The 56,658-nt window shown below is 68.3% G+C and carries 49 protein-coding genes and 5 tRNA genes (1 of these 54 only partly in view); 35 read left to right on the top strand and 19 right to left on the bottom strand.

All coding sequences use genetic code 11. The features are described 5' to 3' along the window. Window positions 1-992, top strand: partial view of a suppressor of fused domain protein gene (locus VA603_RS04915; protein WP_323438109.1) — the 3' portion only. It extends 70 nt beyond the left edge of the window; 992 of the gene's 1,062 nt are visible here — the last part of the coding sequence; its start codon lies beyond the left edge, outside the window; it ends in the stop codon at window positions 990-992. 27 nt (window positions 993-1,019) lie between these two features. On the opposite strand, the gene VA603_RS04910 is transcribed toward VA603_RS04915, so the two are convergent. Together VA603_RS04910 and VA603_RS04905 are read right to left on the bottom strand one after the other, a co-directional pair. Beyond that, the gene (locus tag VA603_RS04910; protein ID WP_323438108.1) at window positions 1,020-2,510 is read right to left on the bottom strand and encodes a sensor histidine kinase; all 1,491 of its coding nucleotides are present in this window, start codon (window positions 2,508-2,510) and stop codon (window positions 1,020-1,022) included. Continuing rightward, on the bottom strand, window positions 2,507-3,226 hold the full coding sequence (locus VA603_RS04905; protein ID WP_323438107.1) for a response regulator transcription factor: 720 nt from the start codon (window positions 3,224-3,226) through the stop codon (window positions 2,507-2,509). Before VA603_RS04905 ends, VA603_RS04910 begins: the two co-directional genes overlap by 4 nt. A gap of 144 nt (window positions 3,227-3,370) precedes the next feature. Between VA603_RS04905 and msrB the strand changes: the two genes are divergently transcribed. From msrB to msrA, 3 genes are read left to right on the top strand one after another with little or no spacing between them, the layout of a single operon-like run. After that, window positions 3,371-3,874 carry a peptide-methionine (R)-S-oxide reductase MsrB gene (gene msrB, locus VA603_RS04900; protein WP_132862528.1) on the top strand — a complete coding sequence of 168 codons (504 nt, stop codon included), beginning with the start codon at window positions 3,371-3,373 and terminating at the stop codon, window positions 3,872-3,874. Window positions 3,875-3,907: 33 nt separating this feature from the next. Beyond that, on the top strand, window positions 3,908-5,674 hold the full coding sequence (locus tag VA603_RS04895) for a cytochrome c biogenesis protein DipZ (protein WP_323438106.1): 1,767 nt from the start codon (window positions 3,908-3,910) through the stop codon (window positions 5,672-5,674). Window positions 5,675-5,688: 14 nt separating this feature from the next. Then, window positions 5,689-6,423, top strand: coding sequence for a peptide-methionine (S)-S-oxide reductase MsrA (msrA, locus tag VA603_RS04890; RefSeq protein ID WP_323438105.1), 735 nt, complete (start codon window positions 5,689-5,691; stop codon window positions 6,421-6,423). Between the two features lie 78 nt (window positions 6,424-6,501). On the opposite strand, the gene VA603_RS04885 is transcribed toward msrA, so the two are convergent. From VA603_RS04885 to VA603_RS04875, 3 genes are all read right to left on the bottom strand, one after another. After that, complete coding sequence (locus VA603_RS04885; protein ID WP_323438104.1) at window positions 6,502-7,119, bottom strand: glutathione S-transferase N-terminal domain-containing protein; 618 nt, start codon at window positions 7,117-7,119, stop codon at window positions 6,502-6,504. Window positions 7,120-7,221: 102 nt separating this feature from the next. Further along, a complete protein-coding gene (locus VA603_RS04880; RefSeq protein ID WP_132862532.1) occupies window positions 7,222-7,680 on the bottom strand; it encodes a cell wall hydrolase in 459 nt (152 codons plus the stop codon). Between the two features lie 397 nt (window positions 7,681-8,077). Continuing rightward, window positions 8,078-10,108, bottom strand: a complete 2,031-nt coding sequence (locus VA603_RS04875; protein ID WP_323438103.1) for an NADPH-dependent 2,4-dienoyl-CoA reductase — start codon at window positions 10,106-10,108, stop codon at window positions 8,078-8,080. Window positions 10,109-10,360: 252 nt separating this feature from the next. Here VA603_RS04875 and VA603_RS04870 point away from each other — a divergent pair, with 252 nt between their 5' ends. Next, window positions 10,361-12,340 (top strand): LTA synthase family protein, encoded by a 1,980-nt coding sequence (locus VA603_RS04870; RefSeq protein WP_323438102.1) that lies wholly within the window; start codon window positions 10,361-10,363, stop codon window positions 12,338-12,340. A 40-nt stretch (window positions 12,341-12,380) separates the two neighbouring features. Here the strand turns inward: VA603_RS04870 and yczE are convergent, their stop codons facing one another. Continuing rightward, on the bottom strand, window positions 12,381-13,001 hold the full coding sequence (yczE, locus tag VA603_RS04865) for a membrane protein YczE (protein ID WP_323438101.1): 621 nt from the start codon (window positions 12,999-13,001) through the stop codon (window positions 12,381-12,383). 101 nt (window positions 13,002-13,102) lie between these two features. Next, entirely contained in the window at window positions 13,103-14,128 is a 1,026-nt protein-coding gene (locus tag VA603_RS04860; protein WP_323438100.1) for a zinc-binding alcohol dehydrogenase family protein, read from the bottom strand. 383 nt (window positions 14,129-14,511) lie between these two features. Between VA603_RS04860 and VA603_RS04855 the strand changes: the two genes are divergently transcribed. The 4 genes from VA603_RS04855 (at window position 14,512) to VA603_RS04840 (ending at window position 17,512) form a co-directional block, all read left to right on the top strand. Next, window positions 14,512-15,615: an OmpA family protein gene (locus VA603_RS04855; protein ID WP_132862536.1), complete on the top strand. Its 1,104-nt coding sequence runs from the start codon at window positions 14,512-14,514 to the stop codon at window positions 15,613-15,615. A gap of 181 nt (window positions 15,616-15,796) precedes the next feature. Then, a complete protein-coding gene (locus tag VA603_RS04850; RefSeq protein WP_132862537.1) occupies window positions 15,797-16,300 on the top strand; it encodes a hypothetical protein in 504 nt (167 codons plus the stop codon). 27 nt (window positions 16,301-16,327) lie between these two features. Next, window positions 16,328-17,140 (top strand): pseudouridine synthase, encoded by an 813-nt coding sequence (locus tag VA603_RS04845; RefSeq protein WP_323438099.1) that lies wholly within the window; start codon window positions 16,328-16,330, stop codon window positions 17,138-17,140. A gap of 84 nt (window positions 17,141-17,224) precedes the next feature. Further along, on the top strand, window positions 17,225-17,512 hold the full coding sequence (locus VA603_RS04840) for a hypothetical protein (protein WP_132862539.1): 288 nt from the start codon (window positions 17,225-17,227) through the stop codon (window positions 17,510-17,512). 148 nt (window positions 17,513-17,660) lie between these two features. Here VA603_RS04840 and kbl read toward each other — a convergent pair whose 3' ends face one another. Then, complete coding sequence (kbl, locus tag VA603_RS04835; RefSeq protein WP_132862540.1) at window positions 17,661-18,875, bottom strand: glycine C-acetyltransferase; 1,215 nt, start codon at window positions 18,873-18,875, stop codon at window positions 17,661-17,663. Between the two features lie 65 nt (window positions 18,876-18,940). On the opposite strand from kbl, the gene VA603_RS04830 reads away from it, so the two are divergent. From VA603_RS04830 to VA603_RS04805, 6 genes are all read left to right on the top strand, one after another. Next, the gene (locus VA603_RS04830) at window positions 18,941-20,467 is read left to right on the top strand and encodes an OprO/OprP family phosphate-selective porin (RefSeq protein WP_323438098.1); all 1,527 of its coding nucleotides are present in this window, start codon (window positions 18,941-18,943) and stop codon (window positions 20,465-20,467) included. A gap of 12 nt (window positions 20,468-20,479) precedes the next feature. Continuing rightward, complete coding sequence (locus VA603_RS04825) at window positions 20,480-21,502, top strand: sulfate ABC transporter substrate-binding protein (RefSeq protein ID WP_323438097.1); 1,023 nt, start codon at window positions 20,480-20,482, stop codon at window positions 21,500-21,502. Between the two features lie 24 nt (window positions 21,503-21,526). Beyond that, window positions 21,527-22,363, top strand: coding sequence for a sulfate ABC transporter permease subunit CysT (cysT, locus tag VA603_RS04820; protein ID WP_323438121.1), 837 nt, complete (start codon window positions 21,527-21,529; stop codon window positions 22,361-22,363). 17 nt (window positions 22,364-22,380) lie between these two features. Then, window positions 22,381-23,301: a sulfate ABC transporter permease subunit CysW gene (gene cysW / locus VA603_RS04815; protein ID WP_425603662.1), complete on the top strand. Its 921-nt coding sequence runs from the start codon at window positions 22,381-22,383 to the stop codon at window positions 23,299-23,301. A 9-nt stretch (window positions 23,302-23,310) separates the two neighbouring features. Beyond that, on the top strand, window positions 23,311-24,354 hold the full coding sequence (locus tag VA603_RS04810; protein WP_323438096.1) for a sulfate/molybdate ABC transporter ATP-binding protein: 1,044 nt from the start codon (window positions 23,311-23,313) through the stop codon (window positions 24,352-24,354). A 118-nt stretch (window positions 24,355-24,472) separates the two neighbouring features. After that, on the top strand, window positions 24,473-25,225 hold the full coding sequence (locus VA603_RS04805) for a TorF family putative porin (protein WP_132862544.1): 753 nt from the start codon (window positions 24,473-24,475) through the stop codon (window positions 25,223-25,225). A 202-nt stretch (window positions 25,226-25,427) separates the two neighbouring features. Here VA603_RS04805 and tdh read toward each other — a convergent pair whose 3' ends face one another. After that, the gene (tdh, locus tag VA603_RS04800; RefSeq protein ID WP_165931098.1) at window positions 25,428-26,462 is read right to left on the bottom strand and encodes an L-threonine 3-dehydrogenase; all 1,035 of its coding nucleotides are present in this window, start codon (window positions 26,460-26,462) and stop codon (window positions 25,428-25,430) included. Between the two features lie 136 nt (window positions 26,463-26,598). On the opposite strand from tdh, the gene VA603_RS04795 reads away from it, so the two are divergent. Then, window positions 26,599-28,764, top strand: coding sequence for a S46 family peptidase (locus tag VA603_RS04795; protein ID WP_323438095.1), 2,166 nt, complete (start codon window positions 26,599-26,601; stop codon window positions 28,762-28,764). 94 nt (window positions 28,765-28,858) lie between these two features. Here the strand turns inward: VA603_RS04795 and VA603_RS04790 are convergent, their stop codons facing one another. Continuing rightward, the gene (locus tag VA603_RS04790; protein ID WP_323438094.1) at window positions 28,859-29,716 is read right to left on the bottom strand and encodes a type II toxin-antitoxin system RelE/ParE family toxin; all 858 of its coding nucleotides are present in this window, start codon (window positions 29,714-29,716) and stop codon (window positions 28,859-28,861) included. Window positions 29,717-29,974: 258 nt separating this feature from the next. Here VA603_RS04790 and VA603_RS04785 point away from each other — a divergent pair, with 258 nt between their 5' ends. The 7 genes from VA603_RS04785 to VA603_RS04755 all read left to right on the top strand — a co-directional run bounded on the left by VA603_RS04785 (window position 29,975) and on the right by VA603_RS04755 (window position 37,024). After that, window positions 29,975-30,619, top strand: coding sequence for a histidine phosphatase family protein (locus VA603_RS04785; RefSeq protein WP_132862547.1), 645 nt, complete (start codon window positions 29,975-29,977; stop codon window positions 30,617-30,619). A 232-nt stretch (window positions 30,620-30,851) separates the two neighbouring features. Beyond that, window positions 30,852-32,126 (top strand): bifunctional tetrahydrofolate synthase/dihydrofolate synthase, encoded by a 1,275-nt coding sequence (gene folC / locus VA603_RS04780; protein WP_323438093.1) that lies wholly within the window; start codon window positions 30,852-30,854, stop codon window positions 32,124-32,126. Window positions 32,127-32,192: 66 nt separating this feature from the next. Next, window positions 32,193-33,194 (top strand): SPOR domain-containing protein, encoded by a 1,002-nt coding sequence (locus VA603_RS04775; RefSeq protein WP_323438092.1) that lies wholly within the window; start codon window positions 32,193-32,195, stop codon window positions 33,192-33,194. A gap of 57 nt (window positions 33,195-33,251) precedes the next feature. Continuing rightward, window positions 33,252-33,965, top strand: a complete 714-nt coding sequence (locus tag VA603_RS04770) for a CvpA family protein (protein ID WP_323438091.1) — start codon at window positions 33,252-33,254, stop codon at window positions 33,963-33,965. Window positions 33,966-33,998: 33 nt separating this feature from the next. Next, window positions 33,999-35,465, top strand: coding sequence for an amidophosphoribosyltransferase (purF, locus tag VA603_RS04765; protein WP_323438090.1), 1,467 nt, complete (start codon window positions 33,999-34,001; stop codon window positions 35,463-35,465). A gap of 120 nt (window positions 35,466-35,585) precedes the next feature. Further along, window positions 35,586-36,410 carry a ferritin-like domain-containing protein gene (locus tag VA603_RS04760; RefSeq protein WP_243694069.1) on the top strand — a complete coding sequence of 275 codons (825 nt, stop codon included), beginning with the start codon at window positions 35,586-35,588 and terminating at the stop codon, window positions 36,408-36,410. A gap of 179 nt (window positions 36,411-36,589) precedes the next feature. Beyond that, the gene (locus tag VA603_RS04755) at window positions 36,590-37,024 is read left to right on the top strand and encodes a COG3650 family protein (RefSeq protein WP_323438089.1); all 435 of its coding nucleotides are present in this window, start codon (window positions 36,590-36,592) and stop codon (window positions 37,022-37,024) included. Window positions 37,025-37,154: 130 nt separating this feature from the next. On the opposite strand, the gene lpxH is transcribed toward VA603_RS04755, so the two are convergent. From lpxH to VA603_RS04740, 3 genes are read right to left on the bottom strand one after another with little or no spacing between them, the layout of a single operon-like run. Next, on the bottom strand, window positions 37,155-37,904 hold the full coding sequence (gene lpxH / locus VA603_RS04750; protein WP_323438088.1) for a UDP-2,3-diacylglucosamine diphosphatase: 750 nt from the start codon (window positions 37,902-37,904) through the stop codon (window positions 37,155-37,157). A gap of 46 nt (window positions 37,905-37,950) precedes the next feature. Continuing rightward, on the bottom strand, window positions 37,951-38,493 hold the full coding sequence (locus VA603_RS04745) for a phosphatase PAP2 family protein (RefSeq protein WP_192286559.1): 543 nt from the start codon (window positions 38,491-38,493) through the stop codon (window positions 37,951-37,953). Next, window positions 38,474-39,610, bottom strand: coding sequence for a glycosyltransferase family 4 protein (locus VA603_RS04740; protein ID WP_323438087.1), 1,137 nt, complete (start codon window positions 39,608-39,610; stop codon window positions 38,474-38,476). The genes VA603_RS04745 and VA603_RS04740 overlap by 20 nt, the downstream gene beginning before the upstream one ends. A gap of 194 nt (window positions 39,611-39,804) precedes the next feature. Here VA603_RS04740 and VA603_RS04735 point away from each other — a divergent pair, with 194 nt between their 5' ends. From VA603_RS04735 to VA603_RS04720, 4 genes are read left to right on the top strand one after another with little or no spacing between them, the layout of a single operon-like run. Next, window positions 39,805-40,215 carry a GntR family transcriptional regulator gene (locus tag VA603_RS04735; protein WP_132862557.1) on the top strand — a complete coding sequence of 137 codons (411 nt, stop codon included), beginning with the start codon at window positions 39,805-39,807 and terminating at the stop codon, window positions 40,213-40,215. 28 nt (window positions 40,216-40,243) lie between these two features. Then, on the top strand, window positions 40,244-41,158 hold the full coding sequence (locus VA603_RS04730; RefSeq protein WP_323438086.1) for an ABC transporter ATP-binding protein: 915 nt from the start codon (window positions 40,244-40,246) through the stop codon (window positions 41,156-41,158). A gap of 13 nt (window positions 41,159-41,171) precedes the next feature. Further along, window positions 41,172-42,992, top strand: a complete 1,821-nt coding sequence (locus VA603_RS04725; protein ID WP_323438085.1) for a hypothetical protein — start codon at window positions 41,172-41,174, stop codon at window positions 42,990-42,992. 58 nt (window positions 42,993-43,050) lie between these two features. Further along, window positions 43,051-45,114 carry a S9 family peptidase gene (locus VA603_RS04720; RefSeq protein ID WP_323438084.1) on the top strand — a complete coding sequence of 688 codons (2,064 nt, stop codon included), beginning with the start codon at window positions 43,051-43,053 and terminating at the stop codon, window positions 45,112-45,114. A 33-nt stretch (window positions 45,115-45,147) separates the two neighbouring features. Here VA603_RS04720 and ppx read toward each other — a convergent pair whose 3' ends face one another. The 5 genes from ppx to VA603_RS04695 all read right to left on the bottom strand — a co-directional run bounded on the left by ppx (window position 45,148) and on the right by VA603_RS04695 (window position 52,809). Next, window positions 45,148-46,674 (bottom strand): exopolyphosphatase, encoded by a 1,527-nt coding sequence (gene ppx, locus VA603_RS04715; protein WP_192286554.1) that lies wholly within the window; start codon window positions 46,672-46,674, stop codon window positions 45,148-45,150. Between the two features lie 170 nt (window positions 46,675-46,844). Continuing rightward, entirely contained in the window at window positions 46,845-48,923 is a 2,079-nt protein-coding gene (gene ppk1 / locus VA603_RS04710; RefSeq protein WP_323438083.1) for a polyphosphate kinase 1, read from the bottom strand. Further along, the gene (gene phoR, locus VA603_RS04705; RefSeq protein ID WP_132862563.1) at window positions 48,920-50,260 is read right to left on the bottom strand and encodes a phosphate regulon sensor histidine kinase PhoR; all 1,341 of its coding nucleotides are present in this window, start codon (window positions 50,258-50,260) and stop codon (window positions 48,920-48,922) included. Before phoR ends, ppk1 begins: the two co-directional genes overlap by 4 nt. A 90-nt stretch (window positions 50,261-50,350) precedes the next feature. Further along, complete coding sequence (phoB, locus tag VA603_RS04700; RefSeq protein ID WP_132862564.1) at window positions 50,351-51,040, bottom strand: phosphate regulon transcriptional regulator PhoB; 690 nt, start codon at window positions 51,038-51,040, stop codon at window positions 50,351-50,353. Window positions 51,041-51,153: 113 nt separating this feature from the next. Then, entirely contained in the window at window positions 51,154-52,809 is a 1,656-nt protein-coding gene (locus tag VA603_RS04695; RefSeq protein ID WP_323438082.1) for a M48 family metalloprotease, read from the bottom strand. 152 nt (window positions 52,810-52,961) lie between these two features. Between VA603_RS04695 and grxC the strand changes: the two genes are divergently transcribed. The 3 genes from grxC to VA603_RS04680 all read left to right on the top strand — a co-directional run bounded on the left by grxC (window position 52,962) and on the right by VA603_RS04680 (window position 54,778). Further along, window positions 52,962-53,252, top strand: a complete 291-nt coding sequence (gene grxC / locus VA603_RS04690) for a glutaredoxin 3 (RefSeq protein WP_132862566.1) — start codon at window positions 52,962-52,964, stop codon at window positions 53,250-53,252. Then, the gene (locus VA603_RS04685; RefSeq protein WP_192286550.1) at window positions 53,249-53,641 is read left to right on the top strand and encodes a carboxymuconolactone decarboxylase family protein; all 393 of its coding nucleotides are present in this window, start codon (window positions 53,249-53,251) and stop codon (window positions 53,639-53,641) included. The genes grxC and VA603_RS04685 overlap by 4 nt, the downstream gene beginning before the upstream one ends. Window positions 53,642-53,773: 132 nt before the next feature. After that, window positions 53,774-54,778: an isocitrate dehydrogenase gene (locus tag VA603_RS04680; RefSeq protein ID WP_132862568.1), complete on the top strand. Its 1,005-nt coding sequence runs from the start codon at window positions 53,774-53,776 to the stop codon at window positions 54,776-54,778. A gap of 263 nt (window positions 54,779-55,041) precedes the next feature. On the opposite strand, the gene VA603_RS04675 is transcribed toward VA603_RS04680, so the two are convergent. Next, entirely contained in the window at window positions 55,042-55,803 is a 762-nt protein-coding gene (locus VA603_RS04675; protein WP_323438081.1) for a Bax inhibitor-1/YccA family protein, read from the bottom strand. A 139-nt stretch (window positions 55,804-55,942) separates the two neighbouring features. On the opposite strand from VA603_RS04675, the gene VA603_RS04670 reads away from it, so the two are divergent. From VA603_RS04670 to VA603_RS04650, 5 genes are all read left to right on the top strand, one after another. Continuing rightward, window positions 55,943-56,019, top strand: a tRNA-Pro gene (locus tag VA603_RS04670). Window positions 56,020-56,064: 45 nt separating this feature from the next. Further along, a tRNA-Arg gene (locus VA603_RS04665) sits at window positions 56,065-56,141 on the top strand. Between the two features lie 37 nt (window positions 56,142-56,178). Then, window positions 56,179-56,255, top strand: a tRNA-His gene (locus VA603_RS04660). Window positions 56,256-56,334: 79 nt separating this feature from the next. Further along, window positions 56,335-56,410: transfer RNA gene (locus VA603_RS04655), tRNA-Lys, on the top strand. 110 nt (window positions 56,411-56,520) lie between these two features. Beyond that, window positions 56,521-56,596 (top strand) — tRNA-Lys (locus VA603_RS04650). The last annotated feature ends 62 nt before the right edge of the window (window positions 56,597-56,658 follow it).

Here is a 56,658-nt window from a genome sequence, read left to right as displayed (position 1 = left end):
TGTACCCGGGGCAGGAGCCGAAGCACTACGGCACCGTGGTGTCGCATACGCTCGGTGGCAATGATCCGCTGGATGGGATCAGCATCTACTGGAACGATGCGCCGCAGCCGCACTGGCATTACGTCACCTACGGGTTCTCCGAGCTGTACGACAAGCAGAGCGAGGACCTGGAGGAAAGCGGCTTCGGCTTCGAGCTGACCTTCCGGCTGGCCGCCGAACCTGGCGAACACCGTGAAGGCACCCCGCCGAGCTGGCCGATGAACCTGCTGCAGAACCTCGCGCGCTATGTGTTCAGCAGTGGCAACGTGTTCGAAGCCGGGCACCACCTCGATGCCAATGGCCCGATCGCGCTGGACAGCCCGACCCAGCTGCGCCACCTGGCATTCGTGACCGACCCGCAACTGCCGCCGATCCCCAGCGCCAACGGCCGGCTCGCGTTCCTGCAACTGGTCGGCCTGACCGACGAGGAGATGGCGGCGGTCAAGCGGTGGTCCACGCAGGGCGTGCTGGACGTGTTCCTGCCGGCGATGCCGCTGTGGATCACCGAGCTGGCACGGCCCTCGCTGCTGGAGGATCCGGCGGTGGCGGCGCAACTGGAGGCAGGCAGCCAGCGGGAAGGCTCCAGCACCGGCATGTTGTTCGTGGAGATGCTGGACTGGTCGGTCGAAGGGCCACTGACCACGCTGGTGCTGGGCGCCGGCCAGGTCGCCAGCGTGCTGGAACTGCTGCCGTTGCGCCTGCATCACGACAAACCGCTGCTGATCCTGGCCAATGACCGCCAGTGGCGCTTCGAGCCGGGTGTCGCCGACGATGTCCAGAGTGACGCCGACAGCGTGCGCTGCGTGCTGTCCGATGCCAGCCTGGCGGCGATGCTGGCCAGCGTGCGGCCCGAGCGCGGCCTCTACCCGCTGCCGGGCGGACGCTTGCAGGTGGAGGTACGGCCGACGCTGCTGCGCGACGGGCAGGGTGAGGTGATCCGCGAGATCGGTTGAGGCGTGGCCGCCGGCGATGGACGGCGGTCAGTTGCCGGACGGGCGCGGGTGCCTTCCGGCGGCCGGCAGCGAGAACTCGAAGCGCGCGCCTTCGTCGCTGTCGGCGAGCGTGATCCGGCGGTGGTGCAACTGAAGGATGCGGTGCACGATCAACAGGCCCAGCCCGCCGCTGTCCGGGCGCTGGCTGCCCAGTGCCGGCGGCGTGCTGAACAACTGCGCGCGCCGCTCCGGGGCAATGCCCGGGCCGGTATCGGAAACGCTGACCTGTACCTCGCCGGCAACGGCCTGCAGGGTCACCTGCACGTGCCCGCCTTCCGGCGTGTGGCGGATGGCGTTGTCGAGCAGGTTGGTCAGCACGCGCTCGATCAGTCCCAGGTCGGCCTCCACGGCGGGCAGCCCGGCCGGGATCCCGGCGCGCAGCGATTGCCGGCGCGCCTGCGCGGCCAGTTCGAATTTCTGGAACACGTCCTGGACCAGGTCCGGCAGCGAGAAGGCCTGCAGGTCCAACACCACGCCGCCATGCTCCAGCCGCGCCAGTTCGAACAGTGCCTGCGCCAGCCGGCCGACCTTGTTGCTCTGTGACAGGGCGATGGCGAGGTAGCGCTGGCGTTCCTCGGGGCTGAGCGTGGCGTCCTTGAGCGCCAGCGTTTCCAGATAGCCATGCAGCGAGGACAGCGGCGTGCGCAGGTCGTGCGAGATGTTGGCGACCAGCTCGCGTCGTTGCAGGTCCTGCTGGCGCAGTTGCTGCCATTGCTCGCCGATGCGCTGGGCCATGTGGGTGAAGCTGTGCTGCAGGATGGTGAGTTCATCGCGCTCGCCCGGCCGTGGGGCGCGCGGTGCGGGCAGCCTGGCCGGTGCGCCGGCTTCCATGTCGAAGGCCTGGATGTCATCGGTGAGCTGGCGCAGTGGCCGCGTCACCCAGCGGAAGGCGACCACGCCGGCGAGCAGGCCGACCCCCGCGACGATGGCCAGCGACCACAACGTGGTGCGCAGGCTGGTGCTGGCGGCGACGTTCGCGGCCAATGCCTCGTGTTGTTCGCCGACCAGCACCACGTAGATGTAGCCGACCTGGCGGCCCTGCACGACCAGCGGCGCGGCGTTGAACACCTTGCGCCCGCCGAGGCTGCGCGGGTCGTCGCCGAGGATCGGCAAGGCCGCGCCAGCCAGCAGCGCCTGCACCGGGGCCAGGTCGACGCGGTCGCGCTTGAGGTGCCCATCCGGCGCGTCGTGGCCGAGGATGCGGCCCTGGTCGTCGAGCAGGTAGACCTCGACGCTGGGGTTGACCGCCATCAGCTTGCCGAACAGCGCGCGGACCTCGCCTTCGCGCATGCCGCCGGCATCCATCAATTCGCCGCGGCGCGCGATGTGCTCGGCCAGGCCGCGCGACAGGCGCTGCACGGTTTCCTGCTCGTGCATGCGCGTGCTGCGCATCTGTATCCACGCCAACGCGCCGCAGCACACCAGCAGCAATGCGCAGAACACCACCGACAGGCGCTGGGAGAGGGTGAGCCGGTTCATGCCGTGCTCCCGTCGTCGCTGGCCAGCTTGTAGCCGCGCCCCCACACGGTGAGGATGCGCCGCGGTTCGGCCGGGTCGCGTTCGATCTTGTTGCGCAGGCGGTTGATGTGGGTGTTGACGGTGTGTTCGTAGCCATCGTGGCGATGGCCCCAGACCTGGTTGAGCAGGTCCATGCGCGAGTACACCTGGTCCGGATGACGGGCAAAGAAGTACAGCAGGTCGAACTCGCGCGGGGTGAGGTCCAGCGGGGTGCCGTCCACCTGGGCGGTGCGTGCCACCGGGTCGATGCGGACGCCGGCGGTCTCGATCTCGCCGGCATCGATGCGGGCGTTCTGCGCCATGGCTTCGACACGGCGCAGCAGCGCCTTGACCCGTGCCACCAGTTCCAGCATCGAGAACGGCTTGGCCAGGTAATCGTCGGCACCCAGTTCCAGGCCAAGGATGCGGTGCACCTCGCTGGCACGCGCGCTGGTGATGATGATCGGCGTGTAGCGCGTCATCGCACGTGCACGCCGGCAGATCTCCAGCCCGTCCATGCCGGGCAGCATCAGGTCCAGCACCAGCGCGCTCCATTGCTGGTCCTCGAGCAGGCGCAGGCCTTCGTCACCCGTGGCGGCGTGGGTGACGTCATAGCCTTCGTCGCGCAGGTGCATGCGCAGCAGGTTGGCGATGTGGGCATCGTCCTCGACGATCAGGACACGTTTTGCACTGCTCATCGGCAGGTCGGGGCCAGCGGGAAGATGGCGCCATTGTCGATGGATAACGGCGGCGATGTGTCACGGAAAATTTAACTCTGCGTGAGGATTCGTTGACCGTCGCGGGCACAGCATGGGCACATCATCCCTGCCAGGAGATTGGCCATGTCCCTCACCCGTCGCAGATTGCTGGGCATCGGTGGCAGCCTGGCCGCGGCCAGCCTGTTCGGCCTCAGTGGCTGCGGCCGGGCCGCGCCGGCGACCGCCGCCACCGGGCACCGCTTCGAGGTCATGCACAGCGACGCGCAATGGCGGCAGCTGCTGACGCCGGGGCAGTACGCGGTGTTGCGCGGACAGGGCACCGAGCGGCCGTTCAGCAGCCCGCTCAACGACGAGCATCGGCGCGGCACGTTTGCCTGCGCCGGTTGCGCGCTGCCGCTGTTTTCCTCGGCCACCAAGTTCGACAGCGGCACCGGCTGGCCCAGTTTCTGGGCACCGCTGCACGGCGCGGTGGAACAGGCGCGCGACACCAGCTTCGGCATGGTGCGTGCGGCCGTGCACTGCCACCGGTGCGGCGGCCATCTCGGCCATGTCTTCAACGACGGCCCGCGCCCGACCGGCCTGCGCTACTGCATGAACGGCGTGGCCCTGCAGTTCATGGCGGCCTGAGCGCCGTCCACGTTCCCCGACAAGGATCCCTCCATGCTCCTGTTCGTGCTTGCTTACCTGGGTGGCGTGCTCACCCTGCTCAGCCCCTGCATCCTGCCGGTGCTGCCGTTCGTGTTCGCCCGGGCCGACCGGCCGTTCCTGCGCAGCGGCCTGCCGTTGCTGCTGGGGATGGCGTTGATGTTCGCGGTGGTGGCGAGCCTGGCGGCGGTCGGCAGCCATTGGGTGGTGCAGGCCAACCAGGTCGGGCGCTGGATCGCGCTGGTGGTGATGGCCCTGTTCGCGCTGGCGTTGTTGTGGCCAGCCCTGGCCGACCGCCTGTTGTCGCCGCTGCAGCGGCTGGGCGCGCGGCTGGGCACGGTGGCTGACAGTGCCGCCGATGCCGGCCGGGGCGGGGTGATGACCTCGCTGCTGCTGGGCGTGGCCACCGGCCTGTTGTGGGCACCTTGTGCCGGGCCGATCCTCGGCCTGATCCTGACCGGTGCGGCGTTGCAGGGCGCCAATGCCGGCACCTCCGGGCTGTTGCTGGCCTATGCGCTGGGCGCGGCCACTGCGCTGGGATTGGCGGTGTGGGTCGGCGGGCGCGTGTTCGCGGTGTTGAAGCGGCGGCTGGGGACCAGCGAGTGGATCCGGCGGGGCCTGGGCGCGGCGGCATTGCTGGCGGTGGTTGCGATCGCGATGGGCTGGGACACCGGGCTGCTGACCCGTGCCTCCACCCCCAGTACCACCCGGCTGGAGCAGGGCCTGCTGGACCGCTGGCACACGCCTGCCCGCGGGGCGGGGCCGGCGATGATGATGATGGCCGCTGACCCCGGCGCGGGTGCGGCTTTGCCGGTCGAGGGCGCATTGCCTTCGCTGGCCGGTGCAACGGCCTGGCTCAACGGCCCGCCGCTGGAGGCCGCAACGCTGCGCGGCAAGGTGGTGCTGGTCGATTTCTGGACCTATTCCTGCATCAACTGCCTGCGCACCTTGCCGTACGTGCGGCAGTGGGCCGAGCGCTACCGCGACCACGGGCTGGTGGTGATCGGCGTGCATGCACCGGAGTTCGCCTTCGAACGTGACCGCGACAACGTGGAGCGTGCGGTGAAGGAACTGGGCATCACCTATCCGGTGGCCATCGACAACGACTACGCGATCTGGCGCGGCTTCGACAACCACTACTGGCCGGCGCACTACTTCATCGATGCGCAGGGGCGCATCCGTGCCCACCACTTCGGTGAGGGCGACTACGCCAACTCCGAGCAGATCATCCGCCAGCTGCTACGCGAGGCGGGCAACCCGCTGCCCGGTGATGCGCCGACCATGATGGGTGGCGCGCAGGAAGGCGTGGCCTTGCAGGCGGACATGGACAACCTGCTCTCGCCGGAAACCTACATCGGCCATGCGCGCGCCGAGCACTTTGCCTCGCCGGGCGGGCAGAAGCCCGGCCAGGTGGCTGACTACCAGGCGCCGACGTCGCTGCAGCTCAACCAGTGGGCGCTCGGCGGCCGCTGGAACGTGGAGGGCGAAGACGCGCAGCTGCAGCAGCGCGGCGGTCGCATCGTGTTCCGCTTCCACGCCCGTGACCTGCATCTGGTGCTGGCGCCCCGCGACCCGGCCCATCCGGTGCGCTTCCGCGTGCGCATCGATGGCAAGGCCCCGGGTGCCGACGCCGGTGGCGACGTATCGGCCAGCGGTGAGGGCGTGGTCGACGAGAACCGCCTGTACCAGTTGATCCGCCAACACGGCGATGTCCAGGAACGCAGCTTCGAGATCGAATTCCTGGATCCGGACGTGCGTGCCTACGCCTTCACCTTTGGTTGAACCGGGAGCAGACGATGAAGATCGCAACGGAAAAATGGGTGGCCGGCGGCATCGCGATGGCCGTTGCCGGCCTGCTGATGGCGATGGCGCTGGGCATGGGCCGGCCGGTGCAGGCGGCGCCGGCCAAGGTCCCGGTGCCGGCCGCCGCCGGCGCGGCGGACCTGCACCAGCCTGGCATGCGGCACGCCCGGGTGGTGTTTGCCGGTGGCTGCTTCTGGGGCGTGCAGGGCGTGTTCCAGCACGTGAAGGGCGTGCAGAGCGCGGTGTCCGGTTACATCGGTGGCAGCGCTGCCGAAGCCCACTATGCGCGGGTCAGCAGCGGAACCACCGGCCATGCCGAAGCGGTGCAGGTCACCTACGACCCGGCCCAGGTCAGTTACGCGCAGCTGATGCAGGTGTTCTTCTCGGTGGTGCACGACCCGACCCAGTTGAACCGGCAGGGGCCGGACCATGGCAGCCAGTACCGTTCGGCGATCTATACCGACGATGCGGGCATGCGTGCGGCGAGCTTGGCCTACATCGCGCAGCTGCAGCGCAGTGGCGTGTTCCCGGCGCCGTTGGCCACCCGCGTGGACGGAGGCAAGGCGTTCTACGTGGCCGAGGGCTATCACCAGAACTACCTCGCGCTGCATCCGGATGCGCTGTACGTGCGCATCAACGACCTGCCGAAGGTGGAGGCGCTCAGGCAGCAGTACCCGGCCCTTTACCGGCAGACGCCGCAGCTGATGATGACGGTGTCGGTGCGCTGAGCCGGCGAGGGCGCCGAAAACGCAACGGGCCGCCGGCAACTGTACCGGCGGCCCGTGATGTGCGCGGTGGCGCGGGACTCAGCTCAGGCCTTCGGCCTGCATCGCGGCCTGCACCGCGGCGTCGGCGCGCAGGCGCTGCTCATAGCGGTCCAGCGCGTCCAGGCCGCTCAGGTCGACCTTGGTGCCACGGGCCCAGCGCAGGGTCACGAAGGCATAGGCATCGGCGATCGACGGGCGCGGCGTGCCGCCCAGCCAGTCGACCTGTGCCACGCGGTCGTTGATGCGCTGGAAGTAGCCGCGCAGCTTCTCGCGCGCGTTCTGCTGGGTCAGCGCGATGGCCGCCTCGTCGCCCAGGTACTTGGTCGAACCGAAGATCGGGTGGAAGGCCGGATGCACGTCGGCGTTGACGAAGGACAGCCAACGGTCCACTTCGGCACGGGTGCGCAGGTCGCTGCCACCATCGAGCGCGGCCTGAGGGGCCTTGCCGCTGATGTAGTGGAGGATGGCGGCATTCTGGGTCAGCACCCAGCCGTCGTCCTCGAGCACCGGCACCGCACCGGCCGGATTCTTGGCCAGGTACTCCGGCGACTTCATGGTGGCGTAGTCGACGACTTCCGCCTCGAACGGCAGGCCGGACCAGATCAGGGTGATGTGGTCGGCCAGCGAGCAGGCGCCGGGCTTGGTGTAGAGCTTCATGCGGGTCCTGGAAGGATGGAACGGACCGGCATTATCACCACAACCCCGTAGCGATCGGTGATGGCGCGGTGGCACGCACTGTCCGGACGCTGGGACGCGGGCTCAGGACGAACGCGGCTTGAGCGACTGCACCTTATAGAAGGTGTGCCCGCCGATGGTGGCCACCTGGTAGGCGTTGCGCCAGCTCGGGCTGGCGATGGCGTGGGCGGCGAAGTGGCTGGCGCCCGGCACGATCTCCTTGCGCTCCCCGGCCGGCAGCGCCCAGTTGCGCTCGGCGGCGAAGGCCACGTCGACGGCTTCGGCCCAGGCGTCGTCATTGCGCAGTTGGGTACCCGGTGCCACCAGGGTAGGGGCGAACTGCTTGCGTGCCGTCACCACCTGGCACATCGAGTCTCCCCACAGGCCACTGTCGAGGCGGCGCAGGGCGACTTCGGCGACGGCCTGTTGGCCGCGCAGGGTCTGGTCGCGGGCTTCCAGGTAAACGGTGGTGCTCAGGCACAACGAGTCGGCTGCCGGCTGCGGCAACATCTGCGACAGCCAGAGAATCCAGGCCAGTTTCATAAATCTCCTTGCTCCGTGTGGGCCACGGCCGCCGGGTTCCGGATATCGGATGGAACCAGGGACAACCGCGACTTGGCGTTATGGGGAGGCGGCCGTGGCATCGGGGCCGCCCCGTGGGCGGCCCTCGATCAGATCGGGGAGGGCCGCGCCTTGCTCACCGGAACTGGTGGGTGAGCGAGAAGTGCGCGCAAGGTAGGGGGGCGATCCCAAACTTTTCCTGAATGCGGATTCTTGACATTCAGGTTTGTTGCAGGGGCCGGAACCGTCCGGCGGGACCGTTTTCGACCCCGCCGCCCGGGCCGTGACTGTGCTTTGCATCACGGAAAGGGCGGCAGTGCGTGCCGCGCAGGCCGGTGACGCGGCGCCGCCGGGCGGGTTGCCCGGCGTGCACGGCCCCTCAGAGTGCCGCGGCCAACCGGCTGCCCTGGTCGATGGCCCGCTTGGCGTCCAGTTCGACGGCGACGTCGGCACCGCCAATGATGTGGACGCTGCGGCCCTGCGCCTGCAGCTCGGCGGCCAGATTGCGCTGTGGCTCCTGGCCGGCGCAGATCACCACGGTGCCCACGTCCAGCAACTGCTCCTGGCCATCCACGCGGATGCGCAGGCCGTGGTCGTCCACGCCCAGGTACTCGACCCCGCCCAGCATCTGCACACCCTTGGCCTTGAGCGTGGCGCGGTGGATCCAGCCGGTGGTCTTGCCCAGGCGCGCGCCGGGCTTGCCCGGGCTGCGCTGCAGCAGCCAGACCTTGCGGGCCGGCGCTTCGGGCTGCGGGCGGGTGAGCGCGCCCCGGTTGCTGAAGCTCGGGTCCACGCCCCATTCGGCCATCCAGCGTGCCGGGTCCAGCGCCGGCGAAAGGCCTTCGTGGACCAGGAACTCGCCGACGTCGAAGCCGATGCCGCCGGCGCCGATGATCGCCACCTTGTCGGCGGCGTGGACCCGGCCCAGCAACACGTCCAGGTAGCTCACCACCATCGGGTGGTCGGCACCGGGGAAGTCCACCCGGCGCGGCAGGATGCCGGTGGCGACCACGACCTCGTCGAAGCCGGCCAGCGTGGCGGCGTCGGCGCGGGTGTCCAGGCGCACGTCCACGCCGGTGTCGGCCAGGCGATGGCGGAAGTAGCGCAGGGTCTCGTGGAACTCTTCCTTGCCCGGGATGCGCTTGGCGACATTGAACTGCCCGCCGATCTCGCCGGCGGCATCGAACAGGGTGACCTGGTGGCCACGCTCGGCCGCGACCGTGGCGCAGGCCAGGCCGGCCGGGCCTGCGCCGACCACCGCAACCCGCTTGGGCGCAGGGGTCGGGCGGTAGACGAGTTCAGTCTCGTGCGCGGCGCGCGGGTTGACCAGGCAGGTAGCGCGCTTGTTGACGAAGATGTGGTCCAGGCAGGCCTGGTTGCAGGCGATGCAGGTATTGATGGCCTCCGGTTTCCCGGCGCGGGCCTTGGCCGGCCAGTGCGGGTCGGCCAGCAACGGGCGTGCCAGCGAGACCATGTCGGCGTGGCCATCGGCCAGCACCCGTTCGGCCACGTCCGGCATGTTGATGCGGTTGACCGCCACCACCGGCACGTTGACGTGCGGCCGCAGCTTGGCGGTCACGCCGGTGAACGCCGCGCGCGGCACCGAAGTGGCGATGGTCGGAACCCGTGCCTCGTGCCAGCCGATGCCGGAGTTGATGATCGTGGCCCCGGCCGCTTCGATGGCCTTGGCCTGCAGCAGGATCTCTTCCCAGTTGCTGCCGTCCTCAACCAGGTCCAGCAGCGATAACCGGTAGATGATGATGAAGTCCGGGCCGCAGGCCTCGCGGATGCGGCGCACGATCTCCACGGCAAAGCGCATGCGCTTGCTGGCGTCGCCGCCCCAGGCATCGCTGCGCTTGTTGGTGCGCGGGGCGATGAACTCGTTGATCAGGTAGCCCTCCGAGCCCATCACCTCCACGCCGTCGTAGCCGGCCTCGCGGGCCAACCGGGCGGCGCGGGCGTAGCTGGCGATCTGGCGGTCCACGCCCCAACTGCTCAGCGCGCGCGGGGTGAACGGGTTGATCGGTGCCTTCAGCTTCGAGGGGGCCACCTGCAACGGGTGGTAGGCGTAGCGGCCGGCATGCAGCAGCTGCAGGCAGATCTTGGCGCCGTGCGCATGGACCGCCGCGGTGACCGGGCGGTGCCGGCCCACTTCCCAGGGCCAGGACAGCTTGCTGCCGAACGGCGCCAGCCAGCCGGCGATGTTTGGTGAAAAGCCGCCGGTGACCAGCAGCGCCGCACCGCCGGCCGCGCGCTCGCCGAAATAGGCGGCCAGCTTGGGGAAGTCGCGGCTGTGGTCCTCCAGGCCGGTATGCATCGAGCCCATCAGGATGCGGTTGCGGAGCTGGGTGAAGCCCAGGTCCAGCGGTGCGAACAGGTGCGGATAGGCGGTGTCGGTGGCTGGCGTCATCTTGGATACGCTTGCGTACGGAATACCCCCATTCTGAGGGGCAAGGCCGTCTTTTCTCAATCCTCGCCCTGGCGCCCCGCCGAAACCGCCGGCGGGGAAGGCGCCCTGCCTAGCAAATGATTGTTGTCATCGGATTACAATCCGTGCCGGCCGGCCGGGTTCCAGCGCTGGCAGGACAGGGGCGTCACTATTTTGAATACACAGATTTCTTCGCCCGCAGGGGCGAGGTTGTTCCCGCGCTTGTGGCTGCTGGTGGCAGGGATTGCCATGTTCGGTGCGGTGGCGCGGGTCTCGATGTGGCTGGCCTATGCCGGCGCGGGCCGGGGCAGCGAGCTGCTGTGGCCGGTGCTGTGGCAGGGCATGCGCTATGACCTGGTGGCCGGCGCGGTGTCCGCGCTGCTGGTGGCCCTGCTGGCCGCACCGCTGTGGCTGTCGGGCCGGCGCGAGCAGGCGGTGCGCTGCGCGCAATGGCTGCTGGTCGCGATCCTGCTGCTGTTCGCGCTGCTGTCCATCTGCGAGCACTTCTACTACGCCTTCTACAAGACGCGGTTCGACCCGATCGTCTTCGGCATGTTCGAGGACGATACCGGGGCGATCCTGCAGACCGTCTGGGACGACTACCCGGTCGTCCCCGGCGTGCTGGCCCTGCTGGTTGCCGGTCTCGCGCTGGGCTGGCTGGTACCGCGGCTGGGGCAATGGCTGGGCCTGCGCTGGCCAGCCGGGTCCGGTGGCTGGGGCAAGGCCACCGTGCTGGTCGTGCAGTGCGTGCTGTTGCTGCTGCTGGCGCGCGGTTCGGTGGGAACCTTCCCGCTGGTGCGTCGCGACGTCACCGTCTCGGCCGACCCGTTCGTCAATGCGCTGGTGCTCAACGCGCCGCTGACGCTCTACCGCGCCGCACGCGTGCGCGCCAAGGAAACCGACGTCGGCACCGACCCGCTGGTCGGCGTGCACCGGCTCGGCTTCGCCAGCCTGCAGGAAGCGGCCCACGCCGCGGGCCTGCCTTCCGGTGAACCGGGCCATGTACGGGCCGCGCTGTTCCCGACCGCGCCCGGTACGCCGCGCACGCTGTCCAGCTCGCCGCACGTGGTGGTCGGGTTGCTGGAGTCGTTCGGCCAGGACCTGTTGTACAGCGACGGCCCCGGCAACGACATGCTGGGACGCCTGCGTGGCGAGCTCGCCCATGGCTACCGTTTCGACAACTTCATCGCCGGCCAGAACGGGACCCACCCGGAACTGGAGAACCTGCTGCTCGGGTCGCCGATCACGCCGCTGACCGTCGGCCGCAACGCACGCATCACCTTCGACAGTTCCGCCGCGTTGCCGTTCAAGCGCGCCGGCTACCGCACCGCCTTCGTCTACGGCGGTGGCAGCGACTGGCGCGAGATCGGCACCACGTTCACCCGCCAGGGCTTCGACCGCGTCTACGACGCGCGTGACATCCGCCAGCAGTTCCCCAAGGCCGATGGCACCGAGTGGGGCCTGTATGACGCCTGGCTGTTCCGTTTCGCCCAGGCGCTGCTGGCCAAGGCCGATGCCGATGGCGAGCGGCTGTTCCTGGTGGTGCTGACCACCAGCAACCACCCGCCGTTCCAACTGGACACCGCGCACCGCGCGCTGCCGCAGGATCCGGCGGCACTGGGCCCGCGCGCGCTGCCCGACACCGCCGAGCTGCGGCGCATGCTGACCACCTACCAGTACCAGGCCGACGAGTTCGGCGCGTTCCTGCAGACGTTGCGGGAAAGCCCGCTCGGCGAGCGCACCATCATCGCCGCGGCCGGCGACCACAACCTGCGGACCCATTACCGCTACGACCTGCCGGCCGAGCAGGTCGACGTGGACCGCGTGTTCGCCTGGCTGCGGGTGCCGCAGGCCTTCGCTCCCGCGGGCAGCGTGCCCGATACCCGCGCCTTCGCCGGGCATGCCGACCTGATCCCGACGGTGGTGTCGCTGGCGTTGCCGGGGCAGTCGTACTTCGCCACCGGTCGCAACCTGTGGGGCGCCGCCGGGGATGGCGGCGATGCACTGGCCCAGTTCGATCGCCTGTACACCCCGCAGGGCGTGCTGTGGCCGCTCGCCACCCCCCAGTTGCATGCGTGGAAGGACGCCCGTCACCTGGCCGTCGAAGGCGTCGCACCGGACGCGGCGACCGCGGCCCGCGTACGCCGCGTCGCCGCCGGGGTGGCATTGCGCGATTGGTACATCCGCGACCAGGTGCTGCAGAAGCGGCGCTGAGGTCCGGTGTGTTGCCTTGGGCAATGCCGCGCGAACGGGCTCAGGCCCGGCGGCCGTCCGCGGCAGGGGACAGCGTGCGCTGGCGATCGAACAGCGGCAGGGTCAGCCCGCACAGGGGGCCGATGAACACGGCGAAGGCCAGCGTGCCCCAGCCGACGTTGCCGCCCAGCCACCACCCCAGCAGCAGCGCGCTGGCTTCGATCAGGGTGCGCACTTTCCAGATCGGCCAGCCGGTACGTGCATGCAACCCGGTCATCAGGCCGTCGCGCGGGCCCGGACCGAATCGGGCGCCGATGTAGAGGCCGGTGGCCAGCGCCATCAGCAGCAGGCCGGCGGCGAACAGCAGGACCTGCCAGACCAGGCCACTGGCCGGCGGCAGCAGGTTCAGGCCGAGCTGCGCGCTGGGGCCGATCAGCAGCACGTTGAGTACCGTGCCCAGCCCGGGGCGTTGGCGCAGCGGCAGCCACATCAGCAGCACCGCCACGCCGATCAGGTTGGTGACCCAGCCGAACGACAGCCCGCTGCGCAGGGAAACGCCCTGGCTGAGCACGTCCCACGGGGCGATGCCGATGCTGGCAAGGATCATCAGTGCAGAGGCGATGCCGAACAGGAACAGCCCGAGCAGCAGTTGCAGCAGGCGGGGAAAGAACAGGCGGGGCATGGACGTCGACCAGTGGCGGGCCGCCGCGCGTGCGACGGCCCTGCAGGAGGGGAGGCGGCATCGTCCGGCGACGCCGCCTGGCAGGCTGCAACGCGGCGGGGTCAGTCCCAGCCTTCCAGCGCCAGTTTGCCGATGGTGCGGCCGGACTCGAGCTGCTGGTGCGCCTGGCGCAGGTTCCGGGCGTTGATGCTGCCGAGCCGCCCGGTCAGCGTGGTGCGCAGCTCGCCGGCATCGATCAGGCTGGCAGCGCGGGTCAGGATGCGGTGCTGCTCGATCATGTCGGCGGTGCGGAAGCGGGCACGGGCGAACATCATTTCCCAGTGGATGCCGATGCACTTGGCCTTGTAGGGGTCGCCGATGCGCAACGCGCCGGACGGCTCGACGATCAGGCCGACATGACCCTGCGGCGCCAGCAGCTCGCCGAGCTGCTGCCAGTACAGGTCGGTGTCGGCCAGGTTCAGTGCCGCGTCCACCTGGGTGATGCCCAGTGCCTGCAGTTGCGGGGCCAGCGGCTGGCGATGGTCGATGACGTGTTCGGCCCCCATCAGCCGGCACCACTGCACGCTGGCCTCGCGCGAGGCGGTCGCCACCACGGTGAAGCCGGCATGCCGGCCCAGCTGGATCGCGATCGAGCCGACGCCGCCGGCACCGGCGATCACCAGCAGGGTCCTGCCGGCATTGCGGCGGCCATCCAGCTGGAACGGCATGCGCTGGAACAGCAGCTCCCAGGCGGTCAGGGTGGTCAGCGGCAGCGCGGCGGCTTCGGCGAAGTCCAGCGTGGTGGGTTTGCGCCCGACCAGGCGTTCGTCCACCAGCTGCAGTTGCGCGTCGCAGCCGGGGCGGGTCACGTCACCGGCGTAGTACACCTCGTCGCCGACCTCGAACGCGGTGACCTCCGGGCCGACCGCCACCACCGTGCCGGCGGCGTCGAAGCCCAGGATGCGGGCCGGGCTTTCCTCACCGGCCTTGGGCGCGCGCAGCTTGGTATCCACCGGATTGACCGATACCGCCTGTACCTGGACCAGGATGTCATGTCCCTGCGGGCTGGCAGGCGGGTCCACGGACAGGTCCTGCAGCGAATCGGGATCTTCGATGGGCAGGTAACGGGTCAGGCCGATCGCTTTCATGCGGGAAAGTTCCGTTGCAGGGGGGATCGCCGGATCATACTCAGCAAACGGTTCAGCTGGCGGTAACTGCGACGGCATCCCAGTATTTTCACGGGCTTAACGGACGAAATTGACCGCATTGCAGCAAAAAGCCGGGAAACCCTGCTGTGTCAGGCTCTTGCACGGGTTGATGAAGCTGTATACGGTGCGCTCAGCCGGACACGTAGAGGTCTGGTGGTCGCGCAATTTGTTATATGACCGTTAACATCGCCTTCACGGCCCAGCGCATAATGTGCACCGCGATGGCGTGCGGAAACGGCCGTCTCTGAACGCGACGAACGATATCGCTGTGCTGGACCATGCCTCTACCGGTTTCATACCCCCGAAACAAGGAGCTGTATTTCATGAACAAGAAGATCCTTACCGCCGCACTGCTCGGTGGTCTGGCTTTCGCCCAGGCCGCTTCGGCCCAGGAATTCGACGACCGCTGGTACCTGACCGGTTCGGCCGGCTTCAACTTCCAGGACGGCGATCGCGGCACCAACGACGCCCCGTTCGCCACGCTGGGCCTGGGTAAGTTCATCAGCCCGAACTGGTCGCTGGACGGTGAGCTGAACTACCAGAACCCGAACTTCGACGAAAACCAGAACAAGAACTGGTCGCAGTACGGCATTTCGCTGGACCTGCGTCGCCACTTCATCCAGGAAGGCCGTGGCTGGAACCCGTACCTGCTGGCAGGCCTGGGCTACCAGAAGTCTGAAGAAGAGTACCTGACCCAGGCCGGCAACCTGCTGGACCGCAAGGACGGCAACCTGGCCGCCAAGGTCGGCGTCGGTCTGCAGACCACCTTCGAAAAGCGTGTTGCCGTTCGTGCCGAACTGGCCTACCGCGCTGACTTCGACGACAAGAGCATCGCTCCGTCGCTGGCTGGCGACGACCAGGATTGGTTCGGCGACGTGCTGGCTTCGGTCGGCGTCGTGATCCCGCTGGGCCCGGCCCCGGTTGCCGCTGTTGCTCCGGCCCCGGCTCCGGTCGCCCCGAGCTGCGCTGACCTGGATGACGACGGTGACGGCGTCAACAACTGCGACGACAAGTGCCCGAACTCGCAGCCGGGTCAGACCATCGGTCCGGACGGTTGCCCGGTGCCGGTCTCCATCGACCTGAAGGGCGTGAACTTCGACTTCGACAAGGCCACCCTGCGTCCGGACGCTGTTGCGATCCTGAGCGAGGCCACCGAGATCCTGAAGCGTTACCCGGATCTGCGCGTTGAAGTTGCCGGTCACACCGACTCGAAGGGTACCGACGCTTACAACCAGAAGCTGTCCGAGCGCCGCGCCAAGGCCGTGTACGACTACCTGACCACCAACGGTGTGTCGGCTTCGCGTCTGCAGGGCCCGATCGGCTACGGCGAGAGCCGTCCGATTGCTCCGAACACCAATGCTGATGGTTCGGACAACCCGGAAGGTCGCGCCAAGAACCGCCGCACCGAGCTGAACGTCCAGAACTGATCGGACGCTTCACTTGATGCAATGCAAGGCCCGGCGAAAGCCGGGCCTTGTTTTTTTTGCGCCGGCACCGTGCATGGCATGACGTGGATCGCAGTCAGCCGCAGACAGCTGCACGTAGCGGTTGAAAGCGATGCGGGGGCTGCCTACACTCGCCGCGTTCTCTTCGCTAATGGAATTGCTGATGCTGCGTATCGCCCTGGCTGGTCTCGTCGTGCTGGCCGCTGTGCCGGCCGCCCACGCAGCAGTGGATTGCTCGGCGCCGTCGATGCAGCCTGCTCCGCTGCCGGCCACGGTGATCGCCCCGGTTGCCTCGGAGCTTTACGTGCGCCCGGGCCAGCTGGGCATGCCGTCCGGCGTGCTGAGTTCGGCCGGTGGCGAGGAGCAGTCGCTGGACCGCGTGCTGATGCGCCTGCGCGTGGAAAGCTGCAACAACGTCGCCAGCGCGATCCCGGCCCGCCCGGCGATCAATGCCAATGACCCGGCCGCCTACAAGCCGCAGACCGAGTTCGACAACACGCCGTGGCGCTTTGACATGAGCCAGAACGGCAAGCGCATGACCGCCGAGGAGTTCGATGCCTGGATGAAGGCGCGCGGCGTGCGCGTGGTCAAGGCGCGCCCGGCCCCGGATGCGGCCACCACCGCCGAGGCGGCACCGGCAGCGCAGCCGGCCACCGAAACCAAGTAAGGACGAAGGCGCCGTGCGCCGCTGCTGATGCGTCCGCGCAAGCCCACGTCTTCCCCGAACGCCCGCCCGGCCAAGCCAGGCGGGCGTTTGCATTCGGCCAAGGGCGCCGCGGCGACGGAGGTGCGGCACGGACTGGCGCGGGTGCTGTCCAAGGCCGGGGTGTGCTCGCGCAGCGAAGCGGCCCGGCGCGTGCTGGAGGGGCGGGTCAGTGTGGATGGGCGCCTGGTGCGCGACCCGGAGTTCCCCGTGGTTGCCGGACGCCACGTGGTGCTGCTCGATGGCCAGCCGCTGGTGGCGGAAAGGCGCCTCTACATCGCCCTGAACAAGCCGCGCGGCCTGGTGACCACGGTGCAGGACGAGCAGGGCAGGCAGACGGTCTACCAGTGCTTCGACGGGGCGGGCTTGCCGTGGTTGGCGCCGGTCGGGCGCTTGGACAAGGCCAGCGAAGGGCTGCTGTTCTTCAGCAATGACCCGGAGTGGGCCGCGCGCCTGACCGATCCGGCGACGGGGCCGTTGAAGACCTATCGCGTGCAGATCGACGGCGTGCCGGATGCGGCGCAGCTGGCACGCATGCACGAAGGGATCGACGATGCCGGTGAACACCTTGCCGCGCATTCGGTGCAGGTGCTGCAGCAGGGCGGACGCAACGCCTGGCTGGAAGTGGTGCTCGACGAAGGCCGCAACCGGCATATCCGCCGGCTGCTCAAGGTGCTGGGCTTCGACGTGCTGCGGTTGATGCGGGTGGCGATCGGCCCGGTGCAGCTGGGGACGCTGGGCAAGGGGCAGTGGCGGGAACTGGATGCCGCGGAGCTGAATGCGCTACGCGCGTCTGGCGACTGATTTATTCCATAAAATTCAGTGAAATAGCTGGATTTGTTGCAGTGATGGATTAGACTGGCCCTCGGTTTTCCAGAGGTGATGGTCATGCAAGCTCTTATCCGCGTATCCGGAGTGTCGGTGTTGATGGGTTCGTTGGCGGCGATGGTGGGTTGCGCGTCGTCGGGCAAGCCGGTGGCACAGGTCGAGGAAAAGCCGATCACGGTGACCGTGCAGGAACCGACCGCCGAGAAAGATGCCTTGGGCAATTACCGGTTCCTGATGCAGCAGGGTGAGAACAGGATGAGCGCCGACCAGTTCGACGCCTGGATGAAGGCCAACGGCATCCGTGTGGCCAAGGGCGCGCCAGCGGCGGACGCGGCGGCCAAGAACTGATGCAGGTGAGGGCCTGGTGTGATGGGCCAGGCCTGGCAGGCGATGCCCGGGCAAATCGGCAAGGCTCCAGCGGAACCCGGCGCCGCGCCAGCAGAAAAAAAACAGGCGCCCTGGGGCGCCTGTTTTCGTTTGTCGCGGTGGGGCTGGATCAACCCTTGATCACGCCCAGTTCCTTGCCGATGCGGGTGAAGGCATCGATCGCGCGATCCAGGTGGGCACGGCTGTGCGCGGCGCTGATCTGGGTGCGGATGCGCGCCTGGCCCTTCGGCACCACCGGGAAGAAGAAGCCGATCGCGTAGATGCCTTCTTCCAGCAGGCGCTGCGCGAACTTCTGCGCCAGCGGCGCGTCGTACAGCATCACCGGGCTGATCGGATGCACGCCCGGCTTCACGTCGAAACCGGCGGCGGTCATCCTTTCGCGGAAATACGCGGTGTTCTCGCGCAGGGTGGCACGCAGGTCGTCGGCGGCGGCCAGCATCTGGAAGGCCTTGATGCCGGCGGCCACCACGTGCGGTGGCAGCGAGTTGGAGAACAGGTACGGACGCGAGCGCTGGCGCAGCAGTTCGACCACTTCGGCGCTGGCGCAGGTGAAGCCACCCAATGCACCGCCCATGGCCTTGCCGAGGGTGCCGGTGATGATGTCGATCTTGTCGAGCACGCCCTTCACCTCGGCCGAGCCACGGCCGGTGTCGCCGAGGAAGCCGGTGGCGTGGCATTCGTCGATGTGCACCAGCGCGTTGTACTTCCTGGCCAGCGCGGTGATTTCGTCCAGCGGCGCGATGAAGCCGTCCATCGAGAACACGCCGTCGGTGGTGATCAGCTTGGTCTTGCAACCCGCAGCGTCGGCGGCCTGCAGCTGGGCTTCCAGGTCGGCCATGTCGCAGTTGGCGTAGCGGAAGCGCTTGGCCTTGCACAGGCGCACGCCGTCGATGATCGAGGCGTGGTTGAGCGCGTCGGAGATGATCGCGTCGTTCTCGCCCAGCAGCGGTTCGAACAGGCCGCCGTTGGCGTCGAAGCAGGCGGCGTAGAGGATGGTGTCGTCCTTGCCGAAGAACTCGGCGATCTGCTTCTCCAGCTGCTTGTGCAGGTCCTGGGTGCCGCAGATGAAGCGCACCGAGGCCATGCCGAAGCCGTGCGTGTCCAGCGCATCCTTGGCCGCCTGGATCAGGTCCGGGTGGTCGGCCAGGCCCAGGTAGTTGTTGGCGCAGAAGTTCAACACGCTGCGGCCGTCGTCCAGGGTGATTTCGGCCGACTGCGGGCTGGTGATGATGCGTTCGGACTTGAACAGCCCCTGCGCGCGGATGGTGTCCAGTTCCTCGGCGTAGTGCCGGGTGAGCGGGGAAGTGTTCGCGGTTGCGGTCATGGCAGGGTCTTGCGGCGGAAAGGAACGCCGATTTTACTGGCACGGGGGTGAGCGCGGCGGGCGTCATGCGCGATGGCTATAAGCGCCGCGCCGGAAGTCATTTCTCCCCGGACGTGTGCGCCCGCAGCATCAGCAGCCTGCCCAATGCCCGCCAGGAGCCGTCGATGACCGCGCCACGCCCCCTGTTCACGCTGCCGACCAGGAAGCTGTTGTCCCTCAGCCTGGCCCTGGCGGTGTGTGGGGCCTGGTCATCGGCACAGGCGCAGCAGTTGACGGTCGAGCAGCTGCAGCAGCGTCTGGAGCGTCTGGAGCGTCTGGCCGGGGTGTCCGACGACACGCCGGCCGAAGGTGCCGGTCTGGCCGATCTGGACCAGCGTCTGCGCATCATCGAGCGCCGTCTGGAGCTGCAGGAAGAGGAGCGCGTGGCCGCAGCCACGGCGGCGCCCAAGATCACCGTTGATCAGAAGGGGGCGTCGTTCAAGTCCGGCGACGGCAACTACGAGCTGAAGCTGCGCGGCCTGTTGCAGGGTGATGCCCGCGTGTTCGTCGGTGACAGCCGCCAGAACGACACCTTCCTGCTGCGCACCGCACGACCGACCTTGGAAGGTTCGCTGGGCAAGCTGGTGGCTTATCGCTTCACCCCGGAGTTCGCCGGAGACAGCGCCACCATCGTGGATGCCTATGCGGATCTGCGGTTCGATCCGGCCTACACGTTGCGGGTGGGCAAGTTCACCTCACCGGTCGGGCTGGAACGCCTGCAGTCGTCGGCCGCGTTGGTGGACGTCGAGCGGGCGCTGGTCAGCGAGCTGGCGCCCAACCGTGACCTGGGCGTGCAGCTGCAGGGTGAGCTGGGCAAGGGCCGCTTCAGTTACGCGGTGGGCGTGTTCAACGGCACGGTCGATGGCCGTGATGCGGTGACCAGCAACCCGGACGATGATTTCGAGTATGCCGGCCGCGTGTTCTTCGAGCCGCTCAAGGGCACGGACAGCACGTGGTCAGGACTGGGCTTCGGCCTGGGGGCCAGCGCCGGGCAGAAGCATGGCAGTGGCAACAACTTCCTGCCGCGCTACCGCTCGCCCGGCCAGGCGACGTTCTTCAACTACCGCAGCGCGGTGATCGCCGACGGCGACACGCTGCGCTGGTCGCCGCAGGGGTGGTTCTACCGCAATGGCTTCGGCCTGCAGGCCGAGTACATCGTCTCGCGGCAGGAAGTGGCGCGGGATGCACGGCGCATGGCGTTGGAACACCGCGCCTGGCAGGCCACGGCCAGCTACGTGCTGAGCGGCGAGGACGCCAGCTACCGCGGAGTGACACCGTCGCGCCCGTTTGGCGTCAACGGCGGACTGGGTGCGTTCGAGCTCACCGCGCGCTATGGCGAACTGGAGATCGACGAGGCGGCATTCCCGTTCTACGCCGATCCGGCTACCTCGGCCTCGCACATCCGCGCGTGGACGGTGGGGGCGAACTGGTACCTGACGCCGAACCTCAAGCTGGCCACCAACTACCTGCAGAGCCGCTTCGATGCCACTGCCGGCGCCGCACGGCTGCCGGATGAGAAAGCCGTTTTCTCGCGCCTGCAAGTTTCCTTCTGACGGAGAGCCTTCGTGAAGCATTCCTTCCTCCCCCGCATCGGCGTGGCCACGCTGGCCCTGCTGTTGACCCTCGGAGCCGGCACCGCCGTCGCGCGTGACGTGCAGTTGCTCAACGTTTCCTACGACCCCACCCGCGAGCTGTACCGTGATTTCAACGCCGCCTTCGCCAAGCACTGGAAGGAAACCAAGGGCGACACCGTCAGCATCGAAACCTCACATGGCGGCTCGGGCAAGCAGGCGCGTGCGGTGATCGATGGCATCGAGGCCGACGTGGTGACGCTGGCCCTGGCCTATGACGTCGATGCGATCGCCGAAAAGGCCAAGTTGCTGCCGGCGAACTGGGAAAGCCGGCTGCCGGACAACAGCGCGCCGTACACCTCCACGATCGTGTTCCTGGTGCGCAAGGGCAATCCGAAGGGCATCCGCGATTGGCCGGACCTGCTGCGCAGCGGCGTGTCGGTGGTGACGCCGAACCCGAAGACCTCCGGCGGCGCGCGCTGGAACTACCTGGCCGCGTGGGCCTATGCCGACCATATCTTCAAGGGCGACCGCGACAAGGTGCTGAACTACATGCGCGCGTTGTTCCGCAACGTGCCGGTGCTCGATACCGGCGCGCGCGGCGCGACCACCACGTTCGTGCAGCGCGGCATCGGCGACGTGCTGCTGGCCTGGGAGAACGAGGCCTTCCTGGCGCAGGAAGAACTGGGCCCGGACAAGTTCGAGATCGTGGTGCCGCGCCAGTCGATCCTGGCCGAACCGTCGGTGGCGCTGGTGGACCGCAACGTCGACCGCCATGGCACCCGCGAGGTGGCGCAGGCCTACCTGCAGTACCTGTACTCGCCGGAAGGGCAGCGCATCGCCGCCCGCCATTACTACCGGCCGCGCAACCCGCAGTACGCCGCGCCGGCCGACATCGCGCGCTTCCCGCAGGTGCAGCTGGTCACCATCCGCCAGGCGTTCGGCTCCTGGGAACGGGCACAGGCCGAGCACTTCGCCGACGGTGGCCTGTTCGACCAGATCCAGGCGAGCAAGTAAGCGGTGGCCGCAAGCGCTGAAGCACTGCCGCCGCGCGTGCGGCGCCCACGCCGGGTCCTGCCCGGCTTTGGCCTTGGGATGGGCGTGACGCTGTTCTGGCTGGGCCTGATCGTGCTGATCCCGTTGGCCGGCGTGTTCCTCAAGGCCTCCGGACTGGGGCTGGCCGGGATCTGGCAGATCTGGACCGAGCCACGCGTGCTGGCCGCGCTGCGCCTGAGCTTCGGCACGGCCTTTGCCGCCGCTGCGTTCAACACGGTGATGGGGACATGGGTGGCGTGGGTGTTCGTGCGCTATTCGTTCCCGGGCCGGCGCGTGTTCGACGCGATGATCGACCTGCCTTTCGCATTGCCGACCGCGGTGGCCGGCATCGCTCTGACCGCCTTGTACGGCGGCCAGGGCTGGGTGGGCCAATGGCTGGAACCGCTGGGCCTGAAGGTCGCCTACACGCCGCTGGGCATCGTCGTGGCTCTGGTGTTCGTCGGCCTGCCGTTCGTGGTGCGGATCGTGCAGCCGGTGCTGGCCGAGGCCGAGCGCGAGCTGGAAGAGGCGTCGGCGACCTTGGGTGCCTCGCGCCTGCAGACCATCACGCGGGTGGTGGTGCCGACATTGTGGCCGGCGATGCTGACCGGGTTCGCGCTGGCCTTCGCACGCGGCGTGGGCGAGTACGGCTCGGTGATCTTCATCGCCGGCAACCTGCCCAACCGTACCGAGATCGCGCCGCTGCTGATCACCATCCGCCTGGAAGAGTTTGATTACGCCGGCGCCACCGCGATTGCCGGGGCGATGCTGTTGCTGTCCTTCGTGGTGCTGTTGCTGGTCAACAGCCTGCAGGCCTGGCTGCAACGGCGGGGCACGCGATGAACGAACAGGTCCTGGAGTTGCCGGTGCAGGTGGAGCAGGGTGAAAAGGTGCGTGCGCGGCAGCAGGTGACCAGCGAGCCGCGCGGGGTGCAGGTGCTGTTGATCCTCGGTGCGCTGGGGTTCCTGCTGTCGTTCCTGTTGTTGCCGCTGCTGCTGGTGTTCGTCGAAGCGCTGCGCGGCGGCGTGCAGGCCTTCTGGGTAGCGATCAGTGAGCCTGATGCCTTGTCCGCGGTGAAGCTGACCTTGCTGGTCACCGCGATCGTGGTGCCGTTGAACCTCGTGTTCGGCGTGGCGGCGGCGTGGGTGGTCAGCAAGCACAGCTTCCCGGGCAAGCGGTGGCTGGTGACGTTGATCGACCTGCCGTTCTCGGTGTCGCCGGTGGTGGCGGGGCTGGTGTTCATCCTGCTGTTCGGGCGCGATGGCTGGTTCTGGCCGTTGATCGAGGACGGCCTGCGACTGCACCTGCCGGTGCTGGGCGACACGCTGTTGCAGCTGCCACGCATCGTGTTCGCCATCCCCGGCATCGTGCTGGCCACGGTGTTCGTGACCTTCCCGTTCATCGCCCGCGAACTGATGCCGCTGATGGAGCAGCAGGGCAGCGACGAGGAACTGGCCGCGTTGACGCTCGGCGCCAACGCCTGGCAGATGTTCTGGAAGGTGACCCTGCCCAACATCCGCTGGGGCCTGCTGTACGGCGTGCTGTTGTGCAGCGCGCGGGCGATGGGTGAGTTCGGCGCGGTGTCGGTGGTGTCCGGCCACATCCGCGGGCGCACCAACACGCTGCCGCTGCACGTGGAGATCCTCTACAACGAGTACGCCTACAGCGCGGCATTTGCCTGCGCTTCGCTGCTGGCGGGCACCGCGTTGCTGACGTTGGTGCTGAAGTCTTACCTGGAATGGCGCCACGGCCAATCGCTGTCCGCCGCGCACCGCCACTGAGGAGTCACGATGAACATCCGCATCCAACACCTGGGCAAGCGTTTCGGTGCGTTTCCGGCACTGGATGGCGTGAGCCTGGACATCCGCAGCGGCGAGCTGCTGGCGCTGCTGGGCCCGTCCGGCTCGGGCAAGACCACGCTGCTGCGCGCGATCGCCGGGTTGGAGCAACCCGAGCAGGGGCAGCTGCTGTTCGATGGCGAGGACGCCACCAACCTGAGCGTGCAGGCACGCCGGGCCGGCTTCGTGTTCCAGCACTACGCGCTGTTCAAGCACCTGGACGTGCGCGGCAACATCGCCTTCGGGCTGGAGGTGCGGCGCGGTGCCGAGCGCTGGCCGAAGGCGCGCATCAACGCGCGGGTGGAGGAACTGCTGTCGCTGGTGCAGCTGGAAGGCTTGGGCGGGCGCTATCCGGCGCAGCTGTCCGGCGGCCAGCGCCAGCGCGTGGCCCTGGCCCGCGCATTGGCCATCGAGCCACGGGTGCTGCTGCTCGATGAGCCGTTCGGCGCGCTGGACGCGCAGGTACGGCGTGACCTGCGCCGTTGGCTGCGCGAGATCCATGATCGCACCGGCCTGACCACCGTGTTCGTCACCCACGACCAGGAAGAAGCACTGGAGCTGGCCGACCGCGTGGCGATCCTCAACCGGGGCCGCATCGAGCAGGTCGGTACGCCCGGCGAGGTCTACGACCGGCCGGCGTCGCCGTTCGTGTATGGCTTCGTCGGCGAGGCCAACCGCTTGCCGGCGCGGTTGCAGGGGCCGGTGCTGGAGGTGGCGGGCGCGCGGTGGCCGCGGACGGCGGCGCTGCCGGATGCCGAGGCGCTGGAGGTCTTCGTGCGGCCGGAGGATCTGGTGGTGGACGCCGAGGGCGACTGGCCCGCCACGGTCGGCTCGGTGCAGCGCAGCGGGCCGCGGCAACGGCTGCGGGCGCAACTGCAGGGAAGCGCGGCGGACGTGGAGGTCGAACTGCCGCCCGGCAGTCCGGCCTATGCCTCCGGGCAGGCCATCCGGTTGGCGGCGCGCCGCTACGGTGTGTTCGCCGCCGAAGGCGGCTGAACAGGGCAGGGGCGTGTGCGTGGGGGCGGTGGATGTTGCATCGCAATATTATTGTGGTTAAAAATTCGTGAACCGGCGCTGCCGCCGGCCGACGCCCCCCCACTGCCTGGAGATCCGCATGATGCACAGCAAGCGCCTTGTCGCCGTAGCCTGCGCCGCCCTGTTGTCCGTTCCGTTCGCCGTCTGCGCCCAGGAGAGCGAGGAGTCGAGCTCCCCGTTCAGCCTTACCTACGGCGTGACCACCGACTACGTGTTCCGTGGCGTGTCGCAGAGCGACAACAGCGCTGCCTTCCAGGCCGGTGCCACCTACACCGCTCCGTTCGGCCTGTATGCCGGCGTGTGGGGCTCCAACGTCGATTTCGGCGAAGGCGGCCCGAACTTCGAAGTCGACTACACCGTCGGCTGGAACAAGGACCTGTCCGACAGCTGGAACCTGGACCTGGGCGTGAACCGCTACACCTACGTCGGTTCGTCTTCCGGCTACGGCAACATCGACTACAACGAATACCTGGCCAAGGTGACCTGGAACGGCCCGGTGACCGTCAGCGGCCTGCTCGGCTATGCCGACGACTACAGCAACAGCGACGCCAAGCAGACCTACAGCGCCGTGGAAGCCAGCTATGACATTGGCGATACCGGCTTCTCGGTCGGCGCCTCGGTGGGCTACACCACCATCAAGGCCAAGGAAAACGAATGGCCGCGCCGCTCGGACTACTACGATGGTTCGGTGTCGGTCTCCAAGGGCTTTGGCCCGGCCACCGCCACCCTGGGCTATTACGACACCTTCGGTTCGGACGCGCCGGCGCTGCGCCGCGAGTCGGATACCTACAAGCCGGGCGTGGTGTTCACCATCGCCGTCGACGTGCCCTGATCCACCTCGGGCCGTGAATGAAAAGGGCGCCGCAAGGCGCCTTTTTCATGGGTGCGGCAGGAGTGGCCCTGGCCGCGAAGCACGCATCACTGGCCTGATGGGCATGGCAGCGATCGGGAGGGGCATCGGCTTCGCGGCCAAGACCGTTACTGCCAAAACGAAAGGCGCCTTGCGGCGCCTTTCGTGTGCATCGCGCTGGCGATCAGTTCCAGCTCAGCACGACCTTGCCGGCCTTGCCCTGTTCCATCAGGTCGAAACCTTCCTGGAAGCGGTCCACCGGCAGCTGGTGGGTCATCACCTTGCCGAGCGGGAAGCCGGACAGCACCAGCTGGGTCATCTTGTACCAGGTCTCGTACATCTTGCGGCCGTAGATGCCCTGCACGGTCAGGCCCTTGAAGATGATCTTGTCCCAGTCGCAGCCGGCGCCCTTGGGCATGATGCCGAGCATGGCGATCTTGCCGCCGTGGTACATGCAGTCGAGCATGTCGTTGAACGCGCGCGGGTTGCCGCTCATTTCCAGGCCCACGTCGAAGCCCTCCATGTGCAGTTCCTTCATCACGTCCTTGAGCGACTGGTTGGCGACGTTGACCACGCGGGTGGCGCCCATGTCGGCGGCCAGCTTCAGGCGGAAATCATTGACGTCGGTGACCACCACGTTGCGCGCGCCGATATGCTTGCAGATGCCGGCGGCGATGATGCCGATCGGGCCGGCACCGGTGATCAGCACGTCCTCGCCGATCACGTCGAATTCCAGCGCGCAGTGCGCGGCGTTGCCGTACGGGTCGAAGAAGGCGGCCAGCTCGGACGGGATCTGGTCCGGGATCGGCCACAGGTTGCTGGCCGGCATCACCATGTATTCGGCGAAGGCGCCGTTGACATTGACGCCGATGCCGACGGTGTTCGGGCACAGGTGCGGGCGGCCGCCACGGCAGTTGCGGCAGTGGCCGCAGACGATGTGGCCCTCGGCCGAGACGCGCTGGCCGATCTCGTAGCCGGTCACGCCCGGGCCGATTTCGGCAATGCGGCCGACGAACTCGTGGCCGATGGTCAGGCCCGGCTTGATGGTGCGCTGACTCCACTCGTCCCACAGGTAGATGTGCAGGTCGGTGCCGCAGATGGCGGTCTTCTCCAGCTTGATCAGCACTTCGTTCGGGCCGGGCGTGGGCACCGGCACCTCTTCCATCCAGATGCCCTTGGTCGCTTCGCGCTTCACCAGCGCCTTCATCGTCTGTGCCATTGCAGGAAAACCGCAGTGTGAAAAAGAGCCGCGATTATATGCCCGACGCCGTAACCGCCCCGTACTGACCGATGGCAGGGGAAGCTGGCGGTTCCAATCGTTACAATCGGCCGTTCCAACCTTTCGGAACTGCCTCATGCGCGTGAATTTGCTTGCGTTTTCCATCGTCGCCGGGCTGGGCATGGCCCAGGCCGCCCAGGCCGCTGAAGGCATGTGGGTGCCGCAGCAGTTGCCGGAGATCGCCGGCCCGCTCAAGCAGGCCGGCCTGAAGCTGGACCCGGAACAGCTGGCCAACCTGACCGGCGACCCGATGGGCGCGGTGGTCGCGCTGGGTGGCTGCACCGCCAGCTTCGTCTCGCCGCAGGGCCTGGTGGTCACCAACCACCACTGCGCCTACGGCTCGATCCAGCTGAATTCGACCGCCGAGAAGAACCTGATCAAGGATGGCTTCAACGCGCCGACCCAGCAGGACGAGCTGAGCGCCGGCCCGAACGCCCGCATCTACGTGCTCGATGACATCACCGACGTCACCGCGCAGGCCAAGGCTGCCATCGCCGGCGCCGGCCGCGACCCGCTCAAGCGCACCGAGGCGCTGGAAGCGCTGGAAAAGCGCCTGATCGCCGAGTGCGAAAGCGACGACGCCTACAGCTGCACCCTGTACAGCTTCTCCGGCGGCAACACCTACCGCCTGTTCAAGAACATGGAAATCAAGGACGTGCGCCTGGCCTATGCGCCCCCGGGCAGCGTCGGCAAGTTCGGTGGCGACATCGACAACTGGATGTGGCCGCGCCACACCGGTGACTTCTCGTTCTACCGCGCCTACGTCGGCAAGGACGGCAAGCCGGCCGCGTTCGCCGTCGACAACGTGCCGTACCAGCCCAAGCATTGGCTGAAGCTGGCCAACCAGCCGCTGGGCGAGGGTGACTTCGTGATGGTGGCCGGCTACCCGGGCCGCACCGACCGCTACGCGCTGGTCAGCGAGTTCGAGAACACCGCCAACTGGACCTACCCAAGCATCGCCAAGGCCTACAAGGAACAGATCGCGATGGTCGAGGCGGCCAGCAAGGACAACCCGGACATCGCGGTGAAGTACGCCGCCAGCATGGCCGGCTGGAACAACACCAGCAAGAACTACGACGGCCAGCTGGACGGCTTCAAGCGCAACAACGTGCTGGCGCACAAGCAGCGCGAGGAAGCGGCGGTGCTGGAATGGCTGCGCGGGCGCGGCGCCGCCGGCCAGCCGGCGGCCGATGCCTACGCCCAGCTGCAGGCACTGGGCCTGCAGTCGCGCGCCAACCAGGCCCGTGACCTCAACCTGGCCATGCTCAACCGCACCGGTACGCTGGGCACCGCCGTGCGCCTGTACCGCCTGGCCATCGAGAAGGCCAAGCCGGACGCGCAGCGCGAAGAGGGCTACCAGGAGCGTGACCTGCCGGCCATCGAAGGTGGCCTGAAGCAGATGGACCGCCGCTACGTGGCGGCGATGGACCGGCAGTTCCAGCAGTACTGGCTGCAGCAGTACGCGCAGTTGCCGGCCAACCAGCACCTGGCCGCATTCGATACGTGGATCGGTGGCACCGACGCCGCTGCGGTCAACGCGACCGTCGCGCGCCTGGACGGCTCCAAGCTGGGCAACCTGGACGAACGCCTGAAGTGGCTCAACGCCGACAAGGCCGCCTTCGAGGCCAGCACCGACCCGGCCATCCAGTACGCGGTGGCGGTGATGCCGGCGCTGCTGGAGATCGAGCACCAGCGCAAGGTGCGTACCGGTGAGGAGCTGGTGGCGCGTCCGCTGTTCCTGCAGGCGATCGCCGACTACAAGAAGAGCCAGGGCGAATTCGTCTACCCGGATGCCAACCTGTCGCTGCGCATCACCTTCGGCAACGTGAAGGGTTACACCGGCCTGGATGGCAAGGTGCAGCCGTCCTTCACCAATGTCGAAGGCGTGGTCGCCAAGGAAACCGGTGCCGATCCGTTCGATTCGCCGAAGGCACTGATCGATGCGGTCAAGGCCAAGCGTTACGGCGGCTTCGAGGATGCCCGCCTGGGCAGCGTGCCGGTGAACTTCCTGTCCGACCTGGACATCACCGGCGGCAACTCCGGCTCGCCGGTGCTCGACGCGCACGGTCGCTTGGTCGGCCTGGCCTTCGACGGCATCTGGGAATCGGTCGCCAGCAACTGGGTGTTCGACCCGGTGATGACCCGCATGATCTCGGTGGACGAGCGCTACATGCGCTGGATCATGCAGGAAGTGGCGCCGGCGCCGCAGCTGCTGAAGGAAATGGACGAAGCGTCGAAGTAAGCGCGCGGCGGTTCGCTTGAATGGAGGCCCGGGCGGGAGACTGCCCGGGCCTTCTGCGTGTGGGGCGGCAGGGCTCCGGCCGCCGTCACCTGCCTCAGCGATACGGCCCGGGGCCACGCCACAGCAGTTCACCGTAGCGGTAGACGTACATCACGATGACGAAGTCGCGTGCGTCGCCGATGTCCTTCAGCTCGGGTGAGCCGGCCGGCACCATGCGGCACTTGCTGGAGCCGCGGCGCAGGGCGACTTCGGCCGGGCAGACCATCAGGTAGGTGGTGCCGGGCAGCGGGATGGAGAGTTCCGTCTTGCCTTGTTCCATCCATGTGCGCAGCTTGGTGTCGCTGATCAGGTCGTAGATGATCTGGTAGCCGCCCACTTCCATGGAGGGCTCGCCGCCGCTGCGGTCGACGCGGTTGCCGGTGCGGTTGCCCATGCCGCTGGAAACCCCGTCTTCCGGGACGGTGGGCTTCTCCACCCAGCCGGGGGGGCGCCCGGTCCAGGTCTGCGGACGGCGTTGCACGCTGTCGGAGGGGGCTTCCGGCGTCGCCGGGGTGGCCTGAGCCTGCGCCTGCACCGGTGCCTGCGTATTGTCCGATTCGGGAGCGCTGGGCGGCTCGATGTAACGGGCCTCGGGCACCGGTTTGCGGTCCTCGCTGCGGCGCTGGGCCAGCGGCTTGGGCTGCGCGCGCGGGGTGGTGCTGGGCTTGGGCTGCGGCGGTTTCTGGGCCGGTCGCGGCGACGGCGGTGCTTCACCGACGAAATCGACCTTGACCCGCCCGCCACCGCCGGAAGCGCCTTGCGGCGAGGAAACCACCGGCGGATTGGAGTGCAGCAGGAGCACCAGCATCAGCAGGTGCAGTTGCAGGCTGATCAGCGCCGCGAACCAGCGATCGCGGCGTTCGTTGCGGAATTCAGCGGGGACGGGAGTCGAAGGTGGGGAAGGGCTGCTCATGCCGCGTCGGGGGCGTGGAGGGTGCTGGCCCTCATGCGACACCGTGGCACCGATAGGGAGCCGTTATCGTACGCGAGGAACAGGCGCGCGACTGTGTCACGCATGTTGTGGTCTGTTGCGGTGATGCGCCGGATCCGGGCGCCGCGGGGGATCCGTATCGAAGGAAACCGTGGGCGGCGTCACCGTCTGCTCGGGCTATGATGCGCCTCCCGCTGCCAGCACCGGGCGGGCCCCACACCCAAGAATGGAACTTGCTGCATGCGCATCCTGCTTGCCCGTCACGGCGAAACGCCGTGGAACGCCGAAGGCCGCTACCAGGGCCAGATCGACATTCCCCTTTCGCCGGTGGGCCAGGCCCAGGCCAAGGCCTTGGGCGAGCGCCTGGCGGATGTGCAGATCACCCGCGCCGTCGCCTCGCCGCTGAGCCGCGCGCAGAGCACGGCCAAGGCCGCGCTGGGCAGCGCCCGCGCGGAGATGTTGCTGACCGAGCCGGACCTGCAGGAAATCGCCCATGGCGAGTGGGAAGGCCTGCTCGCCAGCGAGATCCACGACAAGGATCCGGCCCGCCTGCGCGCCTGGCGCGAGGAGCCGGATACCGTGCTGATGCCGGGCGGCGAATCGCTGCGCCAGGTGCTGGACCGCAGCTGGCGCGGCCTGGCCAAGGCCGCCGAAGGCCTGGGCGAGGACGACACGTTGCTGGTCGTTGCCCATGACGCGGTCAACCGGGTGATCCTGTGCAAGGTGTTGGGCCTGCCGATCGCCAAGCTGTGGACCTTCCGCCAGGCCCCGACCACGTTGAATCTGCTGGAAGGTCCGGACGTGGAGCATCTGGAAGTGGTGCGCCTGAATGATTGCGCGCATCACACCCCGTTCTTCGGCGAGGCCAAGCACCGCGCGCTGTAAAGCCACGTCACCCTGACCCAGCCCGGCACTGCTGCTCTGCCCCCTCCCTTTGCCGCGGGCAAGGGGAGGGCGGGGGAGGGGTGCCTGGGGTGTCATCGGCCATACCCGTGCCGAACGTGGTCCGCACGGCGGGATGGGGGGCATCGGAAAGGCCCGCTGTATCATGGACGCCTTTCCCGCGCGCAACGCGCTGCCGGCCGTCGCGCCGGCCCATGATCCGAGAACGTCCCGCATGTCTTCCGCACGTCCCGCCAAGCTTGGCCAGTGGCTCACCCATATCGAACAGCAGCACCCGCAGTCCATCGCGATGGGGCTGGAGCGCGTGCGCGAGGTCGCCGCACGCATGCAGTTGGGGCAGCCAGGCAAGCGGAGCATCGTGGTCGGCGGGACCAACGGCAAGGGCTCGACCGTGGCCTTCATCGAATCCATCGCCCGAGCCGCCGGCTGGAAGGTGGGGGCCTACACCTCGCCGCACCTGCTGGCCTACAACGAGCGCGTGCGCATCGATGGCGCCGACGTTGACGATGCCACCCTGGTGGCGGGTTTCAACGCGGTCGAGGATGCCCGCGGCGATACCCCGCTGACCTATTTCGAATACGGCACCCTGTGCGCGCTGTGGGTGTTCGCGCAGGCGCAGCTGGATCTGGCCGTGCTGGAAGTCGGCCTGGGCGGGCGCCTGGACGCGGTGAACCTGATCGATGCCGATGTCTCGGTGATCACCACGGTGGACATCGACCACGCCGATTGGCTGGGCACCGACCGCGAGGCCATCGGCGAGGAAAAGGCCGGCATCCTCCGTGGCTGGAAGCCGGTGATCCTGGGAGAGATCGACCCGCCCTCCAGCGTGCTGCGGCGTGCCTACGTGCTGGGCGCCAACGCGATCCGCTTCGGCAGCGACTTCTTCGCCGAGCCGATCGATGCCGAACGCTGGCGCTGGCGTGATGTCTCCTTCCGCATCGAACTGCCGCAGCCGGCGCTGTGGGCACCGATCCAGCGCAACAACGCCGCCACCGCCATCGCCGCGCTGCGCGCGTTGGACAAGCCGGTGCCGCGCGCTGCCTGGGCACAGGGCGTGGCCGGGGCGGCCATCGATGGCCGCCTGCAGCGCTTCCAGCGCAAGGGCGTGGAGGTGCTGGTCGACGTCGGCCACAACCCGCAGGCCGCCGCCGCGCTGGCCGCGGCGTTGAAGTCGCAGCCGGTCGCTGGCCGTACCCTGGCGGTCTATGCCGCGCTGGCCGACAAGGATGCCGAGGGCGTGGTGCAGGCCCTGCAGGCGCAGGTCGATGGCTGGTTCCTGGCCGGGCTGGACGGCGCGCGTGGACAGAGTGCGGCGCAGTTGCAGCAGCGCCTGCAGCAGACCCCGGCAGCGTCGGCGTCCTTGTCCAAGGACGTGGCGACGGCCCTGAATGCGGCATTGGCACAGGCGGCCGAGGGTGACCGGGTGCTGTTGTTCGGTTCGTTCCACACCGTCGCCGACGCCCTCCCATTGCTTCGTTCAGCTGGCTGAGGCCGTGCGCCGGACGCCACGCATATAATCGCCGGGGCATTCCGCCACGCCGCTCGTAAGCCATCTGTGGATACTCCTCTGAAACAGCGACTGATTGGTGCCATCGTTCTGGTGGCTTTGGCCGTGATCTTCCTGCCCATGCTGGTCAAGGGGCCGGCACCGGACAGCGGTGTGCAGGATGTCCCGCTGCAGGCGCCCGAGGCCCCGGCCGCGGGCCAGTTCGAAACCCGTGAGCTGCCGCTGGTCGCACCGAGCGTACCGGCCGGCGGGGCACTGGGCATGCCGGCCACCGCCCCGGAAACCGCTACCGCCCAGGCGCCGGCCACACAGCCGGCCAATGGCCTGCCCGCGGCCGTGGCGGCAGGCAACTACGCGGTCAATTTCGGTGCCTACGCCACCCAGGCCGATGCCGATGCGGTGATCGCGCACCTGAAGAAATCCAACCTGCCGGGCTTCAGCCAGGCCGACACCATCAACGGTCGCCCGGCATGGCGCGTGCGCATCGGGCCGTACGCCGACCGCGCCCAGGCCGAACTGGTGCGACTGGAAGCAGGCAAGGTCCGCAACGACGTCAATGCGCAGGTGGTGGTGCTCAATGCCGCGGCCGAGACCCCGGCGGCACCGAGCACCGCGACCGCGGCGCCTGCGCCGGCCCCGGTGCGCAGCGAGCCGCTGCCGGCCGAGCCGGCACGCCCGGTGGCCGCCACGCCGCGTCCGGAGCCCAAGCCGGAAGCCCCCAAGCCGGCGGCCCCGAAACCCGAGACCCCCAAGCCGGTGGCGACCACCCCGGCGCGTCCTGACGTGCGCACACCGGCCGCCCCGGCCGCCAGCAACGTCGGTTTCGCGGTGCAGCTGGGCGCGTTCTCGCAGCCGACCGAGGCCAATGCGCTGCGTGACCGCGTGCGCGCGGCCGGCTTCAGCGCCTTCGTCGAGCAGGTGCGTACCGACAACGGCACGCTCAACCGCGTCCGGGTCGGGCCGGTGGCCAGCCGCGCCGAGGCCGACCAGCTCAAGGCCCAGGTGGCCGCCAAGGTCGGCATCCCGGGTATGGTCCGTCCGCATCCCTGATGCGAGCGATGACTGCCGTCCCGGCCCATACCGCGCCGGGACCGGACCGGGCCTGCCGTGATTGACCTGATCCTGCTGGCCGTGATCGCCCTGTCGGCCCTGATCGGGCTGATGCGCGGCCTGCTGGCGACCGTGCTGGGCGTGGTGTCCTGGGTTGTCTCGGGCTGGGCGGCGTTCCATTTCGGTGAACAGGTGGCGCGGGCGCTGTCCGGGGGCAGCCAGCCCACCGCCGGCGAGTACGCCGGTGGCTACGTGCTGGCCTTCGTCGGCGCGCTGCTGGCGTTGATGCTGCTGGGCATGGCGCTGCGCGGCCTGGTCGATTCCACGATCCTGCTGAAGTGGCCGGACCGCCTGCTGGGCTTCGGCCTGGGCGTGGTCCGCGGCGTGCTGCTGGCGGTCCTGGTGGTGCTGGTGCTGGGCTTCACCTCGATGCCCGGCAAGCCGGAATGGCAGCAATCGGTGTTGTTGCCGCCGCTGCAGCCGATGGTGGGCTGGCTGCGTGGAAAACTGCCGCAGCCGCCGGACCTGACTGAATTGCCGCACGACGTGCTGATGGACTTGGGCAAGTCGGTGCTGGCAGGCGATAATGCGCGACCGAACGAGACAGACGCGGGCAGCGGACAGCCGCCAGCCGGGCAGCCCGGCGCAGGTGGGTCCGTGGACCCGGCGGGGGCGTTGCCCTCCAACATCGATCCGGCGCAGGTGCGCCCGGGTCACCCCGACTCCACGCGGGACGGGGCACAGGGCCAGGCACGGCCACCTTCACGTTAACCGGGCGCCTGCGCCCAGCGGAGATCGCGCAACATGTGTGGCATCGTCGGAATCGTCGGCAACCAGAACGTCGCCGGGCAGCTTTATGACGGCCTGACCGTCCTCCAGCATCGCGGCCAGGATGCCGCGGGTATCGCCACTGCAAACGGCACCCGCCTGCGCGTGGAAAAGGGCAACGGCCTGGTCCGTGACGTGTTCGACGAGCGTCGCATGGGGCTGCTGCAGGGCCGCATCGGCATCGCCCACGTGCGCTATCCCACCGCCGGCTCGGAAGGCACCGACGAGGCGCAGCCGTTCTACGTCAACTCGCCGTACGGCATCGCGCTGGCGCACAACGGCAACCTGATCAACACCGAGGCACTGCGTCGCCAGGTGTTCGAGGCCGACCGCCGCAACATCAACACCGATTCGGACAGCGAAGTACTGCTGAACGTGTTCGCCTACGAGCTGGACGCGCAGCGCATGCTCACCCCGGAAGCAGCGATCCGCGCCGTGGCCGGCGTGCACCGTCGCTGCAAGGGCGGCTATGCGGTGGTCAGCGTGGTGTTGGGCCTGGGCCTGGTGGCCTTCCGCGACCCGCACGGCATCCGTCCGCTGGTGCTGGGAAAGCGCAGCCACGCCGAAGGCGACGAGTACGTGGTGGCTTCCGAGTCGGTGGCGCTGGACGTGCTCGGCTTCGAGCGCGTGCGCGACGTGGCCCCGGGCGAAGCGGTGGTCATCACCGAACGCGGCGAGCTGTTCACCGAGATCTGCGCGACCAACACGCAGCAGACCCCGTGCATCTTCGAGTACGTGTACTTCGCACGCCCGGATTCGATGATCGACAACGTCTCGGTGCACAAGGCGCGCATGCGCATGGGCCAGAAGCTGGGCGAGAAGATCCTGCGCCTGCGCCCGGACCACGACATCGACACCATCATCCCGATCCCTGACACCTCGCGCGATGCGGCGCTGGAAATCTCCAACGTGCTCGGCGTGAAGTACCGCGAGGGCTTCGTCAAGAACCGTTACGTCGGCCGTACCTTCATCATGCCGGGCCAGGGCGAGCGGGTGAAGTCGGTGCGCCGCAAGCTCAACCCGATCCACCTGGAGTTCCGCAACCGCGTGGTGCTGCTGGTCGACGACTCGATCGTGCGTGGCACCACCAGCCAGCAGATCGTGCAGATGGCGCGCGACGCCGGTGCACGCAAGGTCTACCTGGCCAGCGCCGCACCGCCGGTGCGCCACCCCAACATCTACGGCATCGACATGCCGGCGGTGGAGGAACTGGTCGCCAACCAGCGCAGCGTCGAGCAGATCGAGCAGCACCTGGGCTGCGACTGGCTGGTCTACCAGGACCTGGAAGACCTGGAAGCGGCCGTGCGCGAAGGCAACCCGGAACTGAAGGAGTTCGACTCCTCCTGCTTCAACGGCCACTACGTCACCGGCATCGAGCCGGCCTACTTCGAGCGCATCCAGCAGTTGCGTTCGGACGAAGCCAAGACGCTGCGCCGCGCCTGATGCGCCTGGGCCCCTCTCCCTGCGGGAGAGGGGTTGGGGAGAGGGCAGAACAGAAGCGGCACCATGCGAGCACCCATGAACCCGCAACAAGCACAGCCTGCAGTTGCAGGCACAACATTCCTGCCACCGCCCGAAGCTGCCGGTTTTTCACTGCTCGACGCCGCCTGCATCTGCTTGGCCGCCGCCGACCCGCTAGAGAAAGTCGCGCTCACCCAGCACTACGCCGCGCGTTTTCGCAGCGGCACCCTGAAGCTGCCCGCGCACGCCCCCGATCCCGAGCCGATCCGCATGCCCGGCCGGCCGGCGCAGCTGGTGCTGGTGCATCCGCGTGACCTGCCGCGCCGTGGCCTGGGCTCGGTGGAAGGGCGGGCGGCCTTCATCCATGCCATCGCCCACATCGAACTCAACGCCATCGACCTGGCCTGGGATGCGGTGTATCGCTTCCGCGGGCTGCCCGGCAGCTTCCACGCCGACTGGGTGAGCTGCGCCGATGACGAGTCGCGCCACTTCATGCTGCTGCGCGAGCGCCTGCTGGCGCATGGCCATGACTACGCCGATTTCCCCGCCCACAACGGGCTGTGGGAAATGTGCGAGAAGACCGCGCATGACGGCCTGGCGCGCATGGCCCTGGTGCCGCGCGTGCTCGAGGCGCGCGGCCTGGATGTCACCCCGGCGATGATCACCAAGCTGCGTTCGCTCGGCGACGAGGCCACCGCCGACGTGCTGGAGGTGATCCTGCGCGAGGAAGTGGCGCATGTCGCCGCCGGTTCGCGCTGGTACCGCTGGTACTGCGAACGCGCCGGCGTCGAGCCACGCGCGCGTTTCAAGCAGTTGCTGCGTGAGTACGCCGGTGGCTACCTGCATGGCCCGTTCAACATCGAGGCCCGCCTGCTGGCCGGCTTCGACGAGGACGAGCTGGCCAACCTGGTCGAGCAGGCCGGCTGAGACTGGCGCGCGGACAGGGGAGGGATCCGGTCACCCGCCGGGTGGGAGCATCGCCCGATGAAGCAGGATTTCAGCGCCCGTCCGATTGACGCCAGTCACGTGCCGTCACAGGCTGGGATGCGAAGGTAGCCACCTTCACCGCTGCCCAACCAAGGAGAAAATGGATGAAGCAGGCATACATGGGACTCGTGCTTCTGGCCACGTTGGCCGCTTGCAGCCAGCCGGCGCCGCCGGTGGCTGAAACCCCGGCGCCAGCCCCGGCCCCGGCGGCAGAGCCGGTCGTCGCGGCAAGCACTGACTTCCCGCAGGTGCTGCAGGCATCGGGCACCGAGCCGTTCTGGGGCGTGCGCGTGGAAGGCGGCACGCTGGACTACACCACGCCGGAGACGCAGGACGCGCCGCGTCATTTCGAAGGTGCGCGCAGCCTGGTCGACGGGCTGCTGCAGGTGCAGGGCGGCGAGGGCGACAACGCATTCCGCCTGACCATCGAACGGGCGACCTGTTCGGATGGCATGTCCGACCTCAGCCACCCGTTCACCGCTGAGTTCGTGCTGGGCAAGGACACCTTCAAGGGCTGCGCCCGCGATCCGGCCGTGCCGGTGGAAGCGCCCTGACGCCTGCTGTCACGCCACCTGAGTGATGCTTTGCCCCCTCCCTTTGCCGCAGGCAAGGGGAGGGTTGGGGAGGGGGGCTCTGGACGTGGGCGGCGACGCTCACGGCCAAGCAGAGCCCGGCGCTATCGCATCAGGGGGATGCGAACAACGCTTCCAGCCGGTAGCCGTCGGCATCCACGCGCAGCACCGAACCCTGTTCGTACCAATCGCCGAGCACGATGCGCGTGCAGGCGTGATCGCCGGCCTGCAGGGTGTGGATCGCAGGGCGGTGGGTGTGGCCATGGATCATCGTGTCCACGCCATAGCGCTGGAACGTGGCGGCCACTTCGGCCGGGGCCACGTCGGTCACGGTCTCGAACTGTGCGCGGTCGCCTTCCTTCATCTCCGACTGGCGCGCCTGGCTGGCCGCGCGCGCTTTTTGTGCGAAGGCGATGCGGGCTTCCAGCGGTTGCGACAGGAATTGCGCGATGAACGCCGGATCGCGCGTCTGCGCGCGGAAGGCCTGGTAGGCGACGTCGTCGGTGCAGAGCAGGTCGCCGTGCTGCAGCATCACCGGCTTGCCATACAGCTCGATCACCGCCGGGTCCGGCAGGATGCGCATGCCGGCGCGGGCGGCGTAGTCGTTGCCGACCAGGAAATCGCGGTTGCCGCGGATGAAGTACACCGGCACGCCGGCATCACTGATCCCGCGCAGCGCGGTGGCCACCGCATCGGCGGCGGCCGAGGGCGTGTCATCGCCGATCCAGGCTTCGAACAGGTCGCCCAGGATGTACAGCGCCTCGGCCTGCCGGGCTTCATCGCGCAGGAAGGCCAGGAACAGTTCGGTGATGGCTGGACGGCTGGGGTCCAGGTGCAGATCGGAGATGAACAGCGTGGTCATGCGCGCATTGTAGGGCGTGCGCGGCGGCCACGCGCGCCCGCCGGCCTCAGCCGGCGAGCAGCGGGGAAAGCTGCAGCGAGGCGGTCCCCAGCAGCAGGCCGATGCCGGTGGCGGCCAGGACGTCGCTGGGGTAGTGCAGGCCCAGTACCACGCGCGACATCGCCACGCCCGCGGTGAACGGCACCAGCAGCGGTGCCAGCCACGGGTAGTAGGCCAGCGCCACCACGGTGAAGGACACCGCATGCAGGGTGTGGCCGGAGGGGAAGCTGTACTCGTCCAGCGGTGCGACCCAAGCGCGGATGCGCACGTCGGCGGCGAACGGGCGCGGGCGGCGCGTCCAGCGCTTGAGGCCCTTGTACAGGGTCAGTGCGACGGCCCCGGTGATGGCCATGTGGATCGAGGCCTGCAGGCCGTCCAGGCCATCGGCCAGCACCAGGGCGCCCATCAGCATGTACCAGAACACCCCATCGCCCAGCCGGCTCAGCGTGGAGAACACGATGCGGATGCCACGGCGGCGGCCGTAGCGGTTGGCGCGGCGGCACCAGCGTGCCTCGCGGGCGGCGATACCTTCAGGCGGCAGCAACGACATGGGCACGTCTCCGCAGGGCAAGTTCATCGAGCAGGGCTTCGAATTCGGCGACCACCTGTTCCGGGTGCAGCCGCTGCATCGCGCGGTTGGCGTTGGCGCCCAGGGTGGTGCGCATCTCCTCATCACCGGCCAGCTGCACGGCCGCGTTGATGAAGCCTTCCTCGTTCTCCACGGCAACTCCGCTATGGCCGCTGCGCAGGTGTTCGCGCGCGGCACCGTAATTGAAGGCAACCGTCGCCACGCCGCTGGCCATGGCTTCCAGGGTGACGTTGCCGAAGGTTTCGCTGCGGCTGGCGAACAGGAACAGGTCGCCGCTGGCGAAGTGCCGCGCCAATGCCTCGCCGCGCTGGATGCCGCAGAAGATGAAGTCCGGGTTCTCGCTGGCCAGCTTCTCGCGCAGCGGGCCATCGCCGACCCAGACGAAGCGTGCGTCCGGCGTGACCTGCTGGATGCGGCGGAACGCCTTCACCGCCAGCCCAAGATTCTTTTCCGCGGCGATGCGGCCGACATGGATCACCGCCAGTCCATCGTCCGGCAGGCCCCACTGCGTGCGCAGGGCGGCATCGCGGCGTTGCGGGTCGAACTGGCTGCCGTCGACCGCGCGTGCCAGCAGGCGTGCCCGCGAGAAGCCCTGCGCGGCCAGGAACTGCTGCAGTTCGTTGGTCGGCACCAGCGTCGCATCGGCCTGGTTGTGGAAGCGCCGCATCCAGCCCAGCGCGACCGGTTGCAGCCATGCCGCGCCGTAGTCCTGCAGGTACTCGTCGAAGCGGGTATGCAGCCCGGAGGCGACGGGGATGCCGAGCCGGCGCGCGGCGCGCATCGCCGACCAGCCGAGCGGGCCTTCGGTGGCGATGTAGATCGCGTCGGGGCGCTGCTGCTGCCATTGCCGGGCCAAGCGCTGCGGGGCGGGTAGGCCGAAGCGCAGGCCGGGATAGCGCGGCAATGCCGCGCCGCGCACCAGCAGCTCGTACGCGGCCGGTGGGTCCTGGTTCTGCCGTGGCCGGACCAGTTCGACGTCATGGCCGCGGCGGCGCAGGCCCTGTTCCAGGCTCTGCACGGTCAAGGCCACGCCGTTGACCTCCGGCGGATAGGTCTCGGTGACGATCGCATAGCGCATGGCAGTGCCTCCGTTTTGCCGACAGCGTGGGCACCGGCAGTGACCAATGCGTGTCGTGTGGATGACTGGCCCATGACGTTCGTCGCCGCGGGCACCGGTTCGGGTCGTCCTGCGGGCGTTTCATCGGACGGGGCTTGACGGCACTGACTGATCTATCTGTACTATTTCAAATAGTACAGTTGATGGACAAGGACATGGCACGCACCCAGGCATTGATGATCCAGATCGCCACCGGCGATCCCCGCCCGATCGGGCGCCAGATCGTGGACGCGGTACGGATGAAGGTCGCCACCGGCGCGCTCGCGCCCGGTGCGCAGCTGCCCAGCGTGCGCGGCCTGGCCCAGCAACTCATGGTGAACCCCAACACCGTGGCCAAGGCCTACGCCGAGCTGACCACCGAGGGCTGGCTGGAATCCCGGCAGGGCATGGGCCTGTACGTGGCTGCGCCCCGCCAGCGCCTGTCCGATGCCGAGCGCGAGCGCCGGCTCGACGAGGCCATCGGCCGCTTCGTCAACGACGTGATCCCGCTGGGCTTCCCGGACGAAGCCGTGGAGGCCCGCCTGGCCCACGAACTGCAGCAGCTGACCTCCCGCAAGACCGCCTGAGCCGCCCCGGCGCGGCATTGGAACCGACATGCACACTGACACCGACTACGTGATCCAGACCCGGGCGCTGAGCAGGCGTTACGGCCGCAAGCTGGCGCTGGACCGGCTCGACCTGGCCATCCCGCGCGGGCGCATCCATGCCATCGTCGGTGCCAATGGCGCCGGCAAGTCCACCCTGTTCCGGGTCCTGCTCGGCTTCATGCCCCCCAGCAGCGGGCAGGCGTGCATCCTGGGCAAGGACAGCCAGCGGCTGACCCCGGCCGACCGCGCACGGATCGGCTTCGTCAACGAGGAACACACCCTGCCGGGCTGGATGCGGGTGTCGCAGGTGACCGCGATGCAGCGCCACCAGTACCGCCGCTGGAACCAGCAGGCCTTCGATGGCGTGATCGGCCATTACCACGTGCTGCCGGAGCAGAAGATCGGCCAGCTCTCGCGCGGCGAACGCGCCGGCTTCAACCTGGCGCTGGCCTTGGCGCAGCGGCCGGAACTGCTGGTGCTCGACGAGCCGACGCTGGGCCTGGACGTGGTCGCCAAGCGTGCGTTCCTGGAGTCGCTGCTCTACAGCAATGCCGCCGATGACTGCACGGTGATCTATTGCTCGCACCAGATGGAGGAGATCGAGCGGGTCGCCGACAACCTGATCATCCTCGAGCGCGGCCAGTTGAAGCACATGTCCGCCCCGGAGGACTTCACCGCGCGGGTCAGCCACTGGGTTGCCGATGTCCCGTTCAAGGGGCCGGACCCGCGCACCGTGCCGGGCCTGCTGGAAGTGCAGCGCCTGGATGGCCTGCACCACTACCTGGTGCTCGACCAGGAGGAAGGCTTCGAGCGCTTCCTGCGCGCGTGCGGCGCACGCAACGTGCAGTCGATGGCGGTCAGCCTGGACCGTGCCGTCAATGCCTTCCTGGCCAAGAACCATGCCGCCCCCGCGGCGGCCTGAGGAGCCCACGATCATGATCGATCTGTTCAAGAGCGAGTTGCAGCGCTTTCGCCTGTGGACCATCGCTGCGGCGGTGGTGCATGCGGGCATCCTCGGGTTCCTGACCCGGCTGGTCGACCTGGCGCAGCAGCCGCTGCAGGTCTACCAGGTCTTCAGCGTGGCCTATGCGGTATCGGGCACCCTGCTGGGCCTGTACCAGATGGGCAGCTATCGCCGGCCGAACCAGTGGCTCAGCCTGCTGCACCGGCCGATGCACCGCCTGCGCATCGCCGCGGCATTGGGGGGCGCCGGCGCCGTGCTGCTGTTCGTGGCGATGGCGCTGCCGATCGCGCTGGTGGCCCTGTACCAGGACACGATGACCGCGCGGGTGGTGGACCTGCGGCATTGGATGCTGCCGGTCGCGGCCTGGCTGATCGGCCTGATCGGTTACACCGCCGGTGCCTATGCGATGGTCGCCAACCGCCGTCATTCGTTCGCGGTGGTGGTGCTGCCGGTGCTGCTGATGTTCGCGCAGGCCTCCGGCGTGATGATGCTCGCGGTGCAGCTGTCGATCCTGGCGCTGCTGGTGGTGCTGGTGGCGATCGCCTTCCGCCCCGATCCGGTGGCACCACCGCGCAGCTTCGCCGCGGTGGTGCTGACCGCGCTGCCGGTGCAGGTCGGGGCCTACTTCCTGATCTGGATGCTGGGCTTTGCCGTTGAGATGACCTGGACGCTTTCCGGCACGCATCCGCTCAACATGCCGGTGCCGCCGAAGGGCGGCTACATCGAGGCCGAACGTGCCCAGGGCAAGGACATCCTGCTGTCCGGCATCGCCGACAGCCGCGACCCGGACGCGGCGCTGTGGCGTGAACAGATCGCCCTGTCCGACGTGGTCACCCGTTACCCGCTGCGCAGCCTGCCGCGGCGGGGCGAGCTGACCAACGTGGCGCCGATGGAGTTCGACGACGCCGAACACAGGGTGCGCTGGGTGTTCACGCACGACGGCATGCGCTTCGTGGGCTACGGCACGCTGGACGGCCGCGCGCGCGGTGTGCTGGGTGCGGGTCCCGCGCAGGCGGCGTTCCCGGCGCCGACGCTGCAATACGACGACGGCTACCTGTTCAACGCGAACGCGGCCTACCAGTACGACAGCGAGCAGCAGCGCATCTTCGAACGCGTGCGTCTGCCGCAGGGCGAGGTGATGGCCAGCCCGCCCGCACCGGCCGGGGACAACGTGCTGGCGCTCAGTGACCGTGCGGCCTACTTCTATCCCGGGCGCGAAGCGGCCAACGGCCTGGACCGGATGCAGCCGCTGCTGCGCGTGCCGATGCCGGCGGCGGTGGGCAACCTCAGCCGGATGGACATGATCGAGCTGCTGGATGGCTATCTGGTGTCGTTCACCTACACCTGGGGCGTGTGGTCCAGCGAGCTGCAGCAACCGTTCCAGCAGGTGCTGCGCGTCGACGGCGAGGGGCGCGTGCATCCGGTCGCCCGCCGCGCGCTGCAGGTCGACCTGCCACCGGCCTATCCGGCGCGCATCTGGTGGCTGTCGCCGGTGCTGCGCACGCTGTGCCTCGGTGCGCAGGACCTGTATGCGGCGCCGGATCCACTGCGTGCGCCCCCGCAGCCGGTTCCAACCGGAATGGTGTGGTTGGCGTTGGCCGGTTGCCTGGCGTCGTTGCTGGGTGCGATCTGGGTGAGCGCACGGCAATCGCATTCACCGCGCGAGCGCTGGGCATGGGTACTGCTGTGCGGCGTGGTCGGCCTGCCGGCGCTGGTCAGCCTGTGGCTGATGTATCCGCGTCGCGAACCGCTGCCGGTACCCGCTGCGTCGACGCACGCGGCCATCGCCTGAACGCAACGGTGCCGTTCCCGTGGTGCGGGAACGGGCAGGAAACCCATGGAGAATGATGATGAGCAAGTTCCGTGACGCCTGCGCGGCGCTGGCGCTGCTTGTGCTGATGAGCGTGGCCGCGGACGTGCCGGCGGCAGGCCCGGACCCCACGTTGCACAGCGCCGCCGCTGCGCAACGCGCGCTGGCGCCCGCCGCGCGTCTGCCACGCGCCGCGTTCCTGGAAGACCGTGCACTCACCGCCGTGCGGTTGTCGCCGGGCGGTGACCAGGTGGCCTGGCTGCGCGAACAGGGCCAGGCGCGCAGCCTGATGGTGCTGCCCACCGCCGGTGGTGCGGCCAGGATCCTGGTCGGCCGTACCCAGGCGCGGCAACTGTCCTGGTCGCGTGATGGCCGCTGGTTGTTCCTGCGTGCACCGCGTTCGCTGGCAATGGTGCCGGTGCATTCGGCCGGCGGCATGCGCACCCCCTTGGGCGGCGTGGAGCAGCGCCAGGTGATGAAGGTCGACCCTTCGCAGCCGGCGGCCGTGCTGCTGCGCGAGCGCGTGGTGGCCGGCGATGCCGAGCGCTGGCGGATCGTCCGCATGGACGCGCAAGGCAAGCGCAGCGTGCTGCGCGAAGACGCGCACTGGGTCCACGACGTCGCGCTGGACGCGGCCGGGCGGATCGTGGCGTTGGCGCGCTTCGATGGCGATCACGACGCCCTGTACCGGGTGCAGCCCGATGGCCGGTTGCGGGCGGTATTGCGGCTGCAGCCGCTGGAACGGGTCAACCTGCTGGCGGCGATGGACGACGGCAGCCTGCTGCTGGACGGCAACCCCGGCGGCAACTTCCGCCGCGTGCTGCGCCTGGAGGCTGATGACACGCTGCGGACGCTGCACGAGGACCCGCGCCACGAGGCGGACCTGGACGAGGTCGTGCTCGATCCGGCCACCCAGCAGCCCGTGGCGGCGAGTTACCGCAGCACCGTGGCCACCACCCATGGCATCGGCGCGGCGGCGCCGGTATTGGCGGCCATCGCCCGCCAGTTGCCGGGGCGCGACATCGGCGTGCAGGCCGCCGGTGCATCCTCGACGTGGCTGGTGTCCGCGCGCGCGGCGACCCTGCGCGACCCGCAGTGGTACCTGTACGACGCACGGCGCGGCGGGCTGCGACGCATCCTCGATGCGCCCGCGGCGGCCGGGAAGGCACCGCCGGAAAGCCAGCTCTCGCGCAAGGTTGCGGTGTCCTACCGCGCCTCCGATGGCATGCAGGTGCATGGCTTCGTGCTGTTGCCGCCGGGTGTGGATCCAGCGCGGGCGCCGCTGGTCGCACAGGTCCATGGCGGTCCGATCAGCCACTTCCGCCCCGGCTTCGATGGCGTGGCGCAGTTCCTGGCCAATCGCGGCTACGTGGTGTTCCAGTCCAACTTCCGCGGCTCCACCGGCCATGGCCGCGCGTACACGTTCGCGCCGCAGGGCGACTACGGCAATGGCCGCGTGCAGCAGGACGTGGTCGACGGCGTGCGCTGGCTGCTGGCGCAGGGCATTGGCGATCCCCAGCGCGTCGGCATCGTCGGCCATTCCTTCGGCGGCTACTCCACGCTGCTGGGGCTGACCTTCCAACCGGAGCTGTTCAAGGTCGGCGTGGCCGGCGCGCCGCCCGCGGACCTGGGCTGGGCGATGCGCTGGCTGGTCATGTCCGGCGAGCAAGGGGACCTGCCCGATCGTTCGTTGCGGCAGACGCTGCGCGCACTGTCACTGGATGCCACCGAGCCGGCGACCCAGGCGCGGTTGCACGCGCAGTCACCATCGGCCAATGCGGTGCGGATGCGCCGGCCCTTGCTGGTGATGGCCGGGGCCGTGGATCGCACCGTGGCCATCCGCGAGGTCACCCATTACGTGGCCACGCTGAAGGCGCAGGCCACCCCGGTCACCCTGCTGGTCGACCCGGAAGGCGGGCATTCGCCGATCGACCCGATCCCCCGCGAGGCCTACCTGTTCGCGATGGAAACGATGCTGCAGCGGCATCTGGGTGGGCCGGTGCCCGAACCCGCCGGCCAGCGCCTGCGCGCCTACCTGCGGCAGAACCTGCGGGTGGCCGGGCCGGAGTTCGCGGCCCTGGCGCAACCGGCGCCCTCGCCATGAGCCCGTTGGCTTCCGTCCGCCGCGTGCAGGAGGTCAGGCCACGAACGGCCGGAAGTTGATGCCCAGGCCGAGCATGCCTTCGGCTTCGCCGACCAGGTCCGCGCGCAGCAGCGGCCGTGCGTCGATGAAGTCCTTGGACAGGACCAGTGACAGCGTGTTGCCGTCCACCGACAGCTCCAGCGTCGGGATCGGGTCCGGCTCGTGCGCGCGGTGCAGCAGCACCGCCAGCCGCAGCAGGGCGGCGGTACGCTTGGCCGGCAGCAGCAAGCGCTCGGGCAGGGCATCGAACGCGGCCTTGGACACGCCGCGGCGATGGGTGCGGATCAGCGCCGCCAGCATCTGCTGTTCCTGCCGCGAGAAGCCGGAGATGTCCGAGTTCTCGATCACGTAGCTGCCGTGGGTGTGGTAACCGCTGTGCGCGATCATCAGGCCGAGCTCGTGCAGGCGCGCGGCCCAGCCCAGCATGCGGGCATCGTCCGAATCCAGCTTCCAGCTTTCGGCCACCTGCTCGAACAGGCGCTGCGCGGTGGCTTCCACGCGCAGGGCCTGGGTGGTGTCGATGGCGTAACGCTGGGTCAGCGCCGCCACCGATTCGTCGCGCGGGTCGTTGTCGCTGGCACGGCCCATGATGTCGTAGAGGATGCCTTCGCGCATCGCCGCCTTGCTGACCAGCAGCTTCTGCAGGCCCAGCGACTGGAACGCCGCCTCCAGCACCAGCACGCCGCCGGCGATGATCGGGCGGCGCTCGCTGGACAGGGTCGGCAGGTTGATGTCGTTGATGTGCTTGGCGCGCAGCAGTTCCTCGCGCAGCTGCGGCAGGGCCTCGGCGGTGATCGCGCCCTTGCTCAGCTTCATCGCCGCGCAGATCTCGCTGATCGCCTTGTGGGTGCCCGACGAGCCCAGCGCCTCCTGCCAGCCCAGCGCCTTGTACTTGTTGGCGAAGGGCTGGAACTCGGCGCCGATCTCGGTGAGTGCGTCCTTCCAACGCTTCTTGCTCAGCTTGCCGCCGGGGAAGAAGCGTCGCGTGCTGGCGATGCAGCCGGCCTGCAGGCTTTCGCGCTCCAGGGTCTGCATGCCTTCGCCGATGATGAACTCGGTCGAGCCGCCCCCGATGTCGATCACCAGCCGGTGCTGGCCCGGCTTCGGGGGCTGCGCATGCGCCACGCCCAGGTAGATCAGGCGGGCTTCCTCGCGGCCATTGACCACTTCGATGGCGTGGCCCAACGCGGTCTCGGCCGGCATCAGGAAGGACAGCGGCGAGCGCAGCTGGCGCACGGTATTGGTGGCCAGTGCACGCACCCGGTAGGGCGGGATGTTGCGGATGCGCTGGCCGAACCGGGCCAGGCATTCCAGCGCGCGCTGGCGGGCGTCGGCGGACAGGCCGCCCTTGCCGTCCAGGCCGTCGGCCATGCGCACGGTTTCGCGCAGGCGATCGACCACGCGCAGCTGCCCGAGCAGGTAGCGCGCGATGACCATGTGGAAGCTGTTCGAGCCGAGGTCGATGGCGGCCAGCAGGTCGCCGTCCTGCAGGGGCGGTGGGGTCGTTGAGGACTGGGGCATGGCGGAATGGTACTGGCAGGAGGGAGTGAAGAGGAGTGAGGAACGGGAAAAAACAGGCGGCGCACCGCTCGCCCGATCACCGCCGCCGCCCACGCGGGCCCGACGATGTCGCCGGAGGGCGCTGCAGCAGCGGCCCTCCACTCCTCGTTCCTGCTTCCCCCGTCCCTGCCTTACAGCGCTTCGAGCAGGGCCTGCTGGGCTGAATGCGGCGGCTGGCCGGGGGCCGGCTGGCACTGCAGGTAACGCCCGTCGGCCTGCAGGTCCCACGCGTTGAGGTTGTCGTCCAGGTAGTTCTGCAGCACTTCGCGGTAGATGCGCTTGGCCAGGTCGCTGTCCAGGATCGGGAAGCAGGTTTCCACGCGGCGCAGCAGGTTGCGCTCCAGCCAGTCGGCGCTGGCGCAGTACAGCTCCGGCGCGCCGTTGTTGCCGAACCAGTACACGCGGCTGTGCTCCAGGAAGCGGCCGACGATCGAGCGCACCCGGATGTTGTCCGAGACGCCTTCCACGCCCGGGCGCAGGGTGCAGGCGCCGCGCACGATCAGGTCGATCTGCACGCCGGCCTGTGAGGCGGCGTACAGCGCGCGGATCACCTGCGCCTCGTTGAGTGCGTTCATCTTGGCGATGATGCGTGCCGGCTTGCCTTCCTGGGCCAGCCGGGTCTCGCGCTCGATGCGCTTGATCAGGCCAGCGTGCAGGGTGAACGGCGACTGCAGCAGGCACTTGAGCTTCATCTTCGGCGCCAGCCCGGACAACTGCTGGAACAGCAGGTGCACGTCGTTGCCGATGTCCGGATCGGCGCTGATCAGGCTCAGGTCGGTGTACGCGCGGGCGGTGCCGCTGTGGTAGTTGCCGGTGCCCAGGTGCACGTAGCGGCGCAGCTTGCGGCCCTCGCGGCGCACGATCAGCAGCATCTTGGCGTGGGTCTTGTAGCCGACCACGCCGTACACCACCTGCACGCCGGCATCCTGCAGGCGGTCGGCCAGGCCGAGGTTGGCCTCTTCGTCGAAGCGCGCACGCAGTTCCACCACCACGGTGACGTCCTTGCCGTTGCGCGCGGCCAGGATCAGCGCTTCCACGATCCCGGAGTCCTTGCCGGTGCGGTACAGGGTCTGCTTGATCGCCAGCACGTTCGGGTCCACCGCCGCCTCGCGGATCAGCTCCAGCACGGTGCTGAAGGAGTCGAACGGGTGGTGCAGCAGGATGTCGTTGCGCGCGGCCAACTCGAAGATGCCTTCGGAGGTCTTGAGCACGCGCGGGCTCATCGGCGGGTACTTCAGGTCCGGCCGCTGCAACAGGTCATAGACCTGGATGACGCGGTTGAGGTTGACCGGGCCATTGATGCGGTAGGCCGCGTTCTCCGACAGGCCGAAGTTCTGCAGCAGCGTCTGCATGATCGGCTTCGGGCAATCGTGCGCGATCTCCAGGCGCACCGCCGGGCGATAGCCGCGGTCGACCAGTTCATCACGCAGCGCCAGCGCCAGGTTCTCCACTTCCTCCTCGTCCACCACCAGCTCGGAGTTGCGGGTGACGCGGAACTGGTAGGCGCCCTGTACTTCCATGCCCGGGAACAGTTCGTCGACGAAGGTCGACAGCACCGCCGACAGCAGCACGAAGTTCTGCGGGCCGCCCAGCGACTCGGGCAGCTGGATGATGCGCGGCAACGAGCGCGGCGCGCGTACCAGCGCCAGGTGGCCGGCGCGGCCGAAGGCATCGGTGCCCTTCAGCACGACCACGATGTTCAGCGACTTGTTGAGGATCTTCGGGAACGGGTGCGACGGGTCCAGGCCCAGCGGCGACAGCACCGGCATGATCTCGTTGCGGAAGTAGGCGCGCAGCCAGCGGTGCTGGCGCGCGGTCCATGCCTTCTGCGCGAGGATGCCGACGCCGGCCTCGGCCAGTGCCGGGCGCAGTACTTCGTTCCAGCAGCGGTACTGCTGGTCCACCAGTTCGGCGGCACGGTCGTGGATGGCGCTCAGGATGGCCTGCGGGCTCATCCCGTCCGGCGCCGGCGGCAGGCCGAACTCCTGCGCGTGGCGCACGGCGGCGGCGCGGATCTCGAAGAACTCGTCCAGGTTGGTGCAGGAGATGCACAGGAAGCGCAGGCGTTCGAGCAGCGGCACCTGCTCGTCCTTCGCCTGTGCCAGCACGCGGAAGTTGAAGTCCAGCTGCGACAACTCCCGGTTGATGTACAGCGCCGGATCTCGCAACAGTTCGGGAGCAGCGACGGGGGCGGGGGAGGGCGGGTTCATGCCGGGAAGTCTTCCGTGGACGAGATCGAGGGGGAGTTGCTGCGCGGACGTACGTGTTCGGCATCGAAATGGCAGGCGAAGGTGCTGCCCTGGCCCACTTCACTGCGGATTTCCAGCCGTGCCTGGTGCAGGCCGAGGATGTGCTTGACGATCGACAGCCCCAGCCCGGTGCCGCCGCTTTCGCGCGAGCGGCTGCTGGACACGCGGTAGAAGCGTTCGGTCAGCCGCGGCAGGTGGTTGGCCGGGATGCCGTAGCCGGTGTCCGTAACCGCCAGCACCGCGCCCTTGCCCTCGCGGGCGAAGGTCAGGCTGATCCTGCCGCCGGCGGGCGTGTAACGCACCGCATTGGTCAGCAGGTTGGAGAAGGCGCTGTGCAGTTCCTTGTTGGAACCGGCCAGGTCCACCCCGGCCTGGTCCTCGACGGTGATGGTGTGGCGGCCCTGGCTGTGCGCTTCGGCTTCGCGCTTGAGCGAGGCCAGCATCGAGGTCATCGCCACCGTCTCCAGCTCGGTGTGCTGCTGCGATTCCAGCCGCGACAGGGTCAGCAGGTCCTCGACCAGCTGCGCCATGCGCTGGGATTGCTTGCGCATCTCCGACAGCATCGGGCCGGTATCGGGGAAGTCTTCCGGGTCCATCATGTCCAGGTAGCCATGCACCACGGTCAGCGGCGTGCGCAGCTCATGCGAGACGTTGGCCACGAAGTCGCGGCGCACCTGTTCCAGGTGCAGCAGCTTGGTGACGTCGCGCGCCACCAGCAGCCAGTGGTGGTCCGAGTACGGGATCAGGCGCAGGTGCAGGCGGATGCCCGGGTCGACCGGCGAATTGGCATCCAGGATCGGCTCGGCGTTGCGGCCGCCGGCCAGCCAATGCGCCAGCGGCAGCGGCTGCAGGCGCTCGACCAGTGCCGCGCCCATGTCGGCCGGGTGCTGCAGGCCGAGCAGGCTGGTGGCCGCTTCGTTGAACCACTGCACGCGTTGGGTGTTGCGGTCCACCACCACCACCGCGTCGGGCAGCGCGGCGGCGGCTGCGCGATAGCTGCGCAGCATCTCGATCAGGCGCCGCTTGCGCACGCGCATCTCCTGCTGGTTGCGGTACAGCAGCCGGTCCAGCTCGTTCCAGACGCCCACGCCATTGCTGGTCTCCCAGCGCTGGCGTGCGGTCAGGCGCAGCAGCACCTGGCGCAGTCGCCAGTAGTGCCAGGTCAGGACCAGCAGCGCCGCCACCGCCACGCACAGGGCCGGATGACCGGTCCACGTCCCCAGCAATCCGGCCAGCAGCAACAGCACGGCCACGGTGGCCAGCGTCTTCAACCAGGCGGATCGGAATTGGCGGGGCATTGCGTTCTCGGGGTGGCGCGGAGGGTTCATGCGGATGAACCCGGGTTATAGCATCAAGCGCATGGCACGGCCTGCCGGCCGCATCACCGCTCAGATCGAAGCGGAGAACCGATAGCCGGCGCCACGGACGGTCTGCACCATGTTTTCCGCACCGAACGGTTCCAGCGTCTTGCGCAGGCGGCGGATGTGCACGTCGATGGTGCGCTCCTCCACGTAGACGCTGCCGCCCCAGACATGGTCCAGCAGCTGCGAGCGCGTGTAGACGCGTTCGGGGTGGGTCATGAAGAAGTGCAGCAGGCGGTACTCGGTGGGGCCGATCGGCACCGGCACGTCGCCGGCGAACACGCGGTGGGCGGCACCGTCGATGCGGATGGTGCCCACCGACACGCTGCCGTCCTCATCGTCGTCGCGGGTGCGGCGCATCACCGCGCGGATCCGCGCCAGCAGTTCGCGTGCCGAGAACGGCTTGACCACGTAGTCGTCCACGCCGGCTTCCAGGCCACCGACGCGGTCGTTCTCCTCGCCACGGGCGGTGAGCATGATGATCGGCACATCGCGCGTCATCGCTTCCTTGCGCCAGCGCCGGGCCAGTTCCAGGCCGCTGGTGCCGGGCAGCATCCAGTCCAGCAGGATCATGTCCGGGACACGGTCGGCGATGGCGGTCTGGGCTTCGAGGGCGTCACCGGCATGCACCGGTTCGTACTCGCCCTTGCGCAGGGCAAAGGCGACCATGTCACGGATCGCGGGTTCGTCATCGACAATCAGGATGCGTTTCTGCACGTCGTGCCTACCGTTAGTGCCCATCAAGCGGGAATGCGCCCAGTAGACTACGGTTTGATGACGGGTTTGTGACAACGCGGGCGGCGTACCGGTTGGCGCCCGTGCAGCATCGGTCAGTTGCGTGACATCTCCGGGTCACGCTGGCCCAGCCGGCGCATTTCCAGCACGGTCGGCATGATCGACTCGATCCGGGCATCGACCCGGGCCCGGGTGACGTAATCCAGGCTGGGCTGCTTGAGCAGGGCCTGGAACTGGATCAGGGCCTGTTCCGGACGGCCGTTCAGGTAGGCGGCCTCGGCGTAGCTTTCGCTGGCCCGGGTGGTGTCGCCGGCCAGCTCGCTGGCCCGGGCGAAGGTGGCCTGGAACACCGGATCGTCGCCGGAACGGGCCAGCAACGGCCGCAGCATCGCCTGCGAGCGCTTGCCGGCATCCTCGCCCCCCTGTTCGTTGAGCACCCGCGCATAGGTCAGCGCGACCGGCCGGTTCTGCGGCAGCCGCTTGGTCAGTGCGTCGAAGCGGGCATTGGCCTGGGCGAACTGGCCGTTGCGGGACTCCGCCTCGCCCAGCGCCAGTTCGATCCAGAGGTTGTCGGGGTACTCGCCGTCGAGCTGCTGGAGTTCCTGCAGGGCCTGCCTGGCCGCGGTGCCGCCGTCGCGCAGGCGGGCGATCGCCACGCCGTAGCGTTGGGCGTCGGTCAGGCCGTTCTTCTGGCTGCGCTTGAGCCCTTCGTATTCGCGGATCAGCTCCGAGGGCGTGGTGGCGCTGAGCACGCGCAGTCGTTCGCGGGCCCAGTCGAACTGGCCGGTGGCCCCGCGCGGCAGGCTGCTGCTGGGCAGCGACAGCTGCAGGCCGGAGGGCAGCAGCGGGTTGCCGCTGCTGGACAGCGGGTCGCCGGTGGTATCGGGGATGGCCGGGTTGACCCGCTCCTGGTGGATCCCGGTCGGCGTCTGCGTGGTCAGTAGCAGGGTGTCCTTCTTCATCTGCTCGGCGCGCGACTTGGCCTCGCTGATGCGGGTGGTGTTGACCGGGTGGGTGCGCAGGAAGTCCGGGGTCGAGTAGCCGCCCTCGTTGCCACGCATGGCCGCGGACATGCGCTCGAAGAAGCCGGCCATCGCATCCACGTCGTAGCCGCTGCGGGCCAGGGTGCGAATGCCCAGGCGGTCGGCCTCGGACTCGTTGGAGCGGGTGTAGTTGATCTGCCGCTGCTGCATCAGGCCCATGCCGGAGGTGATCGCCGCCATCGTGGCGTCGCCGGAGGAATTGCCGCCGGCCTGCTGGGCGGCGATCACCGCCGCCAGCATGCCCAGCAGGATCGGGATCTGGTCGCGCTGGGCGCGCTCCACCCCGCGCAGCACGTGCTGCTGGGTGACGTGGGCGATCTCGTGGGACAGCACCGCGGCCACCTCGTCCTCGCGCTCGGCGGTCAGCACCAGCCCGGCATTCATGCCGATGTAGCCGCCCAGCGTGGCGAAAGCGTTGATCTGGCGGTCCTTCATCATGAAGAACGTGTACTTCTGCTGCGGCTGGGCGCTGTTGGAGCCCAGCCGCCGGCCCATGGTGTTGAGCCAGTCGTCCACCAGCGGGTCGTCCAGCAGGTAACCGTAGTTGCGCAGCTCGCGCAGCATCATCCCGCCGTACTCGGCCTGCCGGGCCGGGGTCAGCAGCTCGCCGGCCGATGAGCCGATGTCCGGCAACTTGGTGTCATCGGCCCGGGACAGCGGTGTGGCCAGGGCCAGGGTGACAGCGGTGGCGAGCAGAAGCGTGCGCAAGCGGGAGCTCCGGAAGGGGCAGGGCGGAGGATGACGGGGAACGGGTGCCGCGGTGTGAAGCACAGGTTAATCCGCAGTGTTCTGTGGGTGGCGTGGAAAATCCAGTCGCCAGCTACCATATACAGACAACATTTCCTGTCGGGAGTTTCCTCGTGAGCAACCAAGCCAATGGCGCAGGCGCGCCGGAGATCACCATCTACTCCACGGCGGTCTGCCCGTACTGCGTGGCGGCCAAAAACTTCCTGCAGAGCAAGGGCCAGTCCTGGACCGAAGTCCGCATCGACCTGGACCCGGCCGAGCGCGAGAAGATGATGTCCCTGACCCGTCGCACCAGCGTGCCGCAGATCTTCATCGGCCAGGTCCACGTGGGCGGTTACGACGACATGATGGCCCTGCATCGCGCCGGCAAGCTGGAGCCGCTGTTGGCGGGGCAGGGCGCATGAGCCAGCCCACCGACAAGGACCGCGTGGCCGAGTTCACCGAGTTCCGCCAGCGCATGAACCAGCGCATCCTGGCCGAGCCGAACCAGGTGGTGCGGCGCTTCTTCGCGCTGGATACCCAGACCTACCAGGCCGGCGCGCTGGACGTGAAGACCAAGGAGCTGCTCGGCCTGGTCGCCTCGCTGGTGCTGCGCTGCGACGACTGCATCAGCTACCACGTGGCCCAGTGCAAGGAGGCCGGGGTGACCCGCGAGGAGTTCTTCGAGACCTTCTCGGTCGGGCTGGTGGTCGGCGGGTCGATCGTCATCCCGCACCTGCGCCGCGCGGTGGACTTCCTGGACCAGCTGGAGAGCGGTGCCGCCGAGGCCCCGGCCGGGCACGACCACGGCTGAACCCCAGACCATGGTCCAGTTGGGGGAGGGGGCCGGATCAGGCATAATTGACAGTTGAAACTGTTTCATACGCGCCGGTATCCGGGCAGCCGGATGGCGCTATCACTCCTCCCTGTTCGGAATACCTAACAAATGACGCAGACAATCACCGTCATCCGCGGCGATGGCATTGGCCCGGAAATCATGGACGCCACCCTGTTCGTACTGGACAAGCTCAACACCGGGCTGCAGTACGAAGATGCGGACGCCGGTCTGGTCGCGCTGGAAAAGCACGGTGAGCTGATCCCGGCTGCCACGCTGGAATCGATCACCCGCAACAAGGTCGCCCTGAAGAGCCCGCTGACCACCCCGGTGGGCGGCGGCTTCAGCTCGATCAACGTGGCCCTGCGCCGCCAGTTCGACCTGTACGCCAACGTGCGCCCGGCCATCTCGTTCCCGAACACCAAGTCGCGCTACGAGAACATCAACATGATCACGGTGCGCGAGAACACCGAAGGCGCCTACCTGGCCGAAGGCCAGGAAGTGTCCGCCGACGGCGAGACCGCGTTCTCCGGCACCCGCATCACCCGCAAGGGTTCCGAGCGCATCGTGCGCTACGCCTTCGAGCTGGCCAAGAGCACCGGCCGCAAGAAGGTCACCGCCGTGCACAAGGCGAACATCATCAAGTCGACCTCGGGCCTGTTCCTGAACGTCGCGCGTGAAGTCGCCGCGCAGTACCCGGAAATCGAATTCCAGGAAATGATCGTGGACAACGCCTGCATGCAGCTGGTGATGCGTCCGGAGCAGTTCGACATCCTGGTCACCACCAACCTGTTCGGCGACATCATCTCCGACCTGTGCGCCGGCCTGGTCGGCGGCCTGGGCTTGGCCCCGGGGGCGAACATCGGCAAGGACGCGGCGATCTTCGAAGCCGTGCACGGCACCGCGCCGGACATCGCCGGCCAGGGCAAGGCCAACCCGGTCGCGCTGATGCTGGCCGCTGCACAGATGCTGGACCACGTCGGCCAGCCGGAAAACGCCGAGCGCCTGCGCAAGGCCATCGTCGCCACGATGGAAGCCAAGGATTCGCTGACCGGCGACCTGGGCGGCACCGGCACCACCATGGGCTTCGCCCAGGCCATCGCCAGCCGCATCTGATCCACCGGCCAACGCTTGTGGTTCAACCAGAACGGAGCGCGCAAGCGCTCCGTTTCTTTTTGCCCGCTCGCCACCCACGCCGATGCCACTGCCCCCTCCCTTTCGCCGCAGGCGAAGGGGAGGGCTGGGGAGGGGTAAGGCGTGTCGCTGCAGGCAACCACTCGCAGGCGGATCCAAGGCCCTGGCCCTTCGCCCATCAGGACGGAAAACACAAACACGAAGGGCGCCTCGCGGCGCCCTTCGATTCCTGCATGACGGTCGGCTCAGTTGCGCGACTGCAACTTCGACAGCAGGCGCAGGAACTCGATGTACAGCCACACCAGCGTGACCATCAGGCCGAACGCGCCGTACCACTCCATGTACTTCGGAGCGCCGGCTTCCACGCCGCTTTCGATGAAGTCGAAGTCCAGCACCAGGTTCAGCGCTGCGATCACCACCACGAACAGGCTGAAGCCGATGCCGATCAGGCCGGACTGGTGGATGTAGGGGATCTGGATGTTGAAGAAGCCCAGCACGATCGTGGCCAGGTACACCAGTGCGATGCCACCGGTGGCCGCGACCACGCCCAGCTTGAAGTTCTCGGTGGCCTTGATCAGCCCGCTGCGGTAGGCGAACAGCAGCGCGAACAGGGTGCCGAAGGTCAGGATCACGGCCTGGAACACGATGCCGTTGAAGCGCACCTCGTAGATGGCCGAGATCGAGCCCAGGAACAGGCCTTCGGCCAGGGCGTACAGCGGCGCGCTGACCGGTGCCCAGGTCTTCTTGAAGATCGTCACCAGCGACAGGATGAAGCCGACGATCATGCCGCCCCACAGGTACAGCTTGGCGGCCGGCAGCAGTTCGCCGCTGTCGCTGATCGTGCCTTTCCAGGCGAAGGCGGCGGTCAGCACGGCCAGCAGCAGCAGGATGCCGGTCTTGTTGACGGTGCCGTTGATGGTCATCGCATCGGCGCCGCGCGAGACGACGGTACCGCTGCCAAGGTCGAGGAAGGTGGATTCGGAAAGGGCCGGATTGCCGCTGCGCATGCAATGCTCCATGGCTGGGTGAGGAGGGTTTATCCCACCCAGCATACCTGCATCGACGAAAGTGAAAATTGTCGTTGACAGATCCGGCTTCAGTTCCGACAATAGCCGACCTTTCCGGGGCACCGGAGAGATTCACCGCCGGGGTATAGCGCAGTCTGGTAGCGCGCCTGCTTTGGGAGCAGGATGTCGGGGGTTCGAATCCCTCTACCCCGACCATCCGATGCACTCAAGGCGCACCGGAGTGCGACGATCCGGTCTTGAGCGCCCGTAGCTCAACTGGATAGAGCACCGGCCTTCTAAGCCGGCGGTTACAGGTTCGATTCCTGTCGGGCGCGCCAATCGGCGCAAGCGGTAGGCAAGGTTGTTGTTTCAGTGGTGGCTGTAGCTCAGTTGGTTAGAGTACCGGATTGTGATTCCGGTGGTCGGGGGTTCGAATCCCCTCAGCCACCCCACTGAATGAAGAAGCACCGAAGTGAAATTCGGGGTTTCAAAAAAAAGAAGGATGCGTTAAGATTCGCCTCCTGATTTTCAGGGCTGTTAGCTCAGTTGGTAGAGCAGTTGACTCTTAATCAATAGGTCCAAGGTTCGAATCCTTGACAGCCCACCATTTTGAAAGGCCACCGGAGCGATCCGGTGGCTTTTTCTTTAAGTGTAAGCCCCGTGTTTTCGGGCTGGTGCGAAAAACACCGCTGGTGTACAATTCGCGCCGAAGTTTCAGGGCTGTTAGCTCAGTTGGTAGAGCAGTTGACTCTTAATCAATAGGTCCAAGGTTCGAATCCTTGACAGCCCACCAAATTGAAGCCATCGGAGCAATCCGGTGGCTTTTTTCTTGCCGGTTGCCGCGTTCGTCCCGGC

The organism is Stenotrophomonas capsici, from assembly GCF_034961085.1.
Classification (GTDB): Bacteria; Pseudomonadota; Gammaproteobacteria; order Xanthomonadales; family Xanthomonadaceae; genus Stenotrophomonas; species Stenotrophomonas capsici.
The sequence above is the reverse complement of the archived record's forward strand: the minus strand, read 5'-3'. Positions and strand labels throughout refer to the sequence as shown.

Excerpts from the sequence above, each read along its gene's own strand:
- VA603_RS04910 (WP_323438108.1), bottom strand. The coding sequence starts at position 2,510 with ATGAACCGGCTCACCCTCTCCCAGCGCCTGTCGGTGGTGTTCTGCGCA.
- VA603_RS04905 (WP_323438107.1), bottom strand. The coding sequence starts at position 3,226 with ATGAGCAGTGCAAAACGTGTCCTGATCGTCGAGGACGATGCCCACATC.
- msrB (WP_132862528.1), top strand. The coding sequence starts at position 3,371 with ATGTCCCTCACCCGTCGCAGATTGCTGGGCATCGGTGGCAGCCTGGCC.
- VA603_RS04895 (WP_323438106.1), top strand. The coding sequence starts at position 3,908 with ATGCTCCTGTTCGTGCTTGCTTACCTGGGTGGCGTGCTCACCCTGCTC.
- msrA (WP_323438105.1), top strand. The coding sequence starts at position 5,689 with ATGAAGATCGCAACGGAAAAATGGGTGGCCGGCGGCATCGCGATGGCC.
- VA603_RS04885 (WP_323438104.1), bottom strand. The coding sequence starts at position 7,119 with ATGAAGCTCTACACCAAGCCCGGCGCCTGCTCGCTGGCCGACCACATC.
- VA603_RS04880 (WP_132862532.1), bottom strand. The coding sequence starts at position 7,680 with ATGAAACTGGCCTGGATTCTCTGGCTGTCGCAGATGTTGCCGCAGCCG.
- VA603_RS04875 (WP_323438103.1), bottom strand. The coding sequence starts at position 10,108 with ATGACGCCAGCCACCGACACCGCCTATCCGCACCTGTTCGCACCGCTG.
- yczE (WP_323438101.1), bottom strand. The coding sequence starts at position 13,001 with ATGCCCCGCCTGTTCTTTCCCCGCCTGCTGCAACTGCTGCTCGGGCTG.
- VA603_RS04860 (WP_323438100.1), bottom strand. The coding sequence starts at position 14,128 with ATGAAAGCGATCGGCCTGACCCGTTACCTGCCCATCGAAGATCCCGAT.
- VA603_RS04855 (WP_132862536.1), top strand. The coding sequence starts at position 14,512 with ATGAACAAGAAGATCCTTACCGCCGCACTGCTCGGTGGTCTGGCTTTC.
- VA603_RS04850 (WP_132862537.1), top strand. The coding sequence starts at position 15,797 with ATGCTGCGTATCGCCCTGGCTGGTCTCGTCGTGCTGGCCGCTGTGCCG.
- VA603_RS04845 (WP_323438099.1), top strand. The coding sequence starts at position 16,328 with ATGCGTCCGCGCAAGCCCACGTCTTCCCCGAACGCCCGCCCGGCCAAG.
- VA603_RS04840 (WP_132862539.1), top strand. The coding sequence starts at position 17,225 with ATGCAAGCTCTTATCCGCGTATCCGGAGTGTCGGTGTTGATGGGTTCG.
- kbl (WP_132862540.1), bottom strand. The coding sequence starts at position 18,875 with ATGACCGCAACCGCGAACACTTCCCCGCTCACCCGGCACTACGCCGAG.
- VA603_RS04830 (WP_323438098.1), top strand. The coding sequence starts at position 18,941 with ATGCGCGATGGCTATAAGCGCCGCGCCGGAAGTCATTTCTCCCCGGAC.
- VA603_RS04810 (WP_323438096.1), top strand. The coding sequence starts at position 23,311 with ATGAACATCCGCATCCAACACCTGGGCAAGCGTTTCGGTGCGTTTCCG.
- VA603_RS04805 (WP_132862544.1), top strand. The coding sequence starts at position 24,473 with ATGATGCACAGCAAGCGCCTTGTCGCCGTAGCCTGCGCCGCCCTGTTG.
- tdh (WP_165931098.1), bottom strand. The coding sequence starts at position 26,462 with ATGGCACAGACGATGAAGGCGCTGGTGAAGCGCGAAGCGACCAAGGGC.
- VA603_RS04795 (WP_323438095.1), top strand. The coding sequence starts at position 26,599 with ATGCGCGTGAATTTGCTTGCGTTTTCCATCGTCGCCGGGCTGGGCATG.
- VA603_RS04790 (WP_323438094.1), bottom strand. The coding sequence starts at position 29,716 with ATGAGCAGCCCTTCCCCACCTTCGACTCCCGTCCCCGCTGAATTCCGC.
- VA603_RS04785 (WP_132862547.1), top strand. The coding sequence starts at position 29,975 with ATGCGCATCCTGCTTGCCCGTCACGGCGAAACGCCGTGGAACGCCGAA.
- folC (WP_323438093.1), top strand. The coding sequence starts at position 30,852 with ATGTCTTCCGCACGTCCCGCCAAGCTTGGCCAGTGGCTCACCCATATC.
- purF (WP_323438090.1), top strand. The coding sequence starts at position 33,999 with ATGTGTGGCATCGTCGGAATCGTCGGCAACCAGAACGTCGCCGGGCAG.
- VA603_RS04755 (WP_323438089.1), top strand. The coding sequence starts at position 36,590 with ATGGGACTCGTGCTTCTGGCCACGTTGGCCGCTTGCAGCCAGCCGGCG.
- lpxH (WP_323438088.1), bottom strand. The coding sequence starts at position 37,904 with ATGACCACGCTGTTCATCTCCGATCTGCACCTGGACCCCAGCCGTCCA.
- VA603_RS04745 (WP_192286559.1), bottom strand. The coding sequence starts at position 38,493 with ATGTCGTTGCTGCCGCCTGAAGGTATCGCCGCCCGCGAGGCACGCTGG.
- VA603_RS04740 (WP_323438087.1), bottom strand. The coding sequence starts at position 39,610 with ATGCGCTATGCGATCGTCACCGAGACCTATCCGCCGGAGGTCAACGGC.
- VA603_RS04735 (WP_132862557.1), top strand. The coding sequence starts at position 39,805 with ATGGCACGCACCCAGGCATTGATGATCCAGATCGCCACCGGCGATCCC.
- VA603_RS04730 (WP_323438086.1), top strand. The coding sequence starts at position 40,244 with ATGCACACTGACACCGACTACGTGATCCAGACCCGGGCGCTGAGCAGG.
- VA603_RS04725 (WP_323438085.1), top strand. The coding sequence starts at position 41,172 with ATGATCGATCTGTTCAAGAGCGAGTTGCAGCGCTTTCGCCTGTGGACC.
- VA603_RS04720 (WP_323438084.1), top strand. The coding sequence starts at position 43,051 with ATGAGCAAGTTCCGTGACGCCTGCGCGGCGCTGGCGCTGCTTGTGCTG.
- ppx (WP_192286554.1), bottom strand. The coding sequence starts at position 46,674 with ATGCCCCAGTCCTCAACGACCCCACCGCCCCTGCAGGACGGCGACCTG.
- ppk1 (WP_323438083.1), bottom strand. The coding sequence starts at position 48,923 with ATGAACCCGCCCTCCCCCGCCCCCGTCGCTGCTCCCGAACTGTTGCGA.
- phoR (WP_132862563.1), bottom strand. The coding sequence starts at position 50,260 with ATGCCCCGCCAATTCCGATCCGCCTGGTTGAAGACGCTGGCCACCGTG.
- VA603_RS04685 (WP_192286550.1), top strand. The coding sequence starts at position 53,249 with ATGAGCCAGCCCACCGACAAGGACCGCGTGGCCGAGTTCACCGAGTTC.
- VA603_RS04680 (WP_132862568.1), top strand. The coding sequence starts at position 53,774 with ATGACGCAGACAATCACCGTCATCCGCGGCGATGGCATTGGCCCGGAA.
- VA603_RS04675 (WP_323438081.1), bottom strand. The coding sequence starts at position 55,803 with ATGCGCAGCGGCAATCCGGCCCTTTCCGAATCCACCTTCCTCGACCTT.